We start from the raw sequence: 53,956 nt of genomic DNA, 5'->3' as shown, positions 1-53,956 counted from the left end.
TTCTCAGGTTGGGGAACGCCTCCAGGGCCATGCGCAGCCAGCGCCGCCATTGACCTCCGCGCATGCCGAGCAGGGTCAATGCGAAGGCGCCGCCTGTGATCCAGATTGGTGCATTGCTGCCCTTGAGTTCCTGGCGCCAGTGGTTACCGAAGTCCCTGGCTTTCTGCAGGGGCTGCAGGATGACCATGGTTTCGTGGCGAATTTCCTGGCGATGCATTTCCAGGCGCAGGCGCAGCATGGTTTTGCGCAGTTCCTGGGTGGAGGCTTTGTCGCGTGGACGGGTCATGGCAGCAGTTGCTCCCGGTCGCGGGCCAGCTCTTCGAGGCTGGCGCTGAATGGAGCGGGGGCGTTGCGCATGCGCTGGACGAGGCTCGCTGCACAGGCAAGCAGACCCAGGGTGTAGAAGAGGCAGAGCAGGGAAATCACCAGAATGCGATGGCTTTCCCAAAACGCGATCAGCAGCGCGGCAGACAGGCCGACGATCAGCAGCAGCCCGAACAAGATGCACAGGCCGGTCAGGATCAGCAGGGTGACGGTACGCGCCTGCTGCTCCTTGAACTCTTCGCTGAACAGTGCCACATGGCCGTGGATCAGCCCGAGCAGGGCACCGGCCAGACGCCGCGGCGATGGGCCGCGGCTGGGAGGTGCTGCTGTCTGGCTGTCATCCATGTGCTGTCCTGATCAACGTCGGCTAATGAGCATGCCGATCAGTATACCAATGCCAGCGGCGATACCGATGGTCTGCCATGGGTGGGTCTGCACATAGTCTTCGGTCGCGCCGACCGCAGCCTTGCCGCGCAGCACGACGTTCTCTTCGGTGTTCTTCAGCGTCGAGCGCGCACGGCCGAGGCTGTCACGGATCTGAGCGCGCAGCTCTTCGGCCTGATCGCCGACCAGGCTGGCCGAGTGTTGCAGCAGAACTTCGGTGTCGCGCACCAGAGCCTGAAACTCTTCGAGCAGCTCTTCTTTATTGGCAGGTGCAGCAGGGCGTGAAGGAAGTGGGCGGGCCATGGATCGTTCTCCTGTAGGTGTGATGCGGTGTAAGGGGTTCGAGTGGCTGCCATTGGCCAGGTTCAGTCTATCTGCGAATCGCCGGGAATAGAGCGGGCCTGAAAGGCATAAGCATTGCATTGGCGTGGTGCGTTCGTGCCTGAAATGCATGTTTATGGTGCCTGTACTGCTAGGGAAGCAATTATCTGGTGCGTTCTTAACTAATTGATAATTAATGAATAAGCATTGAGTCGAGTGCATCGTTGAGCACCAGGATGGCGCTCGCTTTCAGCAGGAACCCGTGCGGGGCGATCAAATATGCCTCCTGGTGGTGCCTTCTGATGGTTGGATGTCCTTTTCTGGTGCATTTCTTTGCGGAGCGTCTGCCTCGATGGAAAACCTCAACAGTGCCGTGCAAACGCTGATTCACGGCTCCAATACATTGTTCATCCTGATCGGCGCGATCATGGTGCTGGCCATGCACGCCGGCTTCGCCTTTCTGGAAGTGGGCACGGTAAGGCAGAAGAATCAGGTCAACGCCTTGTCGAAGATCCTCTCCGACTTCGCGATCTCCGCCATGGCCTACTTCTTCGTCGGTTACTGGATCGCCTATGGCGTGACCTTTCTGCACCCCGCCAGCGTGCTGGTGGAAGGCAATGGTTACGCCTTGGTGAAGTTCTTCTTTCTACTGACCTTCGCTGCGGCGATTCCGGCGATCATTTCCGGTGGTATCGCCGAGCGCGCACGGTTCGGCCCGCAGCTCTGCGCCACGGCACTGATCGTCGCCTTCGTCTATCCGTTCTTCGAAGGCATGATCTGGAACGGCAACTTCGGCCTGCAGAGCTGGCTGCAGGCGCAATTCGGCGCGCCATTCCACGACTTCGCCGGTTCGGTGGTGGTGCATGGCGTCGGTGGCTGGCTGGCATTCACCGCGGTGCTGCTGCTCGGTCGCCGGGATGGCCGTTACCGCGATGGCCGTCTGGTCGCCATGGCGCCGTCGAGCATTCCGTTCCTAGCGCTGGGTTCGTGGATCCTGATCATCGGCTGGTTCGGTTTCAACGTGATGAGTGCCCAGACCCTGGGCAGCATCAGTGGGCTGGTCGCGGTGAATACCCTGATGGCCATGGTCGGCGGCACCCTGGCGGCGCTGATCGTCGGTCGCAACGATCCGGGCTTCCTGCATAACGGCCCGCTCGCCGGGCTGGTGGCCATTTGCGCAGGCTCCGACCTGATGCATCCGGTCGGCGCACTGGTCACTGGCGCCATTGCCGGTGCGCTGTTCGTCTGGGCGTTCACCGCGACCCAGGTGAAATGGAAGATCGACGACGTGCTCGGCGTCTGGCCGCTGCACGGTCTGTGCGGTGTCTGGGGCGGTATCGCCTGCGGCATTTTCGGTCAGCAGGCCTGGGGCGGCCTGGGTGGTGTCAGCCTGGTCAGCCAGTTGCTCGGCAGCGCACTCGGGGTAGGGGTGGCGCTGGTCGGCGGTTTTCTGGTGTATGGCGTGCTTAAAGGGGCCGTAGGCATTCGTCTGAGCCAGGAGCAGGAGTATTACGGCGCGGACCTGTCGATACACAAAATCGGTGCGGTCAGCCAGGATTGAGGCGGTTGCCGGGTCGATCAGGTCCTCTGGTCGATTCGGCGTCTGCTCGCCCTAAACTTTTGCCGGAAGCTGCCGTCAACCTTGGACATGCTCCGTTTCGGTGACTTGCCATGACTGTTTCCCTTCCGCTGTCGACACCAACGACAGGCCGTTCGCCTCAGATCGGCGGCCAGACCACCATCCGCAATGCGGCCGACGCCCAGGTCGCGCTGTCCAACCGGCTCGCCGAGCGTCTCGGCCTGCCTGCCGGCTCGCTGACGGCCAAGCAGGATGATTTCTCCCCGGAGAAGGTGGCGGATCGCGTGCTCGGTTTCATCGAACAGCGGCTGAAGAGCGAAGCGGCTTCGGGGGCCAATCCGGAAAAGCTGCAGAAGCTGCTGGATCAGGCGCGCTCCGGCGTTGAGAAGGGGTTCGACGAGGCTCGCAAGATTCTCGACGGCATGGGCCTGCTCAAGGACAAGGTCGCCACCGATATAGATGATACCTTCCAGCGTATCCAACAGGGTTTCGCCGGCCTCGACAAGCAGTACGGCGCAGCGCCGGCGACGGGCGGCAACACGGGTGTCGTGCCGACTTCGAGCGACCGTTTCGCGGCCGTGGCGGAAAGTTTCGAGCTGGATATCACCACCCGCGACGGTGACCGCCTGCGCGTATCGATCGCGCAGGCGTCCGCCGCCTGGTCACGTACCGAGGGCTCCGGCAGTGAGTCCGGCAGCCTGCAGATCGGCGGTTGGCAGGTGCAGGTCGAGGGTGATCTGGACGATCAGGAAAAGGCCGCCCTGGAAAAGCTGTTCACCCAGGTCCAGGATCTTTCCAACTCCTTCTATTCCGGTGATGTGGCCGGTGCCTTCGATCGAGCGATGTCGCTGGAAATGGACGGCTCGCAGCTGGCCTCCATGTCGCTGAAACTGACCCAGACCAGTGTGCGTCAGGCCACCGACACCTACGGCTCGGTGGCCAGTCAGGGCGGGCAGCCTGCCAGCGCGGTGAATGGCGCGCTCAACGACTATGCGCAAGGCCTGCTCGACGCGTTGCGTAATGCCAATGATTGGGTGAGCGATGGCAAAGGCCTGTTGCAGGACCTGCTCAAGGGCGGGTTCTCGCTGGATGAGCGTTTTGATAGCGCACGGCTGGACAAGGCAGAGCAACTCAACGGTCGCTTGTTGGACGGTCTGCAGGGGCTGCTGGGCTCGACCCTTGCGCCGAAAGCGGACGACGGAGCCGCGAGCGCCTGATTGCCGGGGCGGGGTGGTAGACTGCCACCTTTCTCACCGTGGAGGCTGACCCATGCTCCCTGAGTGCCAGTTGCTGGGAACCCTCGGCTGTCACCTGTGCGAATACGCCGAAGCGGTGCTGATGCCCTTCGTCGAGCACGGCCTGCTGGTCGAGTTGGTCGATATCGCCGAGCATGACGACTGCCTGGAACGCTATGCACCGCTGATACCCGTGCTGAAACGCACCGATACGGGCGCCGAGTTGCCCTGGCCATTCGATGCCCCGCAAGTCGCCGCTTTTCTCGGCTGATTCGCCGTCTGCACACAACGAGCCTGACGCATCTGAAGTCGGGCCAGGTTTTGCTTTTTTCAGGTTTGAAGGGGAGTGACTTCCATGAGTATGGTGCTGGGCGATGCGCTATCGCTGCTGCTGTTCCGTTTGCACAGTGGCCGTTTGCTGGGCATCAATCTGCTCAAGGTCAACGAGATCATTCCCTGCCCGCCGCTGACCAAGATGCCCAGTCGACACCCTCACGTGCGCGGCGTGGCGACCCTGCGCGGTTCGGCGCTGACGGTCATCGACCTGGCCCGGGCAATCGGCGAGCGGGGCGGTGGTGACAGTCAGGATGGCTGTCTGATCGTCACCGAACTGAGTCGCTCGCGTCAGGGCCTGCACGTGCACAGCGTGGAGCGTATCGTGCAATGCTCGACCCGCGATGTGCGGCCGCCACCGGCCGGTGCAGGCGTGCGTGCGTTCATCACCGGGGTGACGCAGATCGACGGCACCATCGTGCAGATTCTCGATATCGAAAAGGTGTTGCATGAAATCGCCCCGGCTCCGGCCGAAGAGGTGGTCGATGAATTGCTCAGCTCGAGCGAGCGGCAACTTTTGCAGGGGCGTCGCGTACTGGTCGTCGACGATTCCCAGGTGGCGCTGCAGCAGACCCTGATCACCCTGCGCAAGCTCGACCTCGATTGCCAGGCCGTGCGCAGCGCCGCCGCCGCGCTGGAGCTGCTGCATGGGGCGCAGCAGGAGGGGCAGCCCATCGAGGTGCTGGTTTCGGACATCGAAATGCCGGAGATGGACGGCTATACCCTGGTTCAGCAGATTCGCAAGGACCCCGTTCTCGGCGAGACCTACGTGCTGCTGCACACCTCTCTGGACAGCACCATGAACACCGAGAAGGCGCGTGCGGTGGGGGCCAACGACGTACTCACCAAGTTCTCCAGCGTCGATCTGAGCAAGGCGCTGCTGCGCGCGTTTCAGCGCCTCGACGACTGAGGCGCGGCGCGTCTATTCGATTCGTTGTTCGCCGGTGAACTGCAGGGTGATCTTGCAGCGTCGGCAGTAGTAGCGACGGCCCTTGGCGACCAGGGCATGGCGCTGTGCCGAGAACGGAAACTCGCCCTGCGGGCATTGGCAGCGATAGATGAAGCGGCTGACCTGGCGGCGTTTCACGTCGTAACTGTGGCAGCGGTGCGGCGGCAGCTCGTAGACCCCGCGCATGATCAGTTGCCATTCCTCGCCATGGGGCTGGATGCTCAGACCAAAGAGTTGATGAGCGACCAGGTGCGCCACTTCGTGGGGAACCGTCTGGCGCAGAAAATCTTCCTGATTCTCACGGTACAGCTGGGGATTGAAGCGCAGCTTGTTTTCCGTGAGATGAGCCACACCGGCCTTTTGGCCGCGCAGTTTGAAACTCACCTCGGGGCGCTTGAAGGGCTGTTTGAAGAAGTGTTCCGCCTGCTGATAGCAGGCTTCGACGCGGGCGTGGATCTGGTCTGGCATGTGGGCATCGGAGGCAGGTGACTGCAACCGATTATGCCGCAGATCATCCTGCCACGCAGCGTTTGCAGGCTGAACGGCAACTGCCTTCAGCGGTAGTAACGCTGCAGCGTTTCCATGGCCTGATTGATGCTCTGCAACTGTTGTGTGCTGCCACCACGGTCGGGGTGATGGATGCTGACCAGTTGTCGGTAGCGCTGCCTGATGATCGTCAAGTCGAGATTGCCGTTGTGTGCCTCCAGCTCGAAAACGGCGAGGGCGGATTGTTTTTCGTCCCCGCCCTGCAGACGTACCCAGAACGCGCCAAGCAGTTTCTGCACATCGTCGGCGTCCGTATCGCGCAAATGGCTCAGGTCGAGATAGTACTCGCGTAGCGGGTCCTTTTCGCTCAATGCGCTTTCGCCTGCCTGGTAGGGCAGCAGGCGAATGCACAGCGGGCTGATCTGCAGCACGGCAAGTTGCTCGGCATGCAGCTGGTCGCGCAGCCGATAAAGCGTGTGGAACAGCAGAAAATGGGTGCGAAACAGCTCCAGAGTATCCGTGGGCAGGCGCTCTTCGGCGCCTTGCCAGCGGCTCAGGCGCAGCAGCAGTTCATACTCCGATAGGCCTTCGGGCGCGGCCTGGAGCAATTCGAAAAGGCGTGTGTTGGGGCAGGTTTCTTCGTTCATCGGCTCACCTTAGACGAAGGATTGCCGCCTTGCACGATCAGCCATCAGGCGAATCGGCGATGGTTGGTCGTTTTGTGGCTGGGGTACGCTTCGGTTTCCGGGTAAAATGCGCGGCCTCAGTACTTCTACCGGATTTACGCGCGCCATGGGCACCCTCTCGGTCAATCAGAACAAGCTGCAAAAACGCCTGCGTCGTCAGGCTGGCGAAGCCATTGCCGACTTCAACATGATCGAGGAGGGCGACAAGGTGATGGTCTGCCTGTCCGGTGGCAAGGACAGCTACACCATGCTCGACATCCTGCTTTACCTGCAGAAGGTCGCGCCCATTCACTTCGAGATCGTCGCGGTGAACATGGACCAGAAGCAGCCAGGCTTCCCCGAACACGTGCTGCCGGCTTACCTGGAATCCATCGGTGTGCCGTACCACATCGTCGAAAAGGACACCTATTCGGTGGTCAAGGAGAAGATCCCGGAAGGCAAGACCACCTGCTCGCTGTGTTCGCGCCTGCGTCGCGGCACCCTGTACACCTTCGCCGACGAGATCGGCGCGACCAAGATGGCCCTCGGTCACCACCGTGACGACATCCTCGAGACCTTCTTTCTCAACATGTTCTATGGCGGCACCCTCAAGGCCATGCCACCCAAGCTGCGTGCCGACGACGGGCGCAACGTGGTGATTCGCCCGCTGGCCTATTGCAACGAGGCCGATATCGAGGCCTACAGCACGCTCAAGGAATTCCCCATCATCCCGTGCAACCTCTGCGGCTCCCAGGAAAACCTGCAGCGTCAGGTGGTCAAGGACATGCTTCAGGATTGGGAGCGCAAATCGCCAGGCCGCACGGAAATCATGTTCCGCGCCCTGCAGAACGTGGTGCCATCGCAGCTTGCCGACCGCAACCTGTTCGACTTCGCCAGCCTGAAGATCGATGACCAGGCCACGCCACGCTTCCTGAACGTGATGAATCTGTAAGGGGGCGAGTCATGTACAAGGCCATGCTGGTGATGTTCTGTCTGTTGCTGGGTGGCTGTGGCGGCAGTGACGAGCAGGGTCAGCTGACGCTCGAGCTGGGTGGCAAGGCCATGCATTTCGATTCGCGGCTGGTGGCCCAGTTGGCCGAGAGCCGCGAACATCTGGTCATTGGCGGTCGTCTCGACGATGGGGCCTTGAGCGACAGTTACGATTTCGAGTTGTGGGCGCTGGGCGGTGAGATCACGCCAGGTACATACAGCCTGTCAGGCTCCAGGCTGGTCAGTCGTTATGCCATACAGCATGAGGGCGGCACGGAAATCTGGTCGGCGCTCAGTGATGGGGATGGCGCCGCATTCAATCTCAGGATCGACAGCATCGACGATTGGGGCGTGCGTGGCAGCTTCGACGGTCGCCTCAAGCGCCTCGGCGGCGAAGGTTTCATCGAGGTGAGCGAGGGTCGCTTCGCTGCACCGTTCAAACTCCAGTAGATCCCAAGGCAAACGATGCACGATTATCGATGGATGCATGAATATTGCGTGAACCGCTTCGGCTCGCTGGCAGCTCTCGAGGCGCGCTTGCCACAACCGGCTTCTGACAAGAAGCTGCGGGCCCTGGGTGATGATCGCTATCTGTCGATCATGAGCCTGCGCATCTTCCGGGCGGGTCTCAAGCACAGCCTGGTGGACGCCAAGTGGCCGGCCTTCGAGGAGGTTTTCTTCGGTTTCGATCCGGAAAAGGTCGTGCTGATGGGCGGCGAACGCCTCGAGCGTCTGATGCAGGACACTCGCCTGATCCGTCACCTGGGCAAGCTCAAGAGCGTGCCGCGCAACGCGCAGTTCATTCTCGACGTGGAGCGTGGTGCGCTGAGCGGGCCGGCTGCCGCCGTGAAAGCCACCACCCCGCGACCCGGCTTCGCCTTCGGTGCGCTGATCGCCGATTGGCCCGTGACCGATATCGTCGGGCTCTGGCACTGGCTGGCCAAGCAGGGTACTCAGCTCGGCGGCCTTTCTGCGCCGCGCTTTCTGCGCATGGTTGGCAAAGACACCTTCATTCCGTCCGATGACATGGTCGCCGCGCTCAAGGCCCAGAAGATTGTCGACAAGGTGCCGAGCAGTCAGCGCGACCGCGCGGCGGTTCAAGCTGCCTTCAACCAATGGCATGCGGAAAGTGGCCGGCCCATGTGCCAGCTGTCGGTGATGCTGGCCCATACGGTCAATCACTGATGCATCCGCTTCTGCCGCGAATCGCCTCCGCTATCGCCGATGCACAGCGGATCCTGATCATTACCGGAGCGGGCTTGTCTGCCGACTCCGGGTTGCCTACCTATCGTGGCCTCGGTGGTCTGTACAACGGCCATACCGAAGAGGGCGTGCCGATCGAAGTGGCGCTGTCAGGCGAGATGCTGCGTCGCGACCCGGCGCTGTGCTGGAAGTACCTGGCACAGCTCGGCACCGCCTGCCTGGCCGCCCAGCCGAATGCGGGTCACAAGGCGATTGCCGACTTGCAGGCCTTGAAGCCCGAGTGCTGGGTACTCACCCAGAATATCGACGGTTACCATCGTCTGGCAGGCAGCCCGGCGCAGCGGTTGATCGAAATTCATGGTGAGTTGGCGCCCCTGCACTGCCAGCAATGCGCTGGCGTGGATGAGCGGCTCGCCGAGCATCTGCTGCAGCCGTTGCCCCCGCTGTGCGGCAATTGCGGTGGCGTACTGCGTCCGCCGGTGACGCTGTTCGGCGAGATGTTGCCGGAAGACGCCGTCGGTCGCCTTTATGCGCAGTTGGAGAAGGGTTTCGATCTGGTGATCAGCGTCGGCACCAGTGCCAGCTTTCCTTATATAGTCGAGCCGCTGCTGCGCACACGACAGGCGGGCGGGGTGACGGTGGAGGTCAATTTGTCGCAGAGCGAGGTCAGCGATCTGGTTGACTTCAGGCTGGAAGAAAGGGCCTTAGATGTTTTTCCGGAACTACTGAGTCACATCGTTACTCATAATATTTGCAAATGATCCCGTTAGTGGGCATAGTCGCGGCTGTTCATTTTTCACGCCACGGTCGTGCCCATGCGCAAACGCTTCGCACCCCTCGTGCCTCTCGCACTTACGATGGTTCTCGCCGCCTGCGCTAACCATGCTCCACAATCCCAGATCGATGCCCCGGCCCAGGCTTCTCTGCCTGCCAGGCCAGTGGTTGCAGCGCCTGTTCTGGATCGCAACGATGTCGTCGAAGACGATGCGGTTGCCGACTTCGCCGACCACGCACCTTACGAGCTGCCACAACTGGCGGACAGCGTCCTCGAAAAAGGCCTCTCGCTGATCGGCACCCGTTACCGTTTCGGTGGCAATTCGGTGAAAACCGGTTTCGACTGCAGTGGTTTCATCGGCTATCTGTTCCGTGAAGAGCTGGGCATGGAACTGCCGCGTTCGACGCGTGAAATGATCAACATCGACGCTCCGCTGGTCGAGCGCAAGGCCCTGGAGCCGGGTGATTTGGTGTTCTTCAGCACCAACGGTCGCGGTCGTGTCAGCCATGCCGGCATCTATCTGGGCGATGATCAGTTCATCCATTCCTCCAGCAGCCGCAGCGGTGGGGTGCGTATCGACAGCCTGGACGATCGCTACTGGAAGCGCACGTTCATCGAGGCCAAGCGCGTCCTGGCTCTGGCGCCGACCGAGCACCTGGCGTCCCAGCACTGAGGCCTGAATGCCCGATCTGTCCGGATCGGGCAACATCTTGATAGTTTTCAAGCGACTGCAGCATAAAGCTAAAGCTTGCACTGCAGTTGTGAACGGGGCAGAGTAGGGCGCATTCAGGCTCCAGGATCGTCCGTCCATGACTGCCACCATCCGCATCGCCTTCCTGCTGCTCGCTGCACTGCTCAGTGCATGTTCCAGTCGCGCCCCCGTACCCGCTCCGCAGCCTGTGGTGATCGCGCCCGCTCCTGGCAATTATCAGGGCGGCGCCGACGACGTGCTGTTCCGTGCCCTGGGGCTCGTCGGTACGCCATACCGCTACGGCGGCAACACACCGGCCAGTGGTTTCGACTGCAGTGGGCTGATCGGCTATGTGTACCGTGATGCCGCAGGCATCCAGTTGCCTCGCTCCACCCGGGAGCTGATCAGCATGCGCGCCCCAGTGGTTGGCCGCGACGCCCTGCGCAGTGGCGATCTGGTGTTCTTCGCCACCAACGGTGGCCGGCAGGTCAGTCATGCCGGTATCTACGTCGGCGAAGGGCGCTTCGTGCATGCACCTTCTTCGGGCGGCACCGTGCGTCTGGACAGTCTCGGCAACAGCTATTGGCAGCGCACCTATATCGAAGCGAAGCGGGTGTTTCCGGTCGAGCTGGCCAGCCATCCCTGAGCGCCAGGCCAGCGTCCGCTGCAGCTCGGCCATGCTCCTTTGAGACCGCCCTGGGACCCTGCGTGGGTCTGGCTCGCCTGCCAGGGAGGCGGATTCTGAGTCTTCGATTGACGCTGAGGCGGCCAATCCTTACCCTTCGCGGCTTGCTTCAGGTGTCCCCGGTTTCGGCCGGGGGTGAAACTGGGAAGTCGGTGCGCCGCTGTTTCAACAGGCAGGCAAGGCCGACGCTGCCCCCGCAACGGTAAACGAGTCCAACCACGCTTCTCGCCACTGTATCGTCGATACGGGAAGGTCGCGTCGGTGTCCGCATTCTGCTGAGTGCGGTGCTCGCAAGCCCGGAGACCGGCCTGTCGCTTTTCCAGGTTTGCGCGGTGGGCGCGGCCGGTGCGCGGCCGACCCGGTCAGCTCCTGCCTGCTCCTGTGTGATTCCTTCATCGTCTGGCCTGAACCCGGTTTCCTGCCCGACCGTTTCACTGGCGTGTGCCGCGCGGCCTCGCGCAAAGGAGATCCCATGACCCCATCCCCAAGCCGAGAATCAGCAGAGCGCGACGCGCGGCACAACGCCCGCATGGCGCGCAAGAAAGCCCTGATGGACGAAAAGATCGCCCAGGCTCAGGACGAGTACGGCCTGCTGCTGGTGCACAGCGGCAATGGCAAGGGCAAGAGCAGCTCGGCCTTTGGCATGGTCGCCCGCGCGCTGGGGCATGGTCTCAAGGTCGGCGTGGTGCAGTTCATCAAGGGCGGCATGGCCACCGGTGAGGAGCACTTTTTCCGCCGCTTTCCCGATGAAGTCAGCTACCACGTGATGGGCGAGGGCTACACTTGGGACACCCAGGATCGTCAGCGGGACATCGAGAAGGCCGTTCAGGCCTGGGAGGTCGCCCGGCAACTGCTGAACGACCCGCAGATCGCTCTGGTGGTACTGGACGAGCTGAACATCGCCCTCAAGCACGGTTACCTGGACGTGGATGTGGTGCTGCGTGACATCGAGTCGCGCCCCGAGCTGCAGCACGTAGTGGCTACCGGCCGTGGCGCGCCACCGGCGCTGCTAGAGGCCGCGGATACCGTTACCGAAATGACGCTCGTGAAGCATGCCTTCAAGTCCGGCGTGAAAGCACAGAAAGGCGTGGAGTTTTGAGCGTTACAGCGTCTGTATCCGATGCGGGTGAGCGCGCGTCGCGCCACTGTCCGGCACTGTTGATCGCTGCGCCGGCCTCGGGGCAGGGCAAGACCACCGTCACTGCGGCCCTGGCACGCCTGCACACCCGGCAGGGCAAGCGGGTGCGGGTGTTCAAGTGCGGGCCTGACTTTCTCGATCCTATGATCCTCTCCCGTGCCAGCGGCCACCCGGTTTATCAGCTGGATCTGTGGATGGTTGGCGAGGCCGAGAGCCGCCGCCTGCTGTGGGAAGCCGCTGGCGAGGCGGACCTGATCCTCATCGAAGGTGTGATGGGGCTGTTCGACGGCTCGCCATCCGCAGCCGACCTGGCCCGCCGCTTCGGGGTTCCGGTGCTGGGGGTGATCGATGGCTCCGCCATGGCGCAGACCTTCGGGGCACTGGCCGTCGGCCTGGCCAGCTATCAGCCGGATCTGCCGTTCTCCGGTGTGCTCGGCAATCGCGTCAATCCCGGGCGCCATAACGATCTGATCCGCGACAGCCTGCCAGCCTCGATCCGCTGGTACGGCTCTTTGCCGCGTAGCGCCGCGATCGAATTGCCGAGCCGCCACCTGGGCCTGGTGCAGGCCGCCGAGCTCGCCGACCTCGATGTGCGTCTGGATACCGCTGCCGATGCTCTGGCACAGACCGCAACGGTTACCCTGCCGCCACCAGTGACCTTCGCTGCGCCGTCGATTGCAGCGCCATTGCCGCTGCTGGAGGGCGTGCGCATCGGCGTGGCCCGCGACGCATCCTTCGCGTTCACCTATCAGGCCAATCTCGATCTGCTGGAGCGAATGGGCGCGGCCCTGACGTTCTTCAGTCCGCTGGCAGATCAGAGCCTGCCCGAGGTGGACAGCCTTTATCTGCCCGGCGGCTACCCGGAGCTGCATCTGCAGGCGCTGGCCACCAACCGTTCGATGATCGAGGCCATCACCGCCCATCAGCGAGCTGGCAAGCCGATTCTCGCCGAGTGCGGTGGCATGCTCTACCTGCTCGACACACTGAGCGACGCGGCAGGCGAACGGGCGGAGCTGGCCGGCTTGGTGCCTGGCCATGCCCAGATGCAGAAGCGCCTGGTCGCCCTCGCGCTGCAGGCGGTCACGTTGCCCGAAGGGCTGTTGCGCGGTCACAGCTATCATCATTCGCGGCTCGAATCCGAGCTGCAGCCGCTGGCTCGCGGCGAGTGCCCCAATGACAAGCCGGTCAGCGAGGCGGTGTTTCGTCTCGGCCGGCTCACCGCGTCCTATATCCACTTTTACCTGCCATCCGATCCTGCGGCCGCAGCGGCATTGTTCAGGCCATGAGCGACCACGCCTTCAGCGCCGAGGAGCGTGCCGCTGTCTACCGGGCCATTTCCGAGCGCCGCGATATGCGTCATTTCAGTGGTGGCGAGGTGGCGCCTGAACTGCTCGCCAAGCTGCTCGAAGCTGCGCACCAGGCGCCCAGTGTGGGTCTGATGCAGCCCTGGCGCTTCATTCGCATCACTCGACCAGCACTGCGTGAAGACATCTATCAGTTGGTCGAAGCCGAGCGCCGGCTGACCGCCGAGGCATTGGGCGAACGCTCCGACGCGTTCATGCGCCTCAAGGTCGAGGGCGTTCGTGAGTGCGCCGAGTTGCTGGTCGCGGCGCTGATGGACGGCCGTGACGCTCATGTCTTCGGCCGGCGCACCCTGCCAGAAATGGATATGGCGTCATTGTCCTGCGCCATTCAGAATCTCTGGCTCGCCGCCAGGGCCGAGGGGCTGGGCATGGGCTGGGTGTCGCTGTTCGATCCTCTCGCACTGGCCGAGCTGCTGGGCATGCCAGCCGGCAGCAAGCCGGTGGCGGTGCTGTGCCTGGGGCCGGTGCAGGCGTTCTACCCGGTACCGATGCTGGCCCAGGAGGGCTGGGCCGAAGTGCGACCATTGAGTGAATTGCTGTTTCAGGATCGCTGGGCATCACATGACGGGGAGCCACATGAATAGCGCAGTGTGTTTATGAGCCTGATCCTCAGTGCTGCCGTGGGCGTGGCGCTGGATGCCGCGCTTGGTGAACCGAGGCGTTGGCACCCGCTGGTGGGTTTCGGCAAGCTGGCCAATCGTCTGGAGCAGCGCTTCAACCCGTCCGGAGGCGGCTGGCGTAGCCACGGCGTGACGGCCTGGTGCCTCGCGGTATTGCCGCTCACGCTGCTAACCGTGCTGCTGGTGCAGGTGCCCTGGATCGGCTGGCTGGTGCAGATCATCGCCCTGTATGCGGCCCTCGGCTTGCGCAGCCTCGATCAGCATGCCCAGCCGGTGGCTCAGGCCCTGCGCCTTGGCGATCTGGCCCTGGCCCGCCAAAGGGTCGGCTATATGGTCAGCCGCCGCACCGATGACCTGGACGCCACCGGTGTGGCCCGTGCCGGTACTGAGTCGGTGCTGGAAAACGGCAGTGACGCGGTATTCGCCGCGCTGTTCTGGTTTCTCGTGGCTGGCGCGCCGGGTGTGGTGCTGTACCGCCTGAGCAATACCCTGGATGCCATGTGGGGCTACCGCAACGAACGTTTCGAGCGCTTCGGCTGGGCCGCCGCGAAGATCGACGACCTGCTCAACTACGTGCCGGCGCGCCTGGTCGCGCTGACATACGCGCTGCTCGGGCGCTCCACCACGGCAGTGCGCTGCTGGCAGCGCCAGGCGCCGCAGTGGGACAGCCCCAATGCCGGACCGGTGATGGCCGCTGGTGCCGGTGCGCTGGGTGTCAGCCTCGGCGGTGCTGCCGTCTATCATGGCCAAGTGCACCAGCGGCCCGAGCTGGGCGAGGGCCCGCAGCCCCGGGCACGAGACATCGAGCGGGCGATGAATCTGGTCTGGGGGGGCGTCTCGTTGTGGCTGTTGCTCATGCTGATCGTGGGGGTGTGCGTTGCTTGAACATGGCGGACGTTTGCGGCGAGCGGCCCAGCAATACGGCATTCCCCTGAGCGACTGGCTGGACCTGTCAACCGGCGTGGCGCCTTATGGGCTACCCCTACCGGCGATTCCGGAGCAGGCCTGGGTGCGTCTGCCCGAGCAGGATGATGGGCTGGAGGCTGCTGCCTGCGCCTACTACGGCGTCGACCACCTGCTGCCAGTGGCCGGCTCCCAGGCGGCCATCCAGTGCCTGCCACGGCTGCGAAGCGAGGCGCGGGTGGGCATCGTATCGCCAGCGTATGCCGAGCATGCGGCGGCTTGGCAGCGTGAAGGGCATCGGGTGCTGGAGCTCTGCGAGGCGAGCGTCAACCGGGCGCTGGAGCGGCTCGACGTGCTGCTGCTGGTCAATCCCAACAACCCTACCGGTCGGCGATTTTCGCCGCAGCAACTGTTCGCCTGGCATGCGCGCCTGGCCGAGCGAGGGGGGTGGCTGATCGTCGATGAGGCCTTCATCGATTGCACCCCGGAACAGAGTCTGGCGGCTCATAGTCACCTGCCCGGGCTGATCGTGCTGCGCTCGTTCGGCAAGTTCTTCGGCATGGCAGGTGCTCGCCTGGGGTTCGTGCTGGCCGAGACCAGGCTGCTCGGCCAGCTGGAAGAGAGGCTTGGCCCCTGGACCCTCAGCGGGCCGACGCGCTGGCTGGGTACCCACCTGCTCGAGGACCGCGCTGGCCAGCAGGCGCAACGGCAGCGTCTGGCCAAGGATGGTCAGCGCCTGGCCGACCTGCTGCGCGAGCACGGCCTGCCGGCCACTGGCGGCTGCGCGCTGTTCCAGTGGATAGCCTGCGAACGGGCGAACGTGCTGCATGAGTTTCTGGCCTGCAATGGCATTCTCACCCGGCTGTTCGAACGGCCGGCAAGCATTCGTTTCGGCCTGCCGCCGGACGAAGAAGGCTGGCAGCGCCTGGACCGGGCGCTGAGCGTATTCGCCGAGGAGTCGCGATGAGCCGTTCTGAATCAGACGCCGCTCTTGTTCAGCAGGGCGCTACGTTAATGGTGCAAGGCACCACGTCGGATGCCGGCAAGAGCACCCTGGTCACCGCGCTGTGCCGCTGGCTGCGTCGCCAGGGCGTCAGCGTGGCGCCTTTCAAGCCGCAGAATATGGCACTCAACAGTGCGGTAACCGCCGACGGCGGCGAGATCGGCCGTGCTCAGGCCGTGCAAGCCCAGGCCTGCGGTCTGGCGCCCCATACCGACATGAACCCGGTGCTGCTCAAACCCAACAGCGACACCGGCGCTCAGGTGATCATCCACGGCCAGGCCGTCGGCAACATGAATGCCGTGGCCTATCACGATTACAAGCAGGTCGCCCGCCAGGCGGTGCTGGCGTCCCACCAGCGGCTGCAGGCGATTCATCAGGTGGTGATGGTGGAAGGTGCAGGCTCGCCTGCAGAGATCAACCTGCGCGCCAACGACATCGCCAACATGGGCTTTGCCGAGGCGGTCGATTGTCCGGTGATTCTGGTCGCCGATATCGACAAGGGCGGCGTCTTCGCCCATCTGGTCGGCACCCTGGAATTGCTCTCGCCCAGTGAACAGGCACGGCTCAAGGGCTTCGTGATCAATCGCTTTCGCGGCGATATCGCCTTGCTGCAGCCTGGCCTGGACTGGCTCGAGAAACGCACCGGCAAGCCGGTGCTTGGCGTGCTGCCCTATCTGATGGATTTCCATCTGGAGGCCGAAGACGCCATCGACCGTCGCCAGGTGAGCAAGACCGAACAGGTGCTCCGGGTGGTGGTTCCGGTGCTGCCACGGATCAGCAACCACACCGATTTCGACCCGCTGCGCCTGCACCCTCAGGTCGAGCTGACCTTCGTCGGCCCCGGCGAAGCGATCCCGCCCGCCGACCTGATCATTCTGCCCGGCTCCAAGAGCGTACGCGCCGACCTTGCCTTTCTGCGCAGCGGGGGTTGGGCCGAGGCCATCGAGCGACACCTGCGCTATGGCGGCAAGCTGCTCGGCATCTGCGGCGGGCTGCAGATGCTCGGGCGTTGCGTCGAGGATCCCGACGGACTCGAAGGGCCCGCCGGGGCTAGCCAGGGCCTGGGACTCTTGCAGATCGACACGGTGCTGGAGCCCCACAAGCAACTACGTAATGTGCGCGGGCGTCTGTGTCTGGAGGATGCCTCTATCAGCGGTTACGAGATTCATGCCGGGGTGACCTCGGGCGCCGATCTGCAGCGCGCCGCGGTTCGCCTCGATGATGGCCGTGCGGACGGTGCCCTGAGCGCCGATGGCCAAGTCATGGGTACTTACCTGCACGGCCTGTTCGAGTCGTCGCAAGCCTGTTCGGCGCTGCTGCGCTGGGCTGGCCTGGGGGAGGTGCAGGAGGTGGATTACCACGCCCTGCGCGAGCGCGATATCGAGCGCCTGGCGGATCTGGTCGAAGCGCACCTGGATCGCTCGGCCCTGCGCGCGCTATGCGGCCTGGCGGCCCCAATGGAGAGCGAATAGATGCAGGAGTTGATTCTCGGTGGTGCTCGCTCCGGCAAGAGTCGGTTGGCCGAGCGCCTGGCCCAGGAGTCGGGCCTCGAGGTGACATACATCGCCACCAGCCAGGCGCTCGATGGCGAAATGAGCGTCCGTATCCGTTCCCATCGCGATCGTCGTCCGGCGCACTGGGGGTTGGTCGAAGAACCGCTGGAACTGGCCCGGGTGCTTGGCGAGCAGGCATCGGCACAGCGCTGCCTGCTGGTCGATTGCCTGACCCTTTGGCTGACCAACCTGCTGCTGCTGGAAGATGACGCACGCCTGGTACGCGAGCGCGATGCGCTGCTGGCCTGCCTGGCGAATCTGTCAGGGCGGCTGATTCTGGTCAGCAACGAAACCGGGCTTGGCGTGGTGCCGATGGGCGAGTTGACCCGCCGTTATGTCGATGAAGCCGGCCTGCTGCACCAGGCCATCGCCGAACGCTGCCAGCGCGTGGTGTTCACGGTCGCTGGCCTGCCCATGATTCTCAAGGGAGATCCGTTATGAACCTCGACTGGTGGCTCAATCCCCCCCAGCCTATCGACCAGGTGGCGCGTGACAAGGCCGAGGCGCGGCAGGGGCAGTTGACCAAACCGGCCGGTTCGCTCGGCGAACTGGAGCGCCTGGCGATTCGCCTGGCCGGGCTGCAGGGCCGTGAGTGCCCGGGCGTCGACAAGGTGTGGATCGCCATTTTCGCCGCTGATCACGGCGTCGTGGCTGAAGGTGTCTCGGCCTACCCGCAGGCTGTCACAGGGCAGATGCTGCGCAACTTCGTCGCTGGCGGCGCGGCGATCAGCGTGCTGGCCCGGCAGTTGGACGCATCGCTGGAAGTGACCGATCTGGGCACCGCGCTGCCGCTCGAACCACTGCCAGGCGTGCGCCATTTGCAGGTCGGCGCTGGCACCGCCAACCTCATGCGCGAAGCGGCGATGACGCCTGCCCAGGCCCTGATCGCCCTGCAGGCCGGCCGCGACAGCGTCGTTCGTGCTGCACGGGATGGCCGCGAGCTGTTCATTGGCGGTGAGATGGGCATCGGCAATACCACCGCGGCCACGGCGCTGGCCTGCCTGCTGCTGGATTGTCCGGTGGCCGAGCTGGTGGGGCCGGGTACCGGGCTCGCCGCTGCCGGCGTGGTCCACAAGGCACAGGTGATCGAGACGGCCCTGGCGCTGCACCGTGCAGCTGCCAGCGAGCCGATGGAAGCCTTGCGTCGTCTGGGCGGTTTCGAGATCGCTGCACTCACCGGCGCCTACCTGGCGTGCGCCCAGCAGGGCTTGGTGGCGCTGGTCGACGGCTTCATCTGCAGCGTCGCCGCCTTGCTGGCGGTGCGTCTGAACCCGGCGTGTCGCGACTGGCTGCTGTTTTCTCATCAGAGCGCCGAGCCCGGTCATCAGCGTCTGCTCGCCGCCCTGCAGGCCACGCCGATCGTCAGCCTGGGCCTGCGCCTGGGCGAGGGCAGTGGGGCTGCACTGGTGGTGCCGATGCTGCGTCTGGCCTGTGCGCTGCACAATGAAATGGCCACCTTCGCCGAGGCGGCGGTGGCGGATCGCGCGCCGTGATCCTGCATCTGCTGCGCCATGGCGAAACCGAGCAGGGCGGCGGCTTGCGTGGCAGCCTGGACGACGCGCTGACCGAGACCGGCTGGGCACAATTGCGGTCAGCGGTGCGCGCCGATGAACACTGGGATGCGCTGATCAGCTCGCCGCTGCAGCGCTGCGCGCGCTTCGCCGAGGAACTGGCCGCCGCCCGCGATCTGCCGTTGCAGTTCGAGGCTGGTTTGCAGGAGCTGCATTTCGGTGACTGGGAAGGACGTAGCGCCGCCCAGTTGATGGAGACCGACGCCGACGATCTTGGTCGCTTCTGGGCCGATCCCTATGCCTTCACGCCGCCCGCCGGCGAGCCACTGCTGGACTTCGAGGCGCGGGTACTGGATGCAGTGCGGCGTCTGCAGGACAGCTATCAGGGGCGGCGGTTGCTGGTGGTCACCCATGGCGGGGTGATGCGTCTGTTGCTGGCGCGGGCGCGGGGGTTGCCCCGAGAGCAACTGCTGCAGGTCAGTGTGACCCATGGTCAGCGGGTGCACCTGCAATTCGATGGCTTGGGCGTGCGGGAAATCCCATGACACCTTTCTGGATCGCATTGCAGTTTCTCACGCGCTTGCCGGTACGCCTGGCCGGCATGCCCACGCCTGAGCAAACGGGACGCTCGCTACTCTGCTACCCGCTGGTTGGTGGGGTGATCGGTCTGCTGCTGCTGGCTGCCGCGCACCTGCTCGAAGCGGCAGCGGTGCCCCTACAGGCGGCGCTGTTGCTGAGCCTGTGGGTGGCACTGAGCGGTGCGCTGCATCTGGATGGCCTGGCCGACAGCGCGGATGCCTGGATGGGCGGTTTCGGTGATCGCGAGCGCACCCTGGCGATCATGAAGGACCCGCGCAGCGGGCCGATCGCCGTGGTGGTGCTGGTGATGGTGCTGCTGCTCAAGTTCGTCGCCTTGCTGACTCTGCTCGAGCGGGGTGATCACCTCGCGCTGCTGCTGGTCCCGGTGCTGGGACGTGGCGCGCTGTTGGCCCTGTTTCTCTGCACGCCCTATGTCCGCGCGGGAGGTCTGGGCGAGGTGTTGGCTCGGCACCTGCCAAGGTCGTCCGCCATCGCGGTGCTGGTGGTGACGTCGCTGACCTGTCTGCTGGCCGGTGGTATCTGGGTGATGCTGGCGGCGGTGGCAATTTTCTTCTGCTTGCGGCGCATGATGCAGCAGCGCCTGGGCGGCACCACTGGCGACACCGCCGGAGCGCTGCTGGAGGTGCTCGAGTGCGGGGTGCTGCTGGTGATGGCTTTGCACGTGGCCGGCTGACCACCTGGCCCATGGCTGGGTAGAGCGGGCGATACCCGCGTTTGCCAGCGCATGCATTGCATGTGGCCCGTTCTCCTGTCCTGAGAGCGCACGGAAAGTGTTGCATCGGGGGGTTGTTTGGCGGGAGAAGCGGGTATATACATGCATTCCATGTTGCCTACCGAATGCCTCTGCACCCGCTTGCGTCGCGCCAGCCGTGGCGTCAGCAAGCTCTATGACGACGCCCTGAGCGGTGTCGGCCTCAATGTCGCCCAGTATTCTCTGCTCCGGCATCTGCAGCGCCTCAGTCAGCCGAGCATCACCGATCTGGCCGATGCCATGGGGCTCGAACGCAGTACCCTGGGGCGCAACCTGCGTGTTCTCGAGGGGCGTGGCCTGGTGATGCTGCAGGGGGGCGTGGACCAGCGCAATCGCCTGGTAGCGTTGAGCGAGTCTGGTGAGCAGCTGCTCGCCCAGGCTTTGGGCGCCTGGCAGACGGCGCAAGTGCAACTGCAGCAACGATTGCCCCCGCAACACATGGAAGCGCTGGACGAGTTGCTCGCCAGCCTGGATTGAGGGGAGTGGGCGTGGATCGCCTCTTCCCAGCTTGCGTTTCGACCTGACAACAGAAGGACATGCAATGAGTTCGGTATGGCGCACGAGTTTCTGGCTGATGCTGGGAGCCTCTCTGATCCTCGCCCTGTCCCTTGGCACGCGCCACGGGTTCGGTCTTTTCCTGTCGCCGATGAGCGATGATTTTGGCTGGGGGCGCGGTGTGTTCGCGTTCGCCATCGCCTTGCAGAACCTCATCTGGGGCATTGCTCAGCCCTTCACCGGTGCCCTGGCGGATCGTTTCGGCGCGCAGCGGGCGATCATCGTCGGCGGTCTGTTGTACGCGACCGGGCTGATCTTCATGGGGCTGTCGGACTCGCCGCTCTCGCTGTCGCTGAGTGCCGGTTTGCTGATCGGTATCGGCCTGTCGGGCACGTCGTTCTCGGTGATTCTCGGCGTGGTCGGCCGTGCGGTGCCGGTGGAGAAACGCAGCATGGCCATGGGCATCGCGGCGGCGGCGGGGTCGTTCGGCCAGTTCGCCATGCTGCCGGGTACGCTCGGTCTGATCGGCTGGCTCGGTTGGTCGGCGGCACTGATAGCCCTGGGCATCATGGTGGCGTTGATCGCACCGCTGGCAGCCATGGTCAAGGATCGCCCGCAGGTGTCACAGGGCCCTCAGCAGACGCTTGGCGAGGCGCTGCGCGAAGCCTGCGGCCATTCCGGCTTCTGGCTGCTGGCGCTGGGCTTTTTCGTATGCGGGTTTCAGGTGGTGTTCATCGGTGTCCACTTGCCGGCCTATCTGGTCGATCAGCACCTGCCGGCCATCGTCGGCACCACCGTGCTGGCTCTGGTCGGGCTGTTCAACGTATTCGGTACCTATATCGCCGGTTGGCTCGGCGGGCGGCGCTCCAAGCCGCGGCTGCTCAGTGCGCTGTATCTGGCCCGTGGCGTGGTGATCGCTCTGTTCATCACGGTGCCACTGAGCGTATGGACGGCTTATGCGTTCGGTATCGTCATGGGGCTGTTGTGGCTGTCTACCGTACCGCTGACCAATGGCACGGTGGCGACCCTGTTCGGGGTACGCAACCTGTCCATGCTCGGCGGCATCGTCTTTCTGTTCCACCAACTGGGTTCTTTCCTCGGTGGCTGGCTGGGCGGCTACCTCTACGACCACACGGGCAGCTATGATCTGGTATGGCAGATTTCCATCCTGCTCAGCGTACTGGCCGCAGCGCTCAACTGGCCGGTTCGCGAACAGCCCGTCGCCCGCCTGCAAGGAGCCCATGCATGACGCTCAGGCCCTGGATCGCAACCGCTCTCGGCGCCGCAGGGCTGTCGCTGCTGGCGTTGATCTTCTGGGGCTGGCATCAGGGTGGGCTGGCGATCATGCAGCTGGGGATGAGCCTCTGCTGAGCGGATTCACCGAGAAGGAAACCACCTGATGCGCGTGCGACTGTTTGCTCTGCCGCTGGTTCTGCTGGCGTTCAATATCTCCGTACAGGCTGCCGAATGCCCGGCGCTGCTGGAGGGGGAGCTGCCCAAGTTGCGCTCCAAGGACAAGATCGACCTGTGTGAGCAGTTCGCCGGCAAGCCGCTGGTGGTGGTCAATACCGCCAGCTTCTGCGGTTTCACCTCGCAGTTCGAAGGGCTGGAAGCGCTCAATCAGCGCTACCGGGGGCAGGGCTTGGAGATTCTCGGCGTACCGTCCGATTCGTTCAAGCAGGAGTCGGACGACGCCGAAGAGACCGCCAAGGTCTGTTACGTGAATTACGGCGTGACCTTCACCATGAGTGAAACCCAGCCGGTGACCGGTGACCAGGCCATTCCCTTGTTCAAGGAACTGGCTGCGCAGACGGCAGCGCCACGCTGGAACTTCTTCAAGTACGTGGTCGATCGCAAGGGCCAGGTGGTGGCGCGGTTTTCCAGCATGACCAAGCCCGATGACCCCGAGCTGATCGCCGCTGTGGAGAAGGCGATCGCCTCACAGCCCTGAGTCGAGGCAACAATGAAAAATCGCGGCATGAGCCGCGATTTTTGTTTCCGATCATCGTCTGATGAGCACGCCGCCCCGAGGGCCGTGCGTGCTCGAGATCGGCTCAGAAACGGTAGGTCAGCGAGGCGCCCAGGCCGTGGGCGCTGTTCTTGTACGTGGCATTGTAAGTGCCGCGTGTCGCGCTGCTGCGATTGATATCGACTTCTTCTTCCTTGAGATAGGTGTAGGCCAGGTCGATGGTCATGTCGTCGCTTGGGCTCCAGCCTGCGCCGACGCTGAAAATCGTCCGGTCACCCGATGGGATGCGCGGCGAGCGATGTTCGTTTTTGGTGGGTGTCTGGTCGATGGCCACACCGGTACGCAGGACCCATTGCGGGTTCAGCTTGTAAGACACGCCAACCGCATGAGCCCAGGTGTCGTGCCAGTCCTGATCTTCGACGATGGTGTTCAGGCCACCGGCCAGAAGGCCACCGACACCTTCGTTCTCGACGCGAATCTCCTTGAAGCGGCTCCAGCGTGTCCAGGTGCTGCCGGCATACAAGGTCCAGTCATCATTGAGGGCGTGGGTGATCGACAGGTCCACGGACTCGGGGGTGGTCACGTCGAGGGATGCATCGTACTTGCCTGCGGAAGTGCCGATCACCGCCCCAGGACCCGATACGCGGGTGTCGCCTTCCAGCTCGTACTTGACCCGCGAGTGGTAGGCCAGGCCTACGCGTGTTTGTGGCGTGAACTCGTACAGGACACCGACGTTGAAGCCTACGGCCACGTCGTCGCCCTTGATCTTGACCTTGCCATCATTGCTGCCAGGAGGGCCGATCGGGTTGGTCAGCGACGAAGTGAGTTCACCTTCTATGTGGTTGAAGGTGGGGCCGAAGCCGACCGACAGCTGGTCATTGAAGCGGTAGCTGAGCGTCGGCTGTACCGTGATGACGCGTACATAACTCTTGTCCGCGAAGTAGCGGCCCTGGAAGCCACTCTCGTACTCGGTTGCCAGGCCGAAGGGCGCGTAGACGCCGATACCGAAAGCGACTTTTTCATCCAGCGGTTTGACGTAGTAACCCATGGGGACGCCCGTGGTCGGCACCATGTCACCATCGTTACTGCCACCATTGGCTGTGCCGGCAGCGGTCGTACTGCCGTTGCTGCTGATCCTGCTCTTGGCATGGATGGCCGCCACACCGAAATTGATCTGTTCGCGCTTGATTCGCGCCATGCCAGCCGGGTTGCCGAACACGGTGCTGGCGTCCTCCGCCGACGACGAGCGGCCAGCGAACGACATGCCCATGCCCGAGACGCTTTGCTCGTTGAGCGCAAAGCCACTGGCCAAGCTGTAGCTGGAGGTGGATGCGATGGCGATTGCCAGACCGGTTCTTAGGATTCTTGTACTCACGGGGTGCTCCTTGGCAGGGTCGGGGGAACTCTCGCTTTGCTGACTCAACGTCAATTCGGAAAGTTCAGGGTTAAACACGATCCGTCGAGGTGAAGCTGTCCGTTCGGGCAGGATATAGAGCCTTGCGGTGCTTGGCACCCGTGACCCGGTAGTCAGTTGCTCAGGCTGCAACCGACCGTCCGAAAATGCAGCGCTGCCAGGCTGAAACGAATTCGTCCGGCTTGCGATGGGGCGCGAAGACCTGCTGCCAGATCAGCGCCTGCGCACCGAGGTCGTCGGCGATGGGTAATGCCTTGCCATGGCTTTCGATGAGCAACCAGGCAATGGCGGTGGCATAGCGCAAATTGACGGTCAGCTCCAGGTGTGGCGCGCCAAGAAAGGCATGCTGGCTGGCCAGACCTCGTACCCGGCTGGCCAGTTCGGGGTCGCCAGCCAGGTGATCATCCCAGAGGTGCTGGTGGTGGTATGCCGAGATCCGGTACAGGCCGTAACCGCTGTGGTTGTCCAGCGCTGCGCCCAGAGATGACTGGCAAGCGGCGACGCCCAGCAGTAGCGCTTCGGCGGCGATGGATTGTTTATCCAGATACAGCAGGGTGGGGCGGATGACCTGCTGGTTCAGATCACAGGCAGCGATTCCCATACGAGCCTCTACGCAGAAATGGCCGGTGGAGGAGGGCGCTGGCAACGTCGTCTTGATCTGGTGGTGGCTTTTCGACGCGACCCACCGACCGTAAATCCCACCGGAAGCAGGGGTTAGCTGCTCAAATTCAAGCTTAGTGGGATATTCATACCGTAAAGAGCTGTTTTTAAATCGATTGAGGATTTACACCAGCCTGCATATGCCGAATTGGAACTGTAGCGAGCTGTATTGACACCATTGCGCTGCGTTCGGCAATATCGACCCCTAGTCGTCTTGCCCGAGCATTACATGTTCTCCATCTTCCAGCCCATGCCTTCTGTCCGCAGCCCCGCCGCTGCGTCGCAGAACGTTTGTCTGGAAGCTGGTAAGTCGAAGAAACAGTCGCTCATTTGACCGGGGCGCGCTGTCCCGTCAGATGGGCTGACAGGACAGAGGCGCGAGGTCGAAGCATCCCTTCGTCACACTCCCTTCCCGCACTCCATCGACGGTGACCACACGGTCTACACCGAGGAGTTGCATGCATGTCTACATTTTCCGGAATCTGGGTCGCCCTGGTCACGCCGTTTCGCGATGGTCAGGTGGATCTACCGGCCTTGCGTTCGCTGGCCGTGCATCTGCTGGATGCTGGCGCGGCAGGTCTGGTGGTCTGCGGTACCAGTGGCGAAGCGGCGGCGCTGGATGAGCAGGAACAGCTGGCGGTGCTCGACGCCGTGCTCGAAGTGGTGCCTGCCAGCCGCGTGGTGATGGGGCTCAGTGGCAACAATCAGACTGCGGTACTGGCCCGCTTGCAGCGCATCCAGGGCCGCCCGCTGGCGGGGTTGCTGGTGCCGGCACCTTATTACATCAGACCGTCGCAGCAGGGGCTGCTGGCATTCTTCGAGGCCATCGCCGACGCTTCGCGGTTGCCGATCATCCTTTACGACATTCCTTACCGCAGCGCCGTCAGCATGGAGCTGGAAACCATCCGCCAGCTCGCCAGGCATCCGCGAATAATGGCGATCAAGGATTGTGGCGGTGACGTGCGCAAGACCCAGATGCTGATCGAGGATGGATTGCTCGACGTGCTCACCGGCGAAGACGAGCAGATATTCGCCACCCTGTGTCTCGGGGGGAGTGGCGCCATTTCCGCGGCAGCGCATATCCGGACCGCCGACTTCGTGCAGGTGGTGGCGCATCTGCAACAGGGCGATCTGCAGGCCGGTCGCGCACTGTTTCGCCAGTTGTTGCCGCTGATCCGGCTGGCCTTCGTCGAGCCCAACCCGGCGCCGGTGAAAAGCTTGCTGGCCATGCAGGGGTTGATCGCCGACGAGTTGCGTGAGCCCATGCTGCGCTGTTCGGACGGATTGCGTGAGCGCATGCGCAGTGAACTGCTGTGAGCGTGCAACACGGCAGAGGCTCACGGGATATACTGCGCGGCAATCTTTACGGGAGAGCCGCGTGAGCATCGAAATTGCCTGGATTCGAGACAACGCCAGCCTGGCGGAGCACTGCTCTGCCTGGCGCAAACAGCCATTTCTGGCGCTGGACACCGAGTTCATGCGCGTCGATACCTTTTACCCGATTGCCGGCCTTCTGCAGGTCAGCGAGGGCGAGCAGGCCTATCTGATCGACCCGCTGCAGATCGACGACTGGTCGCCGTTCGCTGCGTTGCTCGAGGATCCTCAGGTCATCAAGGTGGTGCACGCCTGCAGCGAGGACCTGGAAGTGCTCCTGCGCCTGACCGGCAGCCTGCCCGCGCCGCTGTTCGATTCGCAACTGGCCGCCGGTTACCTCAATCTGGGTTTCTCCATGGGCTATTCGCGGCTGGTGCAGGCGGTGCTGGGCATCGAACTGCCCAAGGGCGAGACCCGTTCGGACTGGCTGCAGCGTCCGCTGTCCGACACGCAGGTCAGTTACGCTGCCGAGGACGTGGTGCATCTGGCCGAGCTCTATCGCCGCCTGCAGGACAAACTCTCTGCCGAGAAGAATGCCTGGATTCTCGAGGACGGTGCCGAGCTGGTCGCCGGCCTGGGTCGCGAGATTCCCGCTGAAGAGGCGTACCGCGAAGCCAAATTGGCATGGAAGCTGTCGCGTGCCCAACTGGCCGTGCTGCGCGTGCTGTGCATCTGGCGCGAGCGCCAGGCGCGGGCACGCAATCAGCCGCGCAACCGAATCCTGCGTGAGCACTCGCTGTGGCCGCTGGCTCGCCAGCAGCCGAGCGATCTGGTCAGCCTGGCACGCATCGAGGACATGCACCCGAAGACCGTGCGCCAGGACGGCGAGACCATCCTGCAGATGATCCGCGATGCCGCCGCGCTGCCTCAGAGCGAGTGGCCGCCGGCCATGCCGGAACCGCTGCCGCTGGAGTCCACGGCGCTGCTCAAGAAGCTGCGAGCCATTGGCCAGCGTGAAGGCGAACGTCTGGATATCGCCCCGGAACTGATGCTGCGCAAGAAGACCCTCGAGGCACTGCTCAAGAGCGGTTACCCGGATGGTCCCTACCGCCTGCCCGACAGCCTGCGCGGCTGGCGCCGTGAGCTGATGGGCCAGGCGTTGCTCGATTGCCTGGCCGCTCGAGGAGAGTCCGCTTGAAACGTATCTGCTCCATCTACAAGAGCCCCCGCAAGGATGGCATGTACCTCTACGTGCTGCGTGCCGATGCGCTGAAACAGGTTCCCGAGAATCTGCTGAGCGCCTTCGGGCCACCCGTCCTTGCCTTCGACATGGTGCTGACGCCTGAGCGCACCCTCGCACGCGAAGACATCCACAAGGTGCTGGAGAACCTGGATAGCCAGGGTTATCACCTGCAGATGCCGCCACCGGAAGAGGATTACATCGAGCATCTGCCGGAAGAGCTGTTACGTCGCAACGACCCTGTCTGAGGTAGGCCGAAATGCGTGTACTGATTGCCGAGAACGATCACGTTCTGTACCGCGAATTGCTGCAGAGGGCCCAGCCGGAGCTCGAGCTGATTGCTGGCGATGGCCCCGAGCTGGCGGCACAGGCGGGTAGTTGTCAGGTCTGGCTGGGTGAGCCGCATCTGTTCGCCGAACTGATCCGCGCCGGCCACAAGCCGGACTGGGTGCAGTCGACCTGGGCCGGTATCACGCCGCTGCTGGCGGAGGACTTGCCACGGGATTATCGACTGACTCGCGCGGTCGGGGTTTTCGGCCAGGTGATGGCCGAGTACGTGCTCTGTCACATGCTCGCCCACCAGCGCGAACTCTTCGCCCGCCTGCAGGCGCAGCGCGAGCGGCGTTGGGATGGTCGCCTGCCGGGCAGCCTGGCTGGGTGCAAGGTGCTGATCGTCGGTACCGGCGAAATCGGCCTGGCGGTTGCTCGCTTCCTGCAGCCGTTCAACGTCGTACTGACCGGGGTCGCCAGTAGCGCGCGGACGCTGGCGCCATTCAGTGAAGTGGCGCCTGTCGAGGCGCTGCCGCGTCTGGTCGCCGAGGCCGATTACGTGATCAACCTGCTGCCCAACACGCCGGCCACCCGGGACATTTACGATGCGGCCTTGCTGGCATGCTTCAAACCATCGGCGGTATTGATCAATGCCGGACGCGGTACCTCGGTAGTCGATGAGGATCTGGTCGCGGCGCTTGCCCGTGGGCAACTGGCTGCGGCGGTGATCGATGTCTGCCGTGAAGAGCCGTTGCCCACCGGGCACCCGTTCTGGACCGCCGACAACCTGTTGCTCACCGGTCACAGCGCTGCGCCGAGCCTGCCACCGCTGCTGGTCGAGCTGTTCGTCAGCAACCTGCAGCGTTATCGAGCCGGCAGCGCCCTGCACGGGCTGGTGGATTTTTCCCGAGGCTATTGAGCCACGCTGTCGCGTGCAGCTTGTACTGTGCGGTCGGCAGACCTAGACTGCCGGCCTTTTCGCCCGTTACCTCCAGTTGCTGATCATGGCCGTGCCCGTTTCTCCGTTCTGGAAACACAAGACCCTCGAGCAACTCGACACCCGGGAGTGGGAGTCGCTGTGCGATGGTTGTGGCCTATGCTGCCTGCAGAAGCTCGAAGACGAGGATGACGGAGCCGTCTATTACACGCGTATCGCCTGCAAGCTGCTCGACCTGGATACCTGCCGCTGCAGCGATTACCCGAACCGCAAGACCTTCGTGCCGGACTGCATTCAGCTCACCCCAGCCCAGGCGGATCAGTTCCAGTGGCTGCCGCCCACCTGTGGTTATCGGCTGGTCAGCGAGGGCAAGGATCTGCCGCTCTGGCATCATCTGGTGTGCGGTGACCCGGATGCGGTGCACCGTGAGAGGATCTCCCAGGCAGGGCGCATGCTCAGTGAAAACAGCGTGGCCGAAGATGACTGGGAAGAACACCTGATCTTTCGCGCTGGCTGAGGGTCTGTGATGTGCCGTTAAGGCTCGCTTAAGCGGGCCGGTGTCTCATAGCCCTGTTGCACCCTGCCTCTAGTGTGCTCTGATCCCATGGAACGTTCCGATTCGTCTGTTCTGGAGTTGCCTGTATGTCGATTCGCTGCCTGCTGCTGTCCGCTGTTCTGTTGAGTACCGGCACACCCCTGTGGGCAGCCGAAAAGGTCGATCTGGACTACAAGGTGAAATTCCTTCCGGAAAGCGATCAGGCTGAAGTCAGCATTAGCCTGGAGAAGGGCGAGCGCGTGCGCAGCCTCAACTTCAACCTGGGCGACGATGGCTATTACAGCGACTTCAAGGCTGACGGCGAGTGGAAGCAGGAGGGCGAGCAGCGCGGCCTGTGGGTGCCTGCCAAGGGCAAGGCCAGCCTGACTTACAAGGTGCGTATCAGCCACCCTCGTGGCGAAGGTCGTTTCGACGCGCGGATGACCGAGGACTGGGCTCTGCTGCGCGGTGACGATCTGATCCCCAGTGCGGTACTCAACCAGGTCGACGGCACGGATCTGGTGGCGCGCCTGGAGTTCGACCTGCCCAAAGGCTGGCGTAGCGTCGAGACCGGTTGGCCGCGCGTGGGCAAGAACAAGTTCCGCATCGACAACCCGCAGCGCAAGTTCGATCGCCCCACTGGCTGGATCGTCGCTGGCAAGGTCGGCACGCGTCGCGCCAAGCTCGGTGAAACCCAGGTAACCGTCGCTGCGCCGGTGGGTGAGGGCATGCGGCGCATGGATGTCCTGACCCTGCTGACCTTCGTATGGCCCGAGATGCAGGCGGTGTTCCCGCGTGACCCGGGCAAGCTGCTGGTGGTCGGCGCCGGTGACCCGATGTGGCGTGGCGGTCTGTCGGCCCCCAACTCCTATTTCATGCACGCCGACCGTCCGCTGGTCAGCGAGAACGGCACCAGCTCGCTGGTGCACGAACTGGTACACGTGTTCAGCCGCATCAGTGACACCGACAAGAGCGACTGGATCAGCGAGGGCCTGGCCGAGTACTACGCCATCGAAGTGATGCGTCGGGCCGGTGGGCTCAGCGAGGATCGCTACCAGAAGGTGCGCGAGCACCTGATCAAGTGGAGCAAGCCGGTCAAGTCCCTGCGCACCGAGAACTCCACCGGGCCGATCACCGCCCGTGCGGTGCTGCTCCTGCAGGAGCTCGACCGGGAAATTCGCCAGGCCACCAAGGATGGCCAGCAGCGCTCGCTGGACGACGTGGCTCGTGGCCTGATGCGCCTTGAAAAGGCCAGCACCAAGGATTTCATCGAGATCACCGAGAACGTCATGGGTCGCAGCTCCAAGGTGCTGGATACCCGATTGCTACGCTGATCGTTTGGAGCGACATCACCCTCGAGAGCCCTCTTTCGAGTCAGCAACGCCCAATCCGGTGCAGGCACCGGGTTGGGCGTTTTCGCATCCAGCCCCCGCCATTGCTGGTGTTCAGCAAGCTATCAATGAAGTCGATCTTTACTATTCCCAGGATCGAGTTTTTGATCAAATTTTCTTGAGTAACATGAGCTCCATACCCACTTACTTCCTCCCAAGGAGCTCAACATGAAAACCGAATTCATTGCCAGCCTGTTCATCGCCACCCTCGCCAGCGCCGCTTTTGCACTGCCGCAAGCACCTGTCGAGGCCACTACTTCGCACTCCGTTGGTGCGCAGAAAGTCGCAGAGGATGGTTACAAGCGTACCGGTGGGAAGTTCGCCGAGAGCGGCTTCGAACGTGTCGGCGGCAAGCTGGTCGCTGAAGATGGCTACGAGCGCACTGGCGGCAAGATCGCCGAGAGCGGCTTCGAACGTGTCGGCGGCAAGCTGGTCGCTGAAGATGGCTACGAGCGTACTGGCGGCAAGATCGCCGAGAGCGGCTTCGAACGCGTCGGCGGCAAGCTGGTCGCTGAAGATGGCTACGAGCGTACTGGCGGCAAGATCGCCGAGAGCGGTTTCGAGCGTGTCGGCGGTAAGCTGGTCGCTGAGGCTGGCTACGAGCGTACTGGCGGCAAGATCGCCGAGAGCGGTTTCGAGCGTGTAGGCGGTAAATTGGTCGCTGAAGATGGTTACGAGCGTACCGGTGGCAAAGCTGCCCAGGCTTTCGAGCATATCGATGGCAAGCTGGTTGCCGAAGATGGCTATAGCCGTACGGGTGGCAAGGTCCAACCTTCCTGATCAGTCAGCGTCAACAAAAAGCCCGGCTCGCTCCGGGCTTTATCTTGTCTGCAATCTGGCTCAGTACTTGGCGCCGGTTCTGGTGTTGTTGCCTTTGGCCAGGCGGTCGTAGAGCACCACGTTGACCGTCGCCGCGAGGTTCATGCAGCCTTGCGTGGGGATGTAGACCACCTCTTCGCACCAGTCGCGTACTTCCTGGTCCAGCGAGCCGTCTTCCGGGCCGAAGATATAAAAGGCGCGATCCGGGTGGGTGTAACTCGGCAATGGCCGGGCACCGTCCACCAGTTCCACGGCTACCGGGGTGCACCCCAGGGGAATGACTTTCTGCAGGTCATCGATGCCGATCAGGGGAATGTCCAGGTGCACCCGCTTGGTATCGGTGACGAAGTCCCGGGCGCGCTCGTAGCGCTTGCCGGTGTAGAACACCGAGGCCACGCCATAGCAGCCGGCGGCACGCATCACGGCGCCGACGTTCTCCGGTGACTTGGGGTTGTAGAGACCGATGCAGCTGTATCGTTTGTTGCCCACGGACAGGCCTCGCGCAAAAGGAGCGGCATTATACGGCCTGTTTGGCGACTAGGGTCTGTTGACGTTTCAACGCGAGCCGCGTTGCCGCGAGAAATCTCGCCAGGCCGGGCGGCGATCCGCTAGGCGGAGGACGCAGGGAATGGACTAGCCGTCCGCGTTTTCCCTTGCCAAGTCCTCCAACAACGCATGGCGAGATTTCTCGCGCAACCCGCAGGGCCGGGCCCGTTTTTGCGCGATACGGCGTTACTCGATGTCTCATTTGGCCCACCAAACTTCGCATCTCGTGCCTTGCCTCGCGCAAAAACGGGCTCCGGCGCGGCCGTGCGTGAAACGTCAACAGACCCTAGGACTTTTTCTGCAGCAGATCGGCCAGATTGGCAAACGCCTTGTGGGTGGTTTTCGGCCCGCTCTGGCTGGCAGTGGAACCTTCGCTGAAATACTGCTGGTCGGTGTACCGGGAGTGTTCATTGTCGTGGCAGAAAAGGCACAGCAGCTCCCAGTTGGAGCCGTCCTGGGGGTTGTTGTCGTGATTGTGGTCACGGTGGTGAACGGTCAGTTCACTGAGGCGCTTGCCTGAGAACTCGCGGGCGCAACGGCCGCAGACGTGCGGGTACATGCGCAGGGCCTTGTCCCGATAGCCTTCTTCACGGCTGCGCTGGGCATCGGCGAGGATGCGGTCGAGTTTGGACGTAGGCGTGGACGGGCTGCTCATGTTCGCTCCTTGGTGGGTAGCGCTCAGTATAGGGCAGCATCAGTGACTGCCGAGAGGAATCTGTTTGCACTTTCCGGCATCTCGCCAGCCCAAAGCAGTTCGTCCCATCGAACATTGGAGTACCCAACATGCGCAAGTCCATCGTGATGCTGATCAGTCTGCTGTCATTCGCCGGCATCGCTCATGCCCAGCAGGAACAGCCTTCTGCCGCCCAGCCCGCGGGTACCGTGCAGAGCCCCGACGTGCCCGATCCATCGGCCGTCGATCCCGACACTCCACCCGTGATCCGCGATGGCCGTGACAACGACGAGTCGACCGAGGCAGCCGACGACGCTGCGGAGCGTCAGCACGAGCAGCAAGACCAGCACAAGAAACACTGAGTGCTCAGCGCTGGCTGCCGGCCACGTCAGCCAGCCAGGTATCAGGCCTCGGAACGCAGGCCGAGTACCTTGAAGAGGAAGGCATATTCCAGCGCGACGTCCCGCAGCGCCTGATAGCGGCCACTCATGCCGCCATGGCCGGCTTCGAGGTCGGTTTTCAGCAGTAGCAGGTTGTCATCCGTCTTCAGTTCGCGCAGGCGCGCCACCCACTTGGCCGCCTCCCAATACTGCACGCGGCTATCGTTGTAGCCCGCCACCGCGAGAACCGCTGGATATCGCTGCGCCTGCACGTTCTCGTAGGGTGCGTAAGCCTTGATGCGCTCGTGCACCTCTGGCTGGTTGGGGTCGCCCCACTCATCGTATTCGGTGACGGTCAGTGGCAGCTCCGGGTTGAGCATGGTGTTGAGCACATCGACGAAGGGCACTTCGGCGATAGCCGCTGCGAACAGCTCCGGCCGCTGGTTGAGCGTTGCGCCGATCAGCAGGCCGCCTGCGCTGCCGCCACTGATGGCCAGCCGCGACGGGCTGGTGAACCCTTGGGCGATCAGGTGCTCGGCACAGGCGATGAAGTCGCCGAAACTGTTCTGTTTGTGTTCCAGCTTGCCGGCCCGGTACCAGGCTTCGCCCAGTTCACCGCCGCCGCGAACGTGGGCGATGGCGAACACCACGCCGCGATCGAGCAGGCTCAGGCGTGCGTGGGAGAACCAGGGATCGAGGCTTTCGCCATAGGCACCGTAACCGTACAGATAGAGCGGAGCGGCCTGGCCCAGGGCATCGCGGCGGGCGACCAGGCTGATCGGTACCCGGGTGCCATCTTCCGCGGTCGCCCACAGCCGCTGGCTGAGATAGGCATCGGCATCGAACTCGCCGAGTACCGGGGTTTCCTTGAGAATCTGCTGGGTGCCATCGGCCAGGTTCAACTGGCGAATCTGCGCGGGACGATTGAGTGCCTCGTAACGCAGGCGGATCACCGCGCTGGCGAACTCCAGGCTGTCCTGCACGTACAGGCTGTAGGCGGCATCGGGCAGGCTGACCCGATAACCGGCCAGCCCTTGCGGGCGTACGTCGATGATCGGCAGGCCGCCTTCGCGCAGGCTGAGCACCAGCGCCGACTCGGCCAGGCTGACGCCTTCGAGCATTACCTGTTCGTTATGCGCCACCAGCTCCTGCCAGTGTTCGCGGGCCGGTCGTTCAGGCGTGGCACTGTACAGCGCGAAATTGATGCCAGTCTGGTTGCTGCGAATCAGCCAGGCCCACTGGCCGTCGAGTTTGCCGTGGTCGGGGTAGTACTCGTGACCTTCCTCGCGCGGCGCCAGGCACTGGAAGGGCTGCTGCGGCGTGTTCGCGTCCAGCACCCAGCATTCACTGGTGGTCTTGCTGCCCAGCAGCAGTACCAGCTGGCGTTCCGAGCTGCTGCGGTAGCAGGTGAGAAAGAAACGGCCATCGGGCTCGTGGAACACCTGGGCGCTCTGCGTTTCGCCAAGTCGATAGCGATGCAGCGTGCTGGGGCGGTGGGCATCGTCCAGTTCACCATAGAACAGGGTCTGGCTGTCGTTGGCCCAGGTCATGCTGCCGTCGCAGTCATCGAACGGCAGCTCATCGATGGCGCCACTGGCCAGTTCCTTGACGAACAGGCGATAGATTTCGTCGCCACTGGTGTCCAGGCTGTAGGCCAGGCGCTGCTGGTCTGGGCTGATGCTGAAAGCACCCAGGGACAGAAAACCGCCCGCGGCGATTTCGTTGGGATCGAGAAGCAGCTGCTCAGCGCTTTCGTCGAGCTGCAGGCCGCCGTCCGCAGGGCGAGGGCAGCGATAGTGGCGGGGATACTCGTCACCGGCAGTGGTGCGTTGGTAGTAGAGGTAGTCACCCCAGGGGGTCGGCAATGACAGGTCGGTCTCGCGGATGCGCGCCTTTATTTCCTGGAACAACCGTTCGCGCAATCCAGCCTGATCGCTCAACTGGTCTTCCAGGTAGGCGTTCTCGGCACGCAGGTGGCTCAGCACCTCGTCGCTGTCGCGGTCTTCGAGCCAGTGATAGGGATCGGTGCCAGTGTCCTTGCGGGCAATGGGGGCAGTGGTCATGAGAGTCTCCAGAACGCAGGGCGATGGCAACGGGCACTTCTTAAAACTACCAACGTTTTTAGACGTACCCTAAAGGCGCCGAACCCGGGAAAAGCCGTTATCATAAGCGCCTTTGTCGCCAGGCAGCCGCCGAAAAATGCGGATTGACCCGTTCGAGCCAAGTAAAGCAAGGGAACCGTCCCCCTCATGATCGAAAACGACTATCTCCTCGCCTGGGGCGCTTATGCCATTGCCGCGTTGGGCTGCCTGCTGGTGTGGTTCCGTATCACCAGCTGGATGTGGCGCTACGTGCGCGAACCGCTGCGCGTGCTGGTGGCGATTCTGCTGTTCTGCCCGACCATCGTCGATCCGGCCAAGGAACTGTTCGCGCCTGCAGTGGCTATCGTCGCCCTCGATCTGATCTTCAAGGTCGGCAGCAATGCCTGGCGAGCCGTGGCTGATCTGGCCATGTACGGGCTTATCGTGTTCGCCATCTATCTGCTGTTCGTGGCCATTCGTTGGCCGTTCCTGCGCAGTGCCAGGGCCCGCAAGGCCGCGCGCGAAGAGGAGCAGAGCGAGGACAGCGATCTGACCCTGCGCGAACGTCTGCAGCAGGAGCAGGAGCCGAAGTACACCGCGCCACGCAGTACCCGCAGCGCTCGCGTCGAGCCGCGGTTGTAAGCCGGATCAATCGAGAACCAGATCATGTGTGAACTGCTCGGCATGAGCGCCAACGTCCCGACGGATATCGTCTTCAGTTTTACCGGGCTGATGCAGCGTGGTGGGCGTACCGGGCCGCATCGCGATGGCTGGGGCATCGGTTTCTACGAAGGCCGGGGCCTGCGCCTGTTCCAGGATCCTCGCGCGAGCAGCGAGTCGGAAGTGGCGCAGCTGGTGCAGCGCTATCCGATCAAGAGCGAAGTGGTGATCGGCCATATTCGTCAGGCCAATGTCGGGCGTGTCTGCCTGGCCAACACCCATCCTTTCGTGCGCGAGCTGTGGGGGCGCAACTGGTGCTTCGCCCATAACGGCCAACTGGCTGATTTTCGCCCGGCCCTGAGTTTCTATCGTGCCATCGGCGATACGGACAGCGAATCGGCCTTCTGCGATCTGCTCAACCGCATTCGCACGGCGTTTCCGGAAGCGGTTCCCATCGAGGTGCTGTTGCCTGAACTTGTCGCTGCCTGTGCGGCCTATCGTCAGCATGGCGTGTTCAATTGCCTGCTCAGCGACGGTGACTGGCTCTTCAGCTTCTGCTCCAGCAAGCTGGCACATATCACCCGGCGTGCGCCCTTCGGGCCTGCGCACCTGCGCGATGCCGACATGAGCGTGGATTTTCATGCCGAAACCACGCCCAACGACGTGGTTTCGGTACTGGCCACCGAGCCGCTGACCGACAACGAGCAGTGGTCGCTGTATCAGCCGGGCGAATGGCGCCTGTGGCGCGCGGGCGAATGCATCGCCCAGGGCCTGAGCAACTGACGAGCGTCCCGCGTGGCGGGGCTGCGGGGGATGAATGTTAAGAAGTTATCTGCGTCTGGCGTTGTTCGCTCTGGGCCTGTTGCTTGGCGTTCAGGTGCCGGGTTTCATCGATGATTACGCTAAGCGCGTCGAAGCCCATCGCCTGGAATCCGAACAGAGCCTGAGCGGTTTCCGCGATACCGCCCGGCGCTTCTTCGATGGAGACCTGCAGCGCCTGGTCGGCCATTATCGTGGCAGTACCGACCCGGTGATGCAGAGCGACGCGCGCAGCGTGGGCCTGCTGGTCGAACGCTCCGAACTGTTGCAGCGCGAATCGCTGGCCATGCAGGGCCCCTGGTATCGTCAGGTCTGGCACCTGGCAACCGCTGCCGACGAGCAACTGCTGCAGGAAACCCACGCTGCCTACCGCTATCAGGTGCTCCTGGCGCCCGAGGCGATCGCCTGGGGTATCGCCTGCGCGCTTTTCCTCGCCTGGGTCGTGGAAAGCATCCTGCTGTTGCTGGCCCTGCCGTTCCGGCGCCGTGAGCGCCGCGTAGTGCCCGAACGTCAACAACCGCGCATGCGCTGAGAGCACGTGGCCTAGCCTGGGTTGAGCGAAGAACCGTAGGGTGGGTTAGTGACGCCATCCCCCGGAAAGCCAGGCGCATCTTGTTTCGGCGCGTCGCGTAACCCACCAAGTGATATTCGGCATTGCATAAAAGTGGGGTAGAGCGCCGTCAATCGTGTAAATACCCTTTGCACTGGCTGGCGCCTAACCTGTGCGACCCGACGTACCTTGGGTAGGGGCCGCGACCATCACTTGGCCAGAAAGCGCATCCCATCCTCCAACCCCTGCAGGGTCAGCGGGAACATCTGGTCGTTGATCAGTTCGCGGATGATGCCGGTCGAGGTGGTGTAATCCCAGGTCTGGCGCGGGTAAGGGTTGATCCAGATGAGCTTCTTGTAGGTTTCCATGAAGCGGCGTAGCCACAGGTAGCCGGCCTCTTCGTTCCAGTGCTCGACGCTGCCGCCCGGCTGGGTGATTTCGTAGGGCGCCATGGCGGCGTCGCCGATGAACACCACCTTGTAGTCGGCGCCGTACTTGTGCAGCAGGTCATGGGTGGAAAAGCGCTCCGCGTTGCGGCGCTGGTTGTTCTTCCACACCGTCTCGTACACGCAGTTATGGAAGTAGAAATACTCCATGTGCTTGAACTCGGTGCGACAGGCCGAGAACAGCTCTTCGCAGACCTTGACGTGGGCATCCATGGAGCCGCCGATGTCGAACAGCAGGAGCAGTTTGACCGTATTGCGACGCTCCGGGCGCATCTGGATGTTCAGCAGGCCGCCGTCCCGGGCGGTGTGGTCGATGGTGCCGTCGAGGTCAAGTTCGTCCTGCGCACCCTGGCGGGCGAATTTGCGCAGACGGCGCAGGGCCACCTTGATATTACGGGTGCCCAGCTCGACCGAGTCGTCGAGGTTCTTGTACTCGCGCTGGTCCCACACCTTGACGGCCTTGCCCTGGCGCTCACCCGCATCACCGACGCGGATGCCTTCGGGGTTGTAGCCGCCCGAGCCGAAGGGGCTGGTGCCGCCCGTGCCGACCCACTTGTTGCCGCCGGCATGGCGCTCCTTCTGTTCTTCCAGGCGCTTCTTGAATTCCTCGATCAGCTTGTCGAGGCCGCCCAGGGACTGGATCTGCGCGCGCTCTTCAGCGCTCAGGGAACGCTCGAATTCCTTGCGCAACCATTCTTCGGGGATCAGCGCTTGCAGATGCTGGTCGAGGCTCTGCAAACCGTCGAAATACGCGGAGAAGGCACGGTCGAATTTGTCGAAATGGCGCTCGTCCTTCACCAGGATGGCGCGCGACAGGTAGTAGAACTCGTCCATGTCGGCGAACACGACCTTGTGCTTGAGGGCATCGATCAGGTCGAGCAGTTCACGCAGGGAAACCGGCACCTTGGCGGCACGCATTTCAGTGAACAGGTTGAGCATCATGGTGGCTTCCTCAGTCGCGACGTTCTACGGGCAGGCCGTCGGCGATCCGGTACCAGTCGGCGCAGGATTCGGCATGAATGTGTTGCTGGGCAACGCTGGGTAGCGGCGTATCCAGCGTCCCCAGGGTTACCGACAACCAGTCTGGACGGGGCTGCTCGGCGAACCACTGCAGATTCGAGCCGCAGCGCTGGCAGAAAGTACGGCCTACGCCTGGTGACGAGTTGAAGGTGCTGACCGATTCCTCGCCCTGGGTAAAGCGAAAGTGCTCGCGCCGCACGTTGCCGTACGTGGCGAACGCCGCGCCATGGCCTTTGCGGCACTGGCTGCAATGGCAATGATTGGCGGACTCGATGGGCGCGTCGATCTGGTACTTCACCGTACCGCAGAGACAGCTGCCGCTATGCATCTGGTTCATCCTCGTTATTCAACACAGCTTGGATTTCCAATGCCAGTGCTCCTTTGCTTATGCCGGTTCCTCGCAGATGTCGAGACGTGCTGGTTTGTGCGCTGACGTCGAGCCAAATGACTTTTGCTGAGTCATCCAGAGCGCTGTGATCTTCGTTGGTCGACAAGTCAAACTCGATGAAGCGATGTTCTTGGGTCAACAACATTCCGTTAACCCAATAACCGCCATAGATATTGGCGTCTAGCTCCATGATGATCGATCTATCCCAGTCTATCGCTTGGCCTAAAGCGTATTGCCGCAGGGCAAGCGGAACTCTGTCTGGATTGTCGCGATAAAAGGTGGCCGCTCGCAGCAGTGATTCCTGTCTCAGTAGCGTCTGTTCCTGGACGTTCTTCTGACGCTTACGACGTACTCGTTCGATATCCATTTTGATATCAGCGATTACCGCGGCGCGCCATGAAGGCCAGGCGCTCCAGCAAGTGCACGTCCTGCTCGTTCTTCACCAGGGCACCAGCCAGGGGCGGGATGGCCTTGGTCGGATCGCGCTCGCGCAGCACCGCCTCGCCGATGTTGTCGGCCATCAGTAGCTTGAGCCAGTCGACCAGTTCGCTGGTCGAGGGCTTCTTCTTCAACCCCGGCACCTTGCGCACGTCGAAGAACACGTCGAGGGCTTCGGCCACCAGGCTGTTGCTGATGCCGGGGTAGTGCACGTCGACGATCTTCTGCAGGGTCTGGCGATCCGGGAAGGCGATGTAGTGGAAGAAGCAGCGGCGCAGGAAGGCGTCCGGCAATTCCTTCTCGTTGTTCGAGGTGATGATGATGATCGGGCGCTGCTTGGCCTTGATCGTCTCGTCGGTCTCGTAAACGTAGAACTCCATCTTGTCGAGTTCCTGCAACAGGTCGTTGGGGAATTCGATGTCGGCCTTGTCGATTTCGTCGATCAGCAGCACCACGCGCTCTTCGGCCTCGAAGGCCTCCCACAGCTTGCCTTTCTTGATGTAGTTGCGAACGTCGTGAACCTTCTCGGAGCTGAGCTGCGAATCACGCAGGCGGCTCACCGCATCGTATTCGTACAGACCCTGGTGAGCCTTGGTGGTGGACTTGATGTGCCAGGTGATCAGGCGCGTGCCGAAGGACTCGGCCAACTGCTCGGCCAGCAGGGTCTTGCCGGTACCGGGCTCGCCCTTGACCAGCAGCGGCCGCTGCAGGGTGATGGCCGCATTTACTGCCAATTTTAGGTCGTCGGTGGCGACATAGGACGGTGTGCCTTCGAACTTCATGGGATGATCCTCGTGCGTCGACGCCAGCAGGGGCAGGGCATGTGTCAAAGCGGAGACTATAGCGTGATGGGGTCACGACTGTGAACGCGGGGCGGCTATTCAGTCACTGAATAGACGTTTCATTGTTCCGTTGCCGCGCCTCGCTCGAAGCGGCTGTTGAACGCCTGGACGAAACCATTGCGCAGGATACCGATGAACGCCTGGAAGGCGCTGATATCCTGCTGACGTGTGCTGCCACGCAGCTCCACGCGGGTGGCGATCTGGTCTTGGCGCTGATTTTTCAGGACCTTCTCGCCGCCACCGACCACGGCTTCCCAGATGGAGCGGAAAAAGCCCTTGTTTTCGTTTTCCACGTCCTGCTGCCAGTCGAACACTTCGACGTTGCGCAGCAGTGGCTTGATGTAGCCGCTCAGTTGGGAGTCTTCGGCGAAGGCTTCGACCACCAGGTCACCGTTGCCACTCTTGAAATCGAACTTGCCATAGGCATTGGCCAGGTCGTTGAGGCGTGGCAGTTCGATGCCGGTGGCGCGTACGCGGAATTCGAAATCCTGGAAGTTGTGGAAGGGGTCGAATACCGCGCTGGCTTCCAGGGGGGCATGGTCTAGCAACCGTGCCTTGCCTTCGAAGCGGGCGACCCGGTCACCCTGTTCGTCGGCCACGTTGGTCAGGTTATAGAGGCTGGCCTGGATGGCGTTGGCCTGGATCTTCACCGGTGGCGAGGCATTGAAATTGTAGAAACCGAGGGTGCCATCGTTCACGCGCACTTCGTTGAGGGTGATGGGCAGCAGCTTGTTCAGTTGCTCGCGCCAGTCGACGCCTTCACCGGTCTGGGCGTCGTCGCGGTTTTCGCTGTCGACGAAATTCACCTCGGGTTTCTCGAACACCACCCGGGCGACCACTGCACGGGCGCTCCACAGTTCGTTCCAGCTCACCGATATCTCGATCTGCGGCACCGCCACGAAGGGGACTGGAACGTCGCGCTCCGCCTTGACGATACGCAGGCCGTTGATGCGGTAACCGCCGCGCCACAGTGCCAGGTCGACATCCTCGACATGGCCGCGGTAGTCGCCCATGTCGGCGAGCTTCTCGTTCAGGTAGTCGCGCAGCACATAGGGCAGGGCGACGTGGACGACCAGCAGCAGTGCGAGCAGGCCCAGGCAGATCCAGAGCGGCAGGCTGTAGCGGCGTTTCATCGGATGCATCCGTGTAGGCGTAGTCTGGGTGGACTGCAAGGGCGCCCGCAGAGTTCGACCTTCCCGACGCTGGACGCCCTGACGCATCGGGCATAGGCTGATGGGCTCAGTCATGACAAGGAACCGGTACACCATGAGCCGCATATATGCAGACAACGCACAGGCTATCGGCAACACACCGCTGGTGATGATCAACCGCCTCGGGCCCAAGGGCGTGACCATCCTGGCCAAGATCGAGGGGCGCAACCCTGCCTATTCGGTGAAGTGCCGGATCGGCGCCAACATGGTCTGGGATGCCGAGTCCCGTGGTGTGCTCAAACCGGGCATGACACTGGTAGAGCCCACTTCGGGCAACACCGGCATCGGTCTGGCCTTCGTCGCCGCTGCCCGTGGTTACAAGCTGGTGCTGACCATGCCGGCGTCCATGAGCCTGGAGCGTCGCAAGGTGCTCAAGGCGCTGGGTGCCGAACTGGTACTCACCGAGCCGGCCAAGGGCATGAAGGGTGCAATCGAGAAGGCCGCCGAAATCGCCGCCTCCGATACCGCCAAGTACTACATGCCACAGCAGTTCGAAAACCCGGCCAACCCGGCGATCCACGAGAAAACCACCGGCCCGGAAATCTGGAATGACACCGAAGGTGCCGTGGATGTGCTGGTGTCCGGTGTGGGTACCGGCGGCACCATCACCGGGGTTTCGCGCTATATAAAGCAGACCCAGGGCAAGGCGATACAGTCCATCGCGGTCGAGCCGGTCTCCTCGCCAGTGATCACCCAGACCCTGGCCGGCGAAGAGGTCAAGCCCAGCCCGCACAAGATTCAGGGCATTGGCGCCGGCTTCGTACCGAAGAATCTCGACTTGTCGCTGGTCGACCGGGTCGAGCAGGTGACCGACGAGGATTCCAAGGCCATGGCCCTGCGCCTGATGCGCGAGGAAGGCATTCTCTGCGGTATTTCCTGCGGCGCTGCAATGGCAGTGGCGGTGCGCCTGGCCGAGAAGCCGGAAATGCAGGGCAAGACCATCGTGGTGATCCTGCCGGACTCCGGTGAGCGCTACCTGTCGAGCATGCTGTTCAGTGACCTGTTCACCGAGCAGGAATTGCAGCAGTAACGTATTGGCCGCGTAGCCAAGCGGATCGCTCCCCACGCTTGAGCGTGGGAGCCATCAAACGAGGCGAATTGGTGGGCTGAAGCCCACCCTACGTCAGCGCCCTGTAGGGTGGGGCTTCAAGCCCACCAAAATCGACCACCGACTCTCTTCAAAGTCGCCGCAAGGCGAATCACCACGAGGCAATGGTGATCCACACACGGCCATGCAAACGTCCCCTGTAGGGTGGGCTTCAGCCCACCAAAATCGACCACCGACTCTCTTCAAAATCGCCGCAAGGCGAATCACCACGAGGCAATGGTGATCCACACACGGCCATGCAAACATCCCCTGTAGGGTGGGCTTCAGCCCACCAAAATCGACCACCGACTCTCTTCAAAATCGCCGCAAGGCGAGTCACCACGAGGCAATGGTGATCCACACACGGCCATGCAAACGTCCCCTGTAGGGTGGGGCTTCAGCCCACCTAATCGATCGTCCGGCATTGCTTTCGAGCCGTACGGGTGGCCGACGCTTCACTTGCACGCCGCGACCCACCCTATGGGATTGGACGGCTGTCTATGCCGGTGCTTTCGTCGCCGGGCGAACCACCAGCCACAAGGCGATGGCGATCAATATGCCGCCGTACAGGTGCGCCCAGGACAAGGGCTCGTCGAGCAGCAGCGCGCCCCAGAGCACACCGAAGATGGGAATCAGAAAGGTGGTGGTCGACGCCCTGATCGGCCCGATGTCGTTGAGCAGGCGAAAGTACAGCACGTACGCGAAGGCCGTGCAGCCCAGCCCCAGGGCCAGCAGGGATGACCACTCCAGCCAGCCGCCCCAGGTGGCCGGTGGCTGTATCGCCAGTGAGCCACCGAACAGCGGCAGCAGGAACAGGCTGGCGCCGCACAGGCTGCCAAACGCGGTGAGGCGATTGTCCAGGCCACCGGCTATCCAGCGCCGGGTGAGGAAGCCAGCCAGGCCGTAACAGAGCGTCGCCAGCAGGCAGGCGAGGGCGCCAAGTACCAGATCGATATCCAGTTCCACCGGGCCGCTACGGGTCAGTACGGCGACGCCGAACAGGCCAAGGGCAACACCTGCGGCGCGGGTCAGCGTCATCGCTTCGGCGAAGAACAGGGCGCCGATCAGCACCCCCATCATCGGCGTGGTGGCGTTGATGATCGCCGAATAGCCGGCGGGCAGCACCAGTGCCGCCAGGCTGTACATGGCCGAGGGAATGCCGGCATTGATCACCCCCAGCACCAGGCACAGGCCCAGCTTGCCATGGAAGTCCCACTTCACCCGCATCAGCAGCAGGATCGCCAGCAGGCCCAGCATGGCGATCGCGGCGCGAAAGAAGGCGGTCGGCATGCTGCCGATCACGGGGGCCACCACGCGCAGGAACAGGAAGCTGGCTCCCCAGATCGACGCGAGTAGCAGAAGGCGCAGCATGTCGGCAGGGCGCAAGGTGGGCTCCAGTTTCGGGCGGAAGGCCGGCAGTTTTGCCGGACGTCGCCCGCAAGGCAAGCGCGCAATGGGCTTTCAATGTCGGCAGGTGCACCTTTGGCGAGAAACACGCTGCAACCTTTATGCATCGCCCGGTGCACAACGGCTTCGCGTTCACGGTCACTATTGTTTGAACAAGCGCTCTGGCGCGCGGGTCGCACGTCAGGCTGCAAAGCACCATAATGGCGCCGCTCTCCATCGCCACTCAAATATGGATGGTCGCGCCAACTACGCGCTGTCGAAGAATCAAGGAACACGCCCATGAGCTGTAACCCGCCTGCGCAACTGCCCGAACTGTCCCGTCTGGCCAAGGCCATCCTGTTATGCAGCTGCGCGGCTGCAGGTGCGGCACAGGCGGCGGAGCCTGTCAGCAGGCTGGTGCTCGATCCCAGCGTGGTGACCGGCTCGCGTAGCGCGATGCAGAGTTTCGACCTGCCATTCTCGGTTGACGGCATCGACCGCGAGCAGATCAGCGCTGGTCAGCTGGGTATCAATGCCTCCGAGGTGCTCACCCGGGTGCCCGGCTTGGTGGTGCAGAACCGCCAGAACTATGCCCAGGACCTGCAGATATCGTCCCGTGGTTTTGGCGCACGCTCGGCGTTCGGCGTGCGCGGGCTGAAGCTGATCACCGATGGCATTCCGGCCAGCACGCCGGACGGCCAGGGCCAGGCGGCGACCTTCAACCTGGATACCGCCGACCGCATCGAAGTGCTGCGTGGCCCGGCCTCGACGCTGTATGGCAGCAATGCTGGCGGGGTGATCCAGATGTTTTCCCGCGATGGCGTCGGCCGGCCGCGTATCGGTGCCGAGACCCTGATCGGCAGCGACGGCCTGACCCGCAACCACCTCACCGCCGAAGGCGAGGCGGATGGCGTGGGCTTCGTGCTCGACGCCTCGCGGATGGACACCGACGGTTACCGCGACCACAGCTCGGCACGCCGTGACCAGACCTTCGCCAAGCTCAACTTCAAACCGGATGAAGACAGCAAGCTGGCGCTGATCTACAGCAGCCTGGAGCAGAACGGTACCAAGGATCCCCTTGGCCAGGCTTGGGAGGCATATAAGGCCGATCCGCGCTCGGTGGCGGTCAATGCGCGAAACTTCAATACCCGCAAAAGCATCGATCACCAGCAACTGGGCGCCAACTATGAGCGCTATTTTGGTGATGCGACGCTGCAGGCCACGGCCTATGCAGGCAAACGCAGCGTGATTCAGTACCTGGCCATTCCTCAGGGGCCGCAGGGCAATCCGAATCACAGTGGCGGGGTAGTGGATTTCGACCGAGAATTTCATGGTGGCAGTGTTCGCTGGCTGCAACCGGTGGATGGGGTCGCGGGTGATCTGCGGCTGGTGTTCGGCCTCGATTATGATCAGAGCCGTGACGATCGCCGTGGATACGAGAATTTCTCTGGCTCTCAGGTAGGCGTCAAAGGTGCGCTGCGCCGCGACGAAGTCGACACCGTCACCAGCCTGGATCCCTACGCCCAGGCAACCTGGACACTGGGTGACTGGACGCTGCAGGGGGGGCTGCGCTACAGCACCGTGGAGGTGGACGTCGATGACAAGTACATCGTCGGTGCCAATGGTGACGACAGTGGCACCCGGCGCTACGAAAAGGCCACGCCCTCGGTCAGTCTGGGTTACGCCTTCACGCCCGACCTGAATGGCTATGTCAGTGTCGGCAAGGGTTTCGAAACGCCGAGTCAGGCCGAGCTGGCCTACTCGCAGGGCAATGCTGGCTTCAACTATGGCCTGGAGCCGTCGGAAAGCACCCAGTACGAAATTGGCCTGAAAGCCCGCGTTGCCGAAGGCACCCGCGTCAATGCCGCGATCTTCCAGATCACCACCGATGATGAAATCGTCGTGCTGGAAAACAGCGGCGGCCGCACCAGCTACCAGAACGCCGGCAAGACCCTGCGCCGCGGTTTCGAGCTGGGCATCGAGAGCCAGTTCAATGAGCAGTGGTCGGCAGCGTTGGCCTATACCTACTTGGCCGCGACCTATGATTCGCGCTTCGTCGCAGGCAATAACACCATCGACAAGGGCAACAATCTCCCTGGCGTGCCACGCACTACGCTGTTCGGCGAAGTGGCCTGGAAGCCCGTCGATGGCATCAGCACTGCCGTGGAAGGCCTGTATCGCAGCAAGGTGTACGTCGAGGACACCAACAGCCAGAAGGCTGCACCGAGTTACGCGGTTTTCAACTGGCGTACCCGCTTCGAGCAGAATCTGGGGGCCTGGAAGACTCACCAGACCCTGCGCCTGGATAACCTGCTGGATAGGCAATATGTCGGTTCGGTGATCGTCGGCGACGGCAACAACCGCTATTACGAGGCGGCGCCGGGCCGTTCCTGGTATGCCGGAGCGGGTGTGGAGTATCAGTTCTGATGAAACCGGAGGGGGCTGTTGCATCGGCCCCCGATTGTCAGCAGGCGCAAAGCGACGGTCGGTAGCGCCTTGCAACGGTTGGAGGCTTGTTACATCTCCCCTAGTGCGATGGTTTCGGCTACTCTCAAGTCAAGCGGCCACCATAGCCGCGTGCAGTCGAGGATATCTCATATGAAAGCCTGGTTCGAAAAACTTGCCGCACAGCTCAATGCCCTGTTTGCTCCGCGCATGCAGCCGATCCCAGTCCGCAGTGAAGAGCAGCGTCGCCTGGCTGCTGAACGCCAGCGCCGCCGCTGAGCATTGCTGCGTCATTGATCTGGAAGCGCCGCCAGCGGCGCTTCGATGTTCACGCCTGTATCCCCGCCCAGGGATTGATACAGCGTGACCGCATTTATCAGCTGGTTCAGACGATTCTCCGCCAAGGTGATTTGTGCCGTGCGGCGGGTGTCCTGTGCGCTCAGCCAGGATTGCAGATCCACAGCCCCTGATTCGTAACGAATTCGATAGATACGTTCGGCCTCGCGGGCTGCGTCCAGTGCGCGACTGCGCATCGCTTCCTGCTCGGCGTAGTGGCGTCGCCCCGCCAGCCCGTTTTCCACGTCCGCCAATGCCTGATACAGGCTCTGGCGGAAGTCCGTCACCGCCAGCTCATAGTCGGTTTTCGATACCGCGACGTTGAGCTTCATCTGGTTCCACTGCAGGAAAGGCATGGCCAGGCTGGCACCCACGGCGCCGACCGGATTCTGCAGCAGATTGCCCAGTGCCGAACTGGAGTAGCCTAAGGTGCCGGTCAGGCTCAGATCCGGGTAATAGCTGGCGCGGGTGGCATCCACGGATTTCAGGCTACTGCGCAGGCGCAGTTCAGCAGCGCGCAGATCCGGGCGACGAGCCAGCAGGCTGGCCGGTAGATCGGCGGCCACGGCCGGTAATACGCTGCCTTGCAGGCTCTGCAGTTCAATCAGGCTCACCGGGCTGGCCCCATCGAACAGCACGGCCAGGGCGTTGCGCTGCTCGACGCGTTGCTGGCGCAGGTCCACGTCATTGGCCAACTGGGTTTCCAGGCTCTGCCGCGCCTCGGCGAGCTCCAGCGCCGAAGCCTGGCCGGCATCGTATTGCACCTGAACCAACTGCAGGGTTTGCCGTGCGTACTCGATGCTCGCGGCGCTGGCCGTCAGGCGTTCGTTGAGATAGCCGATCTGCCAGTAAAGGCTCGCCACCGTACCCGCCAGTGACAGGCGAGTAGCGGCGTAATCCTGCTCGGTTGCCAGCGCCTCCAGCTCGGCTGCATCGGTGGCGCTGCCCAGACGGTTCCACAGGTCGGCCTCCCAGCTCACCGAGCCGGTCAGCGAATAGCTGTGAGCGGTGCTGCCTTCCCCGCGCAAGGCACGCGTACGGTCGGCACTCAGCCCGCTGCTGAGCTGGGGAAACTGCCCATCGCGGGTCAGCCCAGCCTGCAATCGTGCGCGGCGTACGTTCAGCAATGCGGTGCCGATATCGTTGTTGCGGGCCAGCGCCGCATCGATCAGTCGATCCAACTCCGCATCATTGAAGGCTGTCCACCAGGCCTGGCCGCTGCTGGCCTGCTGTTGGCCAGGCTGCTGCCAGCTGGCGGGTACGTTCAGCGCCGGGCGCTCGTAAGGTGTGGAGAGCAGCGAGCTGCAGCCGCCCAGAGCAAGGGCGACGAGCAGTGACAGAGGTTTCAGGTAGTGACTGTGCATGATCGGCTACTCACGAGACAAAGCGTCGACGGGGTCGAGGCGGGCGGCATTGCGGGCTGGCAGAAAACCGAACACCAGGCCGATGACCGTGGAACAGAGAAACGCAGCGATGATCGAGCCGCTGGAAAACACCAGGCTGAATTCACTGGTGAAACGGCTGAACAGCGCACCGAAGGCCAGCGCCGATATCACCCCCAGTGCGCCACCGATCAGGCACACCAGCACCGCCTCGATCAGGAACTGGCGAAGGATGTCGTTCTGCCGGGCACCCACCGCCATGCGCACGCCGATTTCACGGGTACGCTCGGTAACCGACACCAGCATGATGTTCATCACCCCGATGCCGCCGACCAGCAGGGAGATCAGGGCGATGGCCGAGATCAGCAGGGTCATGGTCTGGCTGGTCTTCTCGATGGTCTGGCGGATGGTGTCGGTGTTCATCACGAAGAAGTCCTGGACCCCGTGACGGCGGGTGAGCAGGCGGATGATGCCTTGCTCGGCGGCATCGCTCGAGACACTGTCGTCGACCCGCACGGTGATGCTTTCCAGGTACGACTGGCCGAGCATGCGGTTCATCACTGCGGTGTAGGGCAGATAGACGCGCAGCGAATCGCTGCCGCCGAAGTTGCTCTGAATGGGGTCGAGCACGCCGACCACGCGTACAGGAACGTTGCCCAGCAGAATCACCTGACCGAGTGCCTGCTTGCCGGCGAATAGCTTCTTGTAGGTGTTGTCATCGATGACCGCGCTCTGCGCCGATTCGCGTACCGCCTTGGCATCGAACGCGCGGCCCTGGGCGAAGGTGTAGCCCTTGGCGCGGAAGAACTGCTCGCCCACGCCGCTGGTGGATACGCTCAGCGCCTGCTCGCGATAGCGCAGGGTGCCGGAGCTGGAAACCGACGGCGTGACGCTGTCGACGAAAGCCTGGCCGGCCAGGGCGTCGGCATCGGCCGGCACGAGTGTCTGGATGCGCCCGGAGCGGCGATCACCAAAACCGCTGCCGGGATAGATGTCGATGGTGTTGGTGCCGATCGCACTGATGTTTTCCATGATCTTCTGCTGCGAACCCTGACCGAGCGCCACCACCGAGACCACCGAGGCGATGCCGATGATGATGCCGAGCATGGTCAGAAAGGTTCGCAGCTTGTGCGACAGCATCGCCAGCAGGGCCATGCGCAGGGCTTCGCGAAACTGGCCGAAGCCGGCCTTCACGGCATTGGCGGCCCGTGCCGGCGCGGGTTCAGGCATGGCGCGCACATCGTCCTCGACGGTGCGCAGGCGGCGGTCGGCGATGATGCAGCCGTCGCTGATCTCGATGATGCGGTCGGCGATTTCTGCGACCTTCATGTCGTGGGTGACGATGATCACCGTGTGCCCGGCGGCATGCAGCTCGCGCAGCAGCTTGAGCATTTCCTCGCCGCTGTGGCTGTCCAGTGCGCCAGTGGGTTCGTCGGCGAGAATCACCTGGCCGCCATTCATCAGCGCCCGGGCAATGGAGACGCGTTGCTGCTGGCCGCCGGAAAGCTGGTTCGGCCTGTGGCTCAGGCGCTCACCGAGGCCGAGCCGCTGCAACAGCGCTTCGGCGCGCTCGCGGCGGCTGGCGGCGTCCTTGCCGGCGTAGATGGCCGGTACTTCGACGTTACCCACGGCGTCCAGATCGCCAAGCAGATGGTAGCGCTGGAAGATGAAACCGAAGTATTCGCGGCGAAGTTCGGCCAGTTCGTCCGGTGACAGCTTGCCGGTTTCCCGGCCGGCGATGCGGTAGGTGCCGGCGCTGGCTCTGTCCAGGCAGCCGAGGATGTTCATCAGCGTCGACTTGCCGGAACCGGAGGTGCCGATGATCGCCACCATCTCGCCTTGTTCGATGCTCAGGTCGACATCCTTGAGCACGGCGATGGTCTGTTCCCCGGCAGGGAATTCGCGGCGCAGGCCGCTCAGTTCTAGGAGTGCCATATCAAAGCCTCATCGGCCCGCGCATGCGCAGGGTGGTGCTGGAGCCGGCCGCGGCATCGCCGAGCACCACCTTGTCGCCGGTCTCCAGACCTTCCAGCACCTGGGCATTGATCGAGTCTTCCAGGCCGGTGCGGATCTGTCGTGCCTCGACCTTTCCATCCTTGCCCATCACCTGCACGGTGTAGCTACCGTCACGGTTGGCGCTGCCCAGCGCCGACACCGGAACGCTTGCCGCGCCCTTGACGCTGTCGAGGACGATGTTCACTTCGGTGGTCATGGAAATGCGCAGCTTGCCGTCCGGGTTGGGCACGTCGAACACGGCGATGTAATACACCGCCGTATCGGTGGAGGTGGTCGACGATGAACTGCTCGAGGTGCTGTCGCTGGTGTTGATCGAGTCCGGTGCCGGCTCGATCATGCGCAGCGTCGCTTCATAGCGCTTGCCGGGCTCGCCGAGAATGGTGAAGTACACCGGCAGGCCAGGCTGCAGATTGACCACATCGGCCTCGGAAATTTCTGCGCGCACGGTCATCTTGTCGAGCTGGGCGACCTTGACGATGGTCGGCGCCGACTGCGCCGAGTTGACCGTCTGGCCTTCCTTGACCACCACGCCAACCACGGTGCCATCGATGGGCGCGACGATCTTGGTATAGCCGAGGTCGACTTCGGCGGTGGACACCTGAATCTGCGCCTGCTGAATCTGCGCATCCAGCGCGGCGACCTGGGCCTTGGCGGTATTCAGGTCGGCCTCTGCGGTCTCGTAGCTCTCCCGCGAGCTGGCGTTCTGGGCGAGCATCGACTTCTGGCGGTTGAAGGCGAGTTGCGCCTTCTTCAAGGTCGCGGCCTGCACCGCGCGCTGCGCCTTCACATTGGCCAGTGCGGCCTTGGCATTGGCCAGGTCGTTCTGCTGAGTCAGGGAATCGATCTCGGCGATGGGGTCGCCCTGCTTGACCAGATCACCGAAGTCGACGTGCAGGCTGGTGACCTGGCCGGACACCTGGGCGCCGACACTGACCTGTTTGAAGGCTTCCAGCGTGCCGGTGGCGATGACCGTCTGCTCGATGTCTGCCCGGCGCACCTCGGCGGTCAGCAGGCCGTTGCCCGGTGCAGGCTGCAGCCAGCCGTGGAGTGCATAGCCGCCCAGGGTCAGGGCGGCTATGGCGGGAATCAGGAGCAGCAGCTTGGGTCTTGGCATGGTGATGGCACGCAACGAATGTGGATGTCGCCACTATAGGGAGGCGGCCATCGGCGTTGGGTAAGAGCGAGGTAAGGTTCTGTCAGGAATAGGTAAAGTTCGTGGCGGACCACCGGCTGCGGTCATTTGTGACCCGGTGAATGCGGCAAGGCTCTCAAGTCACCGCCGCGCTTGCCGACATTATGGAAAGCCCGATCGGGTAAGCAGGAAACAGGCGTGGCAGGGAGCCAAGTACGACGACTCCAACGTGCCATTTCGCTCGTGCTTAGTTGTTTAAAACCAAACGCCTACCTGTGCTGGCGCGGCAGCTTTGCTGTGCTAGACATAGTGGAGTGGCAGGGATGTACCCTTCACGAACTGAAGGATTGCAAGCATGCGTCAGAATCTGCCGGTGACTCAGCGCGAAAGGACTTTTCCTGCGCATGAGCGGTTGATCTCCACCACCGATCTGAACAGCAAGATCACTTACTGCAACGACGCATTCGTTGCCATCAGCGGCTTCACTCGTGAGGAACTGATCGGCCAGCCCCACAACCTGGTGCGCCACCCGGACATGCCGCCAGCGGTATTCGGCCACATGTGGGACACCATCAAGCAGGGCAAGCCCTGGATGGGGATCGTCAAGAACCGTTCGAAGAATGGCGATTACTACTGGGTCAGTGCCTACGTCACGCCGATCTACCAGAACGGCCAGGTGTCGGGTTACGAATCGGTGCGCTCGCTGCCCAGTGAAGACCAGAAGCGCCGCGCCGAGGCGCTGTACGCCAGGTTGCGAGCCGGCAAGCCCCCGGTGCCGAAGATCGAATACCTGACCTATGACCTGATTCGCTCCTGGCCGCTGATTCTCGCCACACTGGTGATCCTCGCTGCTCAGTCGGTGCTTGCCGGGTTCTGGCTGGCGGCGCTCATCGTGGTGGTGATGGCCGCCCTGGGTTCCTATCAGCTGTACAGCAAGCGCTCGTTGATTCGCCGGACCCTGGCCGATCATCCCAAGGCTTTCACCAGCAGTCTGGTGGCGCTGACCTACAGCGAGAGCCGCGGCGCTCAGGCATTGCTGGACATGGCCATGATCAGCGAAGAGGCGAGGCTGCAGACGGCGCTGACCCGTCTCGAAGACGCCGGCGTCAACGTCAAGAAGCAGGCCGCCCAGTCCGCCGGTTTTTCTCGAGCGGGCGCCGAGATGCTCGACCTGCAGCGCAGCGAGACCGATCAGTCGGCCACGGCGATCAACCAGATGGCCGCGACCATTCAGGAAGTCACCCAGAACGTGCAGAGCACCAGTCATGCCGCCGAAGAGGCCGATCGCCTGGCCAAGGAAGGTCGGCAACTGGCCGGGGGCAGCCTGGAGTCCATGCAGCACATGGCCAAGGCGGTCGCCGACATCGGCCAGGCGGTGAACGACCTGGCCAACTCCACCCAGTCCATCGGCAGTGTCGCCGACGTGATCACCTCGATCGCCGAGCAGACCAACCTGCTCGCGCTCAACGCCGCCATCGAGGCGGCGCGCGCGGGCGAGCAGGGGCGTGGGTTCGCCGTGGTTGCCGATGAGGTGCGCTCCCTGGCCTCGCGTACGCGCGAGTCGACCCAGCAGATTCACCAGATCATCGCTTCGCTGCGTGCCGGCGCCGAGCGCGCGGTGGTCACGGCCGGGCGAGGCGAGGAGATCTCCCGGGAGAGCGTGCAGAGCGTCGAGGCGGTGCGTCTCGCGCTGGATGGCATCAGTGAATCGGTCAGCCGCATCACCGGCATGAGCCAGCAGATCGCCGCCGCTTCCGAAGAGCAGGGTCAGGTGGCCGAGGACATCAGCCGGCAGATCACCCGCATCGCTCAGCTTTCCGAGCAAGGCGCCGAGCAGGCTCACCAGGGCGCCGCCATCGGCAGGGAACTGGAAACCATGGCCGACTACCTGCATAGCCTGGCCGAGCGATTCAACCGCTGATACAACCGCTCCTCGGCTGTGCAAGTGTGCTATGGCACACTGCGCGGCCGAGGAGACCTGCCCATGTCACGCCCCCGTTGTTCCCGCTGCAAACGTCCCGAAAGCCATTGCCTGTGCGCGTTGATCCCCGATCTGCCCAGCCGTACCGAAATACTCGTGCTGCAGCATCCCGATGAGGTCGATCACGCCCTGAACACCGCCAATCTGGCCGTGCTCGGCCTGCGCAATGCAAGGCTGCGGGTTGGCGAGGTGTTCGAGGATCTGTCGTTGTGGTTGGCGCACCCTGACCATCGCACCTGTTTGCTATTTCCGGGGGACGATGCGCAGCCGCTGGACAGCCTGGTCGATGAACCGGATGGCAGACCATTGCGGCTGGTAGTGCCCGATGGCACCTGGCGCAAGGCACGCAAGCTGCTGCATCTCAATCCTGCGTTGGCAGCGCTGCCGCGGGTGACCCTGTCGGATGCACCGCCCTCACGCTATCGCCTGCGCAAGGCACCGATGCAAGGATCGCTGTCGACCCTCGAGGCGATCGTCGCAGCATTGAACGTGCTGGAGGCGCCAGCTGATTATCAGGCGCTGTTGAAACCCTTCGACGCCCTGATCGAAGGGCAGATCGCGGCGATGGGCGAGGAGACGTTCAGGCGCAATCACCTGCGTTGATTGGCCTTGAGGAGGTACTGGTGGGCTGAAGCCCACCCTACTTCCCTGGGGCATGAACCGTAGGGTGTGGCTTTGGCCCACCAAAGCCATTCAACGCCGATGGCGGCTGACTGTTCAGAGCATGCGGTTCGCAGCTTCGGGGCTGTGGGCGTCATTGGTGGTGGGCTGAAACCCACCCTTCCCAGGGGCATGAACCGTAGGGTGGGGCTTTAGCCCACCAAAGCCATTCAACGCCGATGGTGGCTGACTGTTCAGAGCATGCGGTTCGCAGCTTCGGGCTATGGGCGTCATTGGTGGTGGGCTGAAGCCCATCCTACCTCCCAGGGACATGAACCGTAGGGTGGGGCTTCAGCCCACCAAAGCCATTCAACGCCGATGGTGGCTGACTGTTCAGAGCATGCGGTTCGCAGCTTCGGGCTATGGGCGT

The 53,956-nt window shown here is 63.1% G+C and carries 59 protein-coding genes and 1 riboswitch (1 of these 60 cut by a window edge); of the genes, 40 read left to right on the top strand and 19 right to left on the bottom strand.

Going from position 1 to position 53,956, the window contains the following annotated elements; all coding sequences use genetic code 11:
* The 3 genes in view from ACT9T4_RS20390 to ACT9T4_RS20380 are tightly spaced (at most 12 nt apart) and all read right to left on the bottom strand, a layout consistent with a single transcriptional unit that may run on beyond the window.
* Positions 1–286: the 5' portion of a hypothetical protein gene (locus tag ACT9T4_RS20390; RefSeq protein ID WP_499118683.1), read on the bottom strand. Its footprint begins 56 nt before the window's first position; the window shows 286 of its 342 coding nt (coding positions 1–286); it begins with the start codon at positions 284–286; its stop codon lies beyond the left edge, outside the window.
* On the bottom strand, positions 283–669 hold the full coding sequence (locus tag ACT9T4_RS20385; RefSeq protein ID WP_042555726.1) for a phage holin family protein: 387 nt from the start codon (positions 667–669) through the stop codon (positions 283–285). Before ACT9T4_RS20385 ends, ACT9T4_RS20390 begins: the two co-directional genes overlap by 4 nt.
* 12 nt (positions 670–681) lie before the next feature.
* Entirely contained in the window at positions 682–1,011 is a 330-nt protein-coding gene (locus ACT9T4_RS20380; protein WP_042555727.1) for an ElaB/YgaM/YqjD family protein, read from the bottom strand.
* Between the two features lie 370 nt (positions 1,012–1,381).
* Here ACT9T4_RS20380 and ACT9T4_RS20375 point away from each other — a divergent pair, with 370 nt between their 5' ends.
* The 4 genes from ACT9T4_RS20375 to ACT9T4_RS20360 all read left to right on the top strand — a co-directional run bounded on the left by ACT9T4_RS20375 (position 1,382) and on the right by ACT9T4_RS20360 (position 5,086).
* Positions 1,382–2,590 carry an ammonium transporter gene (locus tag ACT9T4_RS20375; RefSeq protein WP_042555728.1) on the top strand — a complete coding sequence of 403 codons (1,209 nt, stop codon included), beginning with the start codon at positions 1,382–1,384 and terminating at the stop codon, positions 2,588–2,590.
* Between the two features lie 110 nt (positions 2,591–2,700).
* Positions 2,701–3,825 carry a DUF5610 domain-containing protein gene (locus ACT9T4_RS20370; protein ID WP_052493852.1) on the top strand — a complete coding sequence of 375 codons (1,125 nt, stop codon included), beginning with the start codon at positions 2,701–2,703 and terminating at the stop codon, positions 3,823–3,825.
* 52 nt (positions 3,826–3,877) lie between these two features.
* A complete protein-coding gene (locus ACT9T4_RS20365; protein WP_042555729.1) occupies positions 3,878–4,114 on the top strand; it encodes a glutaredoxin family protein in 237 nt (78 codons plus the stop codon).
* An 84-nt stretch (positions 4,115–4,198) separates the two neighbouring features.
* A complete protein-coding gene (locus ACT9T4_RS20360; RefSeq protein ID WP_042555730.1) occupies positions 4,199–5,086 on the top strand; it encodes a chemotaxis protein CheV in 888 nt (295 codons plus the stop codon).
* Between the two features lie 12 nt (positions 5,087–5,098).
* Here the strand turns inward: ACT9T4_RS20360 and ACT9T4_RS20355 are convergent, their stop codons facing one another.
* Together ACT9T4_RS20355 and ACT9T4_RS20350 are read right to left on the bottom strand one after the other, a co-directional pair.
* Positions 5,099–5,593: a SprT family zinc-dependent metalloprotease gene (locus ACT9T4_RS20355; RefSeq protein WP_042555731.1), complete on the bottom strand. Its 495-nt coding sequence runs from the start codon at positions 5,591–5,593 to the stop codon at positions 5,099–5,101.
* Between the two features lie 86 nt (positions 5,594–5,679).
* Complete coding sequence (locus tag ACT9T4_RS20350; protein ID WP_042555732.1) at positions 5,680–6,258, bottom strand: DNA-J related domain-containing protein; 579 nt, start codon at positions 6,256–6,258, stop codon at positions 5,680–5,682.
* 145 nt (positions 6,259–6,403) lie between these two features.
* Between ACT9T4_RS20350 and ttcA the strand changes: the two genes are divergently transcribed.
* The 20 genes from ttcA to ACT9T4_RS20250 all read left to right on the top strand — a co-directional run bounded on the left by ttcA (position 6,404) and on the right by ACT9T4_RS20250 (position 22,509).
* Positions 6,404–7,228 (top strand): tRNA 2-thiocytidine(32) synthetase TtcA, encoded by an 825-nt coding sequence (gene ttcA, locus ACT9T4_RS20345; protein WP_042555733.1) that lies wholly within the window; start codon positions 6,404–6,406, stop codon positions 7,226–7,228.
* An 11-nt stretch (positions 7,229–7,239) separates the two neighbouring features.
* Positions 7,240–7,716 (top strand): hypothetical protein, encoded by a 477-nt coding sequence (locus ACT9T4_RS20340; RefSeq protein WP_499118679.1) that lies wholly within the window; start codon positions 7,240–7,242, stop codon positions 7,714–7,716.
* Between the two features lie 15 nt (positions 7,717–7,731).
* Positions 7,732–8,451, top strand: a complete 720-nt coding sequence (locus tag ACT9T4_RS20335) for a DNA-3-methyladenine glycosylase I (protein ID WP_499118677.1) — start codon at positions 7,732–7,734, stop codon at positions 8,449–8,451.
* Entirely contained in the window at positions 8,451–9,230 is a 780-nt protein-coding gene (locus tag ACT9T4_RS20330; protein WP_042555736.1) for an NAD-dependent deacylase, read from the top strand. The genes ACT9T4_RS20335 and ACT9T4_RS20330 overlap by 1 nt, the downstream gene beginning before the upstream one ends.
* A gap of 54 nt (positions 9,231–9,284) precedes the next feature.
* Positions 9,285–9,917 carry a C40 family peptidase gene (locus ACT9T4_RS20325; RefSeq protein WP_042555737.1) on the top strand — a complete coding sequence of 211 codons (633 nt, stop codon included), beginning with the start codon at positions 9,285–9,287 and terminating at the stop codon, positions 9,915–9,917.
* Positions 9,918–10,053: 136 nt separating this feature from the next.
* Entirely contained in the window at positions 10,054–10,581 is a 528-nt protein-coding gene (locus ACT9T4_RS20320) for a C40 family peptidase (RefSeq protein ID WP_042555738.1), read from the top strand.
* 133 nt (positions 10,582–10,714) lie between these two features.
* Positions 10,715–10,946: riboswitch (cobalamin riboswitch) on the top strand.
* Between the two features lie 146 nt (positions 10,947–11,092).
* Positions 11,093–11,719 (top strand): cob(I)yrinic acid a,c-diamide adenosyltransferase, encoded by a 627-nt coding sequence (gene cobO, locus ACT9T4_RS20315; protein ID WP_042555739.1) that lies wholly within the window; start codon positions 11,093–11,095, stop codon positions 11,717–11,719.
* Positions 11,716–13,044, top strand: a complete 1,329-nt coding sequence (locus tag ACT9T4_RS20310; protein WP_042555740.1) for a cobyrinic acid a,c-diamide synthase CobB — start codon at positions 11,716–11,718, stop codon at positions 13,042–13,044. Before cobO ends, ACT9T4_RS20310 begins: the two co-directional genes overlap by 4 nt.
* On the top strand, positions 13,041–13,706 hold the full coding sequence (gene bluB, locus ACT9T4_RS20305) for a 5,6-dimethylbenzimidazole synthase (RefSeq protein ID WP_042555741.1): 666 nt from the start codon (positions 13,041–13,043) through the stop codon (positions 13,704–13,706). Before ACT9T4_RS20310 ends, bluB begins: the two co-directional genes overlap by 4 nt.
* A 12-nt stretch (positions 13,707–13,718) precedes the next feature.
* Positions 13,719–14,627, top strand: coding sequence for an adenosylcobinamide-phosphate synthase CbiB (gene cbiB, locus ACT9T4_RS20300; protein WP_499118674.1), 909 nt, complete (start codon positions 13,719–13,721; stop codon positions 14,625–14,627).
* Positions 14,620–15,612: a threonine-phosphate decarboxylase CobD gene (gene cobD / locus ACT9T4_RS20295; protein WP_499118672.1), complete on the top strand. Its 993-nt coding sequence runs from the start codon at positions 14,620–14,622 to the stop codon at positions 15,610–15,612. The genes cbiB and cobD overlap by 8 nt, the downstream gene beginning before the upstream one ends.
* Entirely contained in the window at positions 15,609–17,120 is a 1,512-nt protein-coding gene (locus ACT9T4_RS20290) for a cobyric acid synthase (protein ID WP_179538506.1), read from the top strand. The genes cobD and ACT9T4_RS20290 overlap by 4 nt, the downstream gene beginning before the upstream one ends.
* Positions 17,121–17,642, top strand: a complete 522-nt coding sequence (cobU, locus tag ACT9T4_RS20285; RefSeq protein WP_179538505.1) for a bifunctional adenosylcobinamide kinase/adenosylcobinamide-phosphate guanylyltransferase — start codon at positions 17,121–17,123, stop codon at positions 17,640–17,642.
* Positions 17,639–18,694: a nicotinate-nucleotide--dimethylbenzimidazole phosphoribosyltransferase gene (cobT, locus tag ACT9T4_RS20280; RefSeq protein WP_499118669.1), complete on the top strand. Its 1,056-nt coding sequence runs from the start codon at positions 17,639–17,641 to the stop codon at positions 18,692–18,694. The genes cobU and cobT overlap by 4 nt, the downstream gene beginning before the upstream one ends.
* Positions 18,691–19,257 (top strand): alpha-ribazole phosphatase family protein, encoded by a 567-nt coding sequence (gene cobC, locus ACT9T4_RS20275; RefSeq protein ID WP_042555747.1) that lies wholly within the window; start codon positions 18,691–18,693, stop codon positions 19,255–19,257. Before cobT ends, cobC begins: the two co-directional genes overlap by 4 nt.
* Positions 19,254–19,985 carry an adenosylcobinamide-GDP ribazoletransferase gene (locus tag ACT9T4_RS20270; RefSeq protein WP_499118667.1) on the top strand — a complete coding sequence of 244 codons (732 nt, stop codon included), beginning with the start codon at positions 19,254–19,256 and terminating at the stop codon, positions 19,983–19,985. The genes cobC and ACT9T4_RS20270 overlap by 4 nt, the downstream gene beginning before the upstream one ends.
* A 150-nt stretch (positions 19,986–20,135) precedes the next feature.
* A complete protein-coding gene (locus ACT9T4_RS20265) occupies positions 20,136–20,540 on the top strand; it encodes a MarR family winged helix-turn-helix transcriptional regulator (RefSeq protein ID WP_499118696.1) in 405 nt (134 codons plus the stop codon).
* A gap of 64 nt (positions 20,541–20,604) precedes the next feature.
* A complete protein-coding gene (locus ACT9T4_RS20260) occupies positions 20,605–21,807 on the top strand; it encodes an MFS transporter (protein WP_042555749.1) in 1,203 nt (400 codons plus the stop codon).
* Positions 21,804–21,929 carry a hypothetical protein gene (locus tag ACT9T4_RS20255; RefSeq protein ID WP_269432934.1) on the top strand — a complete coding sequence of 42 codons (126 nt, stop codon included), beginning with the start codon at positions 21,804–21,806 and terminating at the stop codon, positions 21,927–21,929. The genes ACT9T4_RS20260 and ACT9T4_RS20255 overlap by 4 nt, the downstream gene beginning before the upstream one ends.
* A gap of 28 nt (positions 21,930–21,957) precedes the next feature.
* Positions 21,958–22,509 carry a glutathione peroxidase gene (locus ACT9T4_RS20250; RefSeq protein WP_499118664.1) on the top strand — a complete coding sequence of 184 codons (552 nt, stop codon included), beginning with the start codon at positions 21,958–21,960 and terminating at the stop codon, positions 22,507–22,509.
* Positions 22,510–22,612: 103 nt separating this feature from the next.
* Here ACT9T4_RS20250 and ACT9T4_RS20245 read toward each other — a convergent pair whose 3' ends face one another.
* Positions 22,613–23,902, bottom strand: coding sequence for an OmpP1/FadL family transporter (locus ACT9T4_RS20245; protein WP_499118661.1), 1,290 nt, complete (start codon positions 23,900–23,902; stop codon positions 22,613–22,615).
* 160 nt (positions 23,903–24,062) lie between these two features.
* Positions 24,063–24,542 (bottom strand): hypothetical protein, encoded by a 480-nt coding sequence (locus tag ACT9T4_RS20240; protein ID WP_042555752.1) that lies wholly within the window; start codon positions 24,540–24,542, stop codon positions 24,063–24,065.
* Positions 24,543–25,063: 521 nt separating this feature from the next.
* On the opposite strand from ACT9T4_RS20240, the gene dapA reads away from it, so the two are divergent.
* From dapA to ACT9T4_RS20205, 7 genes are all read left to right on the top strand, one after another.
* A complete protein-coding gene (gene dapA, locus ACT9T4_RS20235; RefSeq protein ID WP_042555753.1) occupies positions 25,064–25,918 on the top strand; it encodes a 4-hydroxy-tetrahydrodipicolinate synthase in 855 nt (284 codons plus the stop codon).
* Between the two features lie 61 nt (positions 25,919–25,979).
* Positions 25,980–27,113, top strand: coding sequence for a ribonuclease D (gene rnd / locus ACT9T4_RS20230; protein ID WP_042555754.1), 1,134 nt, complete (start codon positions 25,980–25,982; stop codon positions 27,111–27,113).
* Positions 27,110–27,403: a YcgL domain-containing protein gene (locus tag ACT9T4_RS20225; protein ID WP_084304132.1), complete on the top strand. Its 294-nt coding sequence runs from the start codon at positions 27,110–27,112 to the stop codon at positions 27,401–27,403. Before rnd ends, ACT9T4_RS20225 begins: the two co-directional genes overlap by 4 nt.
* A gap of 11 nt (positions 27,404–27,414) precedes the next feature.
* Positions 27,415–28,344 carry a D-2-hydroxyacid dehydrogenase gene (locus ACT9T4_RS20220; protein WP_499118658.1) on the top strand — a complete coding sequence of 310 codons (930 nt, stop codon included), beginning with the start codon at positions 27,415–27,417 and terminating at the stop codon, positions 28,342–28,344.
* Between the two features lie 85 nt (positions 28,345–28,429).
* The gene (locus ACT9T4_RS20215) at positions 28,430–28,879 is read left to right on the top strand and encodes a YcgN family cysteine cluster protein (protein ID WP_042555843.1); all 450 of its coding nucleotides are present in this window, start codon (positions 28,430–28,432) and stop codon (positions 28,877–28,879) included.
* A 125-nt stretch (positions 28,880–29,004) separates the two neighbouring features.
* Positions 29,005–30,231 (top strand): hypothetical protein, encoded by a 1,227-nt coding sequence (locus tag ACT9T4_RS20210; RefSeq protein ID WP_042555757.1) that lies wholly within the window; start codon positions 29,005–29,007, stop codon positions 30,229–30,231.
* 225 nt (positions 30,232–30,456) lie between these two features.
* Positions 30,457–31,068: a heme utilization protein gene (locus tag ACT9T4_RS20205; protein ID WP_499118656.1), complete on the top strand. Its 612-nt coding sequence runs from the start codon at positions 30,457–30,459 to the stop codon at positions 31,066–31,068.
* A gap of 60 nt (positions 31,069–31,128) precedes the next feature.
* On the opposite strand, the gene ACT9T4_RS20200 is transcribed toward ACT9T4_RS20205, so the two are convergent.
* Together ACT9T4_RS20200 and ACT9T4_RS20195 are read right to left on the bottom strand one after the other, a co-directional pair.
* Positions 31,129–31,596 carry an RNA methyltransferase gene (locus tag ACT9T4_RS20200; RefSeq protein ID WP_042555758.1) on the bottom strand — a complete coding sequence of 156 codons (468 nt, stop codon included), beginning with the start codon at positions 31,594–31,596 and terminating at the stop codon, positions 31,129–31,131.
* A 343-nt stretch (positions 31,597–31,939) separates the two neighbouring features.
* Entirely contained in the window at positions 31,940–32,308 is a 369-nt protein-coding gene (locus tag ACT9T4_RS20195) for a YajD family HNH nuclease (protein WP_042555759.1), read from the bottom strand.
* A gap of 128 nt (positions 32,309–32,436) precedes the next feature.
* Here ACT9T4_RS20195 and ACT9T4_RS20190 point away from each other — a divergent pair, with 128 nt between their 5' ends.
* Positions 32,437–32,688, top strand: coding sequence for a hypothetical protein (locus ACT9T4_RS20190; RefSeq protein ID WP_179538496.1), 252 nt, complete (start codon positions 32,437–32,439; stop codon positions 32,686–32,688).
* 41 nt (positions 32,689–32,729) lie between these two features.
* On the opposite strand, the gene ACT9T4_RS20185 is transcribed toward ACT9T4_RS20190, so the two are convergent.
* Positions 32,730–34,769 carry a S9 family peptidase gene (locus ACT9T4_RS20185; RefSeq protein WP_499118654.1) on the bottom strand — a complete coding sequence of 680 codons (2,040 nt, stop codon included), beginning with the start codon at positions 34,767–34,769 and terminating at the stop codon, positions 32,730–32,732.
* A 186-nt stretch (positions 34,770–34,955) separates the two neighbouring features.
* On the opposite strand from ACT9T4_RS20185, the gene ACT9T4_RS20180 reads away from it, so the two are divergent.
* The 3 genes from ACT9T4_RS20180 to ACT9T4_RS20170 are packed head-to-tail and all read left to right on the top strand — an operon-like array spanning position 34,956 to position 36,798.
* The gene (locus ACT9T4_RS20180; protein ID WP_042555762.1) at positions 34,956–35,429 is read left to right on the top strand and encodes a hypothetical protein; all 474 of its coding nucleotides are present in this window, start codon (positions 34,956–34,958) and stop codon (positions 35,427–35,429) included.
* A gap of 24 nt (positions 35,430–35,453) precedes the next feature.
* Positions 35,454–36,230, top strand: a complete 777-nt coding sequence (locus ACT9T4_RS20175; RefSeq protein WP_042555763.1) for a class II glutamine amidotransferase — start codon at positions 35,454–35,456, stop codon at positions 36,228–36,230.
* A gap of 34 nt (positions 36,231–36,264) precedes the next feature.
* Positions 36,265–36,798, top strand: coding sequence for a DUF2937 family protein (locus tag ACT9T4_RS20170; protein WP_179538493.1), 534 nt, complete (start codon positions 36,265–36,267; stop codon positions 36,796–36,798).
* Positions 36,799–37,025: 227 nt separating this feature from the next.
* Here the strand turns inward: ACT9T4_RS20170 and ACT9T4_RS20165 are convergent, their stop codons facing one another.
* The 5 genes from ACT9T4_RS20165 to ACT9T4_RS20145 form a co-directional block, all read right to left on the bottom strand.
* Positions 37,026–38,204 carry a vWA domain-containing protein gene (locus ACT9T4_RS20165; protein ID WP_499118651.1) on the bottom strand — a complete coding sequence of 393 codons (1,179 nt, stop codon included), beginning with the start codon at positions 38,202–38,204 and terminating at the stop codon, positions 37,026–37,028.
* A gap of 10 nt (positions 38,205–38,214) precedes the next feature.
* A complete protein-coding gene (locus ACT9T4_RS20160) occupies positions 38,215–38,610 on the bottom strand; it encodes a GFA family protein (protein WP_179538491.1) in 396 nt (131 codons plus the stop codon).
* The gene (locus ACT9T4_RS20155; protein ID WP_042555767.1) at positions 38,603–39,037 is read right to left on the bottom strand and encodes a hypothetical protein; all 435 of its coding nucleotides are present in this window, start codon (positions 39,035–39,037) and stop codon (positions 38,603–38,605) included. Before ACT9T4_RS20155 ends, ACT9T4_RS20160 begins: the two co-directional genes overlap by 8 nt.
* A 7-nt stretch (positions 39,038–39,044) precedes the next feature.
* Positions 39,045–39,890: an AAA family ATPase gene (locus tag ACT9T4_RS20150; protein WP_042555768.1), complete on the bottom strand. Its 846-nt coding sequence runs from the start codon at positions 39,888–39,890 to the stop codon at positions 39,045–39,047.
* Positions 39,891–40,009: 119 nt separating this feature from the next.
* Positions 40,010–41,092, bottom strand: a complete 1,083-nt coding sequence (locus ACT9T4_RS20145; protein ID WP_499118695.1) for a DUF748 domain-containing protein — start codon at positions 41,090–41,092, stop codon at positions 40,010–40,012.
* Between the two features lie 124 nt (positions 41,093–41,216).
* On the opposite strand from ACT9T4_RS20145, the gene cysK reads away from it, so the two are divergent.
* Positions 41,217–42,191, top strand: coding sequence for a cysteine synthase A (gene cysK, locus ACT9T4_RS20140; protein ID WP_042555770.1), 975 nt, complete (start codon positions 41,217–41,219; stop codon positions 42,189–42,191).
* A gap of 555 nt (positions 42,192–42,746) precedes the next feature.
* Here the strand turns inward: cysK and ACT9T4_RS20135 are convergent.
* Positions 42,747–43,634 (bottom strand): DMT family transporter, encoded by an 888-nt coding sequence (locus ACT9T4_RS20135; protein ID WP_499118649.1) that lies wholly within the window; start codon positions 43,632–43,634, stop codon positions 42,747–42,749.
* 300 nt (positions 43,635–43,934) lie between these two features.
* Here ACT9T4_RS20135 and ACT9T4_RS20130 point away from each other — a divergent pair, with 300 nt between their 5' ends.
* Together ACT9T4_RS20130 and ACT9T4_RS20125 are read left to right on the top strand one after the other, a co-directional pair.
* The gene (locus ACT9T4_RS20130; RefSeq protein WP_499118647.1) at positions 43,935–46,061 is read left to right on the top strand and encodes a TonB-dependent receptor family protein; all 2,127 of its coding nucleotides are present in this window, start codon (positions 43,935–43,937) and stop codon (positions 46,059–46,061) included.
* A 171-nt stretch (positions 46,062–46,232) separates the two neighbouring features.
* The gene (locus ACT9T4_RS20125) at positions 46,233–46,358 is read left to right on the top strand and encodes a PA1414 family protein (protein WP_499118645.1); all 126 of its coding nucleotides are present in this window, start codon (positions 46,233–46,235) and stop codon (positions 46,356–46,358) included.
* Between the two features lie 11 nt (positions 46,359–46,369).
* Here the strand turns inward: ACT9T4_RS20125 and ACT9T4_RS20120 are convergent, their stop codons facing one another.
* From ACT9T4_RS20120 to ACT9T4_RS20110, 3 genes are read right to left on the bottom strand one after another with little or no spacing between them, the layout of a single operon-like run.
* The gene (locus tag ACT9T4_RS20120; RefSeq protein WP_197077048.1) at positions 46,370–47,779 is read right to left on the bottom strand and encodes an efflux transporter outer membrane subunit; all 1,410 of its coding nucleotides are present in this window, start codon (positions 47,777–47,779) and stop codon (positions 46,370–46,372) included.
* 6 nt (positions 47,780–47,785) lie between these two features.
* On the bottom strand, positions 47,786–49,732 hold the full coding sequence (locus ACT9T4_RS20115; RefSeq protein WP_179538487.1) for a MacB family efflux pump subunit: 1,947 nt from the start codon (positions 49,730–49,732) through the stop codon (positions 47,786–47,788).
* A gap of 1 nt (position 49,733) precedes the next feature.
* On the bottom strand, positions 49,734–50,927 hold the full coding sequence (locus ACT9T4_RS20110; RefSeq protein WP_499118643.1) for an efflux RND transporter periplasmic adaptor subunit: 1,194 nt from the start codon (positions 50,925–50,927) through the stop codon (positions 49,734–49,736).
* Positions 50,928–51,300: 373 nt separating this feature from the next.
* On the opposite strand from ACT9T4_RS20110, the gene ACT9T4_RS20105 reads away from it, so the two are divergent.
* Positions 51,301–52,866: a methyl-accepting chemotaxis protein gene (locus ACT9T4_RS20105; protein WP_179538485.1), complete on the top strand. Its 1,566-nt coding sequence runs from the start codon at positions 51,301–51,303 to the stop codon at positions 52,864–52,866.
* Between the two features lie 63 nt (positions 52,867–52,929).
* Complete coding sequence (locus tag ACT9T4_RS20100; RefSeq protein ID WP_179538484.1) at positions 52,930–53,529, top strand: tRNA-uridine aminocarboxypropyltransferase; 600 nt, start codon at positions 52,930–52,932, stop codon at positions 53,527–53,529.
* The last annotated feature ends 427 nt before the right edge of the window (positions 53,530–53,956 follow it).

Source organism: Pseudomonas sp. SZ40 (assembly GCF_052958135.1).
Note: the sequence above shows the minus strand (reverse complement) of the source record. Positions and strands in the feature narration are given on the sequence as shown.

What these genes read in the sequence shown, in the direction of transcription:
- ACT9T4_RS20385 (WP_042555726.1), bottom strand. Translation starts at nt 669, where the DNA reads ATGGATGACAGCCAGACAGCAGCACCTCCCAGCCGCGGCCCATCGCCG.
- ACT9T4_RS20380 (WP_042555727.1), bottom strand. Translation starts at nt 1,011, where the DNA reads ATGGCCCGCCCACTTCCTTCACGCCCTGCTGCACCTGCCAATAAAGAA.
- ACT9T4_RS20375 (WP_042555728.1), top strand. Translation starts at nt 1,382, where the DNA reads ATGGAAAACCTCAACAGTGCCGTGCAAACGCTGATTCACGGCTCCAAT.
- ACT9T4_RS20370 (WP_052493852.1), top strand. Translation starts at nt 2,701, where the DNA reads ATGACTGTTTCCCTTCCGCTGTCGACACCAACGACAGGCCGTTCGCCT.
- ACT9T4_RS20365 (WP_042555729.1), top strand. Translation starts at nt 3,878, where the DNA reads ATGCTCCCTGAGTGCCAGTTGCTGGGAACCCTCGGCTGTCACCTGTGC.
- ACT9T4_RS20360 (WP_042555730.1), top strand. Translation starts at nt 4,199, where the DNA reads ATGAGTATGGTGCTGGGCGATGCGCTATCGCTGCTGCTGTTCCGTTTG.
- ACT9T4_RS20355 (WP_042555731.1), bottom strand. Translation starts at nt 5,593, where the DNA reads ATGCCAGACCAGATCCACGCCCGCGTCGAAGCCTGCTATCAGCAGGCG.
- ACT9T4_RS20350 (WP_042555732.1), bottom strand. Translation starts at nt 6,258, where the DNA reads ATGAACGAAGAAACCTGCCCCAACACACGCCTTTTCGAATTGCTCCAG.
- ttcA (WP_042555733.1), top strand. Translation starts at nt 6,404, where the DNA reads ATGGGCACCCTCTCGGTCAATCAGAACAAGCTGCAAAAACGCCTGCGT.
- ACT9T4_RS20340 (WP_499118679.1), top strand. Translation starts at nt 7,240, where the DNA reads ATGTACAAGGCCATGCTGGTGATGTTCTGTCTGTTGCTGGGTGGCTGT.
- ACT9T4_RS20335 (WP_499118677.1), top strand. Translation starts at nt 7,732, where the DNA reads ATGCACGATTATCGATGGATGCATGAATATTGCGTGAACCGCTTCGGC.
- ACT9T4_RS20330 (WP_042555736.1), top strand. Translation starts at nt 8,451, where the DNA reads ATGCATCCGCTTCTGCCGCGAATCGCCTCCGCTATCGCCGATGCACAG.
- ACT9T4_RS20325 (WP_042555737.1), top strand. Translation starts at nt 9,285, where the DNA reads ATGCGCAAACGCTTCGCACCCCTCGTGCCTCTCGCACTTACGATGGTT.
- ACT9T4_RS20320 (WP_042555738.1), top strand. Translation starts at nt 10,054, where the DNA reads ATGACTGCCACCATCCGCATCGCCTTCCTGCTGCTCGCTGCACTGCTC.
- cobO (WP_042555739.1), top strand. Translation starts at nt 11,093, where the DNA reads ATGACCCCATCCCCAAGCCGAGAATCAGCAGAGCGCGACGCGCGGCAC.
- bluB (WP_042555741.1), top strand. Translation starts at nt 13,041, where the DNA reads ATGAGCGACCACGCCTTCAGCGCCGAGGAGCGTGCCGCTGTCTACCGG.
- cbiB (WP_499118674.1), top strand. Translation starts at nt 13,719, where the DNA reads ATGAGCCTGATCCTCAGTGCTGCCGTGGGCGTGGCGCTGGATGCCGCG.
- ACT9T4_RS20290 (WP_179538506.1), top strand. Translation starts at nt 15,609, where the DNA reads ATGAGCCGTTCTGAATCAGACGCCGCTCTTGTTCAGCAGGGCGCTACG.
- cobU (WP_179538505.1), top strand. Translation starts at nt 17,121, where the DNA reads ATGCAGGAGTTGATTCTCGGTGGTGCTCGCTCCGGCAAGAGTCGGTTG.
- cobT (WP_499118669.1), top strand. Translation starts at nt 17,639, where the DNA reads ATGAACCTCGACTGGTGGCTCAATCCCCCCCAGCCTATCGACCAGGTG.
- ACT9T4_RS20270 (WP_499118667.1), top strand. Translation starts at nt 19,254, where the DNA reads ATGACACCTTTCTGGATCGCATTGCAGTTTCTCACGCGCTTGCCGGTA.
- ACT9T4_RS20265 (WP_499118696.1), top strand. Translation starts at nt 20,136, where the DNA reads ATGTTGCCTACCGAATGCCTCTGCACCCGCTTGCGTCGCGCCAGCCGT.
- ACT9T4_RS20260 (WP_042555749.1), top strand. Translation starts at nt 20,605, where the DNA reads ATGAGTTCGGTATGGCGCACGAGTTTCTGGCTGATGCTGGGAGCCTCT.
- ACT9T4_RS20255 (WP_269432934.1), top strand. Translation starts at nt 21,804, where the DNA reads ATGACGCTCAGGCCCTGGATCGCAACCGCTCTCGGCGCCGCAGGGCTG.
- ACT9T4_RS20250 (WP_499118664.1), top strand. Translation starts at nt 21,958, where the DNA reads ATGCGCGTGCGACTGTTTGCTCTGCCGCTGGTTCTGCTGGCGTTCAAT.
- ACT9T4_RS20240 (WP_042555752.1), bottom strand. Translation starts at nt 24,542, where the DNA reads ATGGGAATCGCTGCCTGTGATCTGAACCAGCAGGTCATCCGCCCCACC.
- dapA (WP_042555753.1), top strand. Translation starts at nt 25,064, where the DNA reads ATGTCTACATTTTCCGGAATCTGGGTCGCCCTGGTCACGCCGTTTCGC.
- ACT9T4_RS20220 (WP_499118658.1), top strand. Translation starts at nt 27,415, where the DNA reads ATGCGTGTACTGATTGCCGAGAACGATCACGTTCTGTACCGCGAATTG.
- ACT9T4_RS20215 (WP_042555843.1), top strand. Translation starts at nt 28,430, where the DNA reads ATGGCCGTGCCCGTTTCTCCGTTCTGGAAACACAAGACCCTCGAGCAA.
- ACT9T4_RS20210 (WP_042555757.1), top strand. Translation starts at nt 29,005, where the DNA reads ATGTCGATTCGCTGCCTGCTGCTGTCCGCTGTTCTGTTGAGTACCGGC.
- ACT9T4_RS20205 (WP_499118656.1), top strand. Translation starts at nt 30,457, where the DNA reads ATGAAAACCGAATTCATTGCCAGCCTGTTCATCGCCACCCTCGCCAGC.
- ACT9T4_RS20195 (WP_042555759.1), bottom strand. Translation starts at nt 32,308, where the DNA reads ATGAGCAGCCCGTCCACGCCTACGTCCAAACTCGACCGCATCCTCGCC.
- ACT9T4_RS20190 (WP_179538496.1), top strand. Translation starts at nt 32,437, where the DNA reads ATGCGCAAGTCCATCGTGATGCTGATCAGTCTGCTGTCATTCGCCGGC.
- ACT9T4_RS20185 (WP_499118654.1), bottom strand. Translation starts at nt 34,769, where the DNA reads ATGACCACTGCCCCCATTGCCCGCAAGGACACTGGCACCGATCCCTAT.
- ACT9T4_RS20180 (WP_042555762.1), top strand. Translation starts at nt 34,956, where the DNA reads ATGATCGAAAACGACTATCTCCTCGCCTGGGGCGCTTATGCCATTGCC.
- ACT9T4_RS20175 (WP_042555763.1), top strand. Translation starts at nt 35,454, where the DNA reads ATGTGTGAACTGCTCGGCATGAGCGCCAACGTCCCGACGGATATCGTC.
- ACT9T4_RS20170 (WP_179538493.1), top strand. Translation starts at nt 36,265, where the DNA reads ATGTTAAGAAGTTATCTGCGTCTGGCGTTGTTCGCTCTGGGCCTGTTG.
- ACT9T4_RS20165 (WP_499118651.1), bottom strand. Translation starts at nt 38,204, where the DNA reads ATGATGCTCAACCTGTTCACTGAAATGCGTGCCGCCAAGGTGCCGGTT.
- ACT9T4_RS20160 (WP_179538491.1), bottom strand. Translation starts at nt 38,610, where the DNA reads ATGCATAGCGGCAGCTGTCTCTGCGGTACGGTGAAGTACCAGATCGAC.
- ACT9T4_RS20155 (WP_042555767.1), bottom strand. Translation starts at nt 39,037, where the DNA reads ATGGATATCGAACGAGTACGTCGTAAGCGTCAGAAGAACGTCCAGGAA.
- ACT9T4_RS20150 (WP_042555768.1), bottom strand. Translation starts at nt 39,890, where the DNA reads ATGAAGTTCGAAGGCACACCGTCCTATGTCGCCACCGACGACCTAAAA.
- ACT9T4_RS20145 (WP_499118695.1), bottom strand. Translation starts at nt 41,092, where the DNA reads ATGCATCCGATGAAACGCCGCTACAGCCTGCCGCTCTGGATCTGCCTG.
- cysK (WP_042555770.1), top strand. Translation starts at nt 41,217, where the DNA reads ATGAGCCGCATATATGCAGACAACGCACAGGCTATCGGCAACACACCG.
- ACT9T4_RS20130 (WP_499118647.1), top strand. Translation starts at nt 43,935, where the DNA reads ATGAGCTGTAACCCGCCTGCGCAACTGCCCGAACTGTCCCGTCTGGCC.
- ACT9T4_RS20125 (WP_499118645.1), top strand. Translation starts at nt 46,233, where the DNA reads ATGAAAGCCTGGTTCGAAAAACTTGCCGCACAGCTCAATGCCCTGTTT.
- ACT9T4_RS20120 (WP_197077048.1), bottom strand. Translation starts at nt 47,779, where the DNA reads ATGCACAGTCACTACCTGAAACCTCTGTCACTGCTCGTCGCCCTTGCT.
- ACT9T4_RS20115 (WP_179538487.1), bottom strand. Translation starts at nt 49,732, where the DNA reads ATGGCACTCCTAGAACTGAGCGGCCTGCGCCGCGAATTCCCTGCCGGG.
- ACT9T4_RS20110 (WP_499118643.1), bottom strand. Translation starts at nt 50,927, where the DNA reads ATGCCAAGACCCAAGCTGCTGCTCCTGATTCCCGCCATAGCCGCCCTG.
- ACT9T4_RS20105 (WP_179538485.1), top strand. Translation starts at nt 51,301, where the DNA reads ATGCGTCAGAATCTGCCGGTGACTCAGCGCGAAAGGACTTTTCCTGCG.
- ACT9T4_RS20100 (WP_179538484.1), top strand. Translation starts at nt 52,930, where the DNA reads ATGTCACGCCCCCGTTGTTCCCGCTGCAAACGTCCCGAAAGCCATTGC.